Source organism: Nocardia citri (genome assembly GCF_054065835.1).
Genome location: NZ_JBSUQM010000020.1, coordinates 1 through 56,188, shown reverse-complemented (window position 1 = coordinate 56,188; position 56,188 = coordinate 1). Strand labels below are relative to the sequence as shown.

Here is a 56,188-nt window from a genome sequence, read left to right as displayed (position 1 = left end):
CGCGGCGTGTTGAAAGGTGCGCGGCGGCAGATATCAGGTCCAGGACTGCGACGCCGCGCACCGACTGCTGGCCACCGTGCGTGCCAGCCGCGACTATGTGTGGGCGGTGTTGGTGGCCTGCTCTACGCCGAGCCCCGCATTCAGGGCTGGCCGGGACTTGGGTAGGGCGGTCTTCCAGTACGGCCATGAGTGGATGCCGAGTAGCAGCCGCTGAGGGCTGCGAGGGCTCGGAAATGTCGGGGTGCCGCACGGCCAGAATGCCCGCCGCGCCCGCTCCCATCGAAAGTCCGCCGACGGCGCAGACCCCGTTGTCCTTCAGTTCACGGTCGATCAGCGGGGGCCGCTCCGAGGTGAGAATGGTCTCCCACCTCTGGTGTCCGATCTTGGGGTCGTCCTGCAACCAGTCGGTGTAGTAGGTCCCCCGCCGCCTACCGGCATCACCATATTGACCAGTTTGTCGGCGAAGAACTCCTCTGCGCCGCCGCGCAGCGTCCAGGAGCTCGCCGGCTGAGATTCCGACGCGCCGTTTCCGTCCAGTAGCAGCAAGGTCGGCCGGGATGCCGATTGGTTCGCGGGCACCAGCACATCGAGGTGAATGGTCCGCTGCATGGTGGGGGCGCGTCGTGTGCCTACCCGGCTTACCCTCCGCAGTCGGGCGGGTTGGCCAGGCCTCCAGCCCGGTCAACCGGCCGTGATTGCTTGTCGAGGGGAGTCAAATGGTGGTTGCGGTAGGGGTTTCGAGCCACCATTTGACTTGCCTCGGTGGGCATGTGGAACCGCGGAAAGGGCGTAGTCGGCCCGAAATGGTCTGGTGGCCGCTACGCGGGGCGTTCGAAATTGCCGTGCCGGATACCGTTTGTGAACGCATCCCACTCCGACGGAGTGAAGACGAGAACCGGGCCGGTCGGATTCTTCGAGTCCCGTACTCCGACCATGCTCTCTCTGAGGTGCGCGACCTCGACGCAATCCGAACCGCTCGTGCTGCGGCTGCTCTTGAACCACTTGGCCTCGGACAACTCGGTGTTCACTCCGCGTACTCCTTTGCGATCGCTTCGATTAGGCATCGAGAGTCGTTCTCGTCCAACGCTACGCGCTGGATATCGGAGTACGCCGCCCGGTATCGCTCGGTCTCGCCGGGTTTATCCAGGTACAGCATGCCGGTGAAGCCCTCCACGTAGGCAATGGGTGGCTCGGTGAGGGCCGGATTCGTGTGTTCGGGGAACTCGAGGTAGACGAAATCCTTTGCGACCAGTCCCAAGTGATTGGGCGCATCGAACCTGACGACCCGAATCGACACGTTCGGAAGTTTGCCGATCTCGACAAGATGGCGCAGTTGACCAGTCATGACCTTTGTTCCCCCGATACGCTGCCGCAACACGGACTCGCTGAACAGCACCTCCAGCGCGAAATTCTCCGAATCATGAAGACGCTCCTGACGCATCGCGACCACGTTGACATCCCGTTCAATATCAACTGGCTGCCCTTCCGCCTCCCAGATGGCGCGCCGGTAATCCGACGTCTGCAGCAGGCCGGGCACTAAAGTCGACTGCCACGAGATGACTCGGCTGGCGGATTGCTCGAGCCCGACGAACATTGCGCGATCTGGGATTATGGCGTCGGTGTAAGACTGCCACCAACCATCTTTGCGGGACTCCTGGGCGAGCCACAGCAGTTCGCGTCGATCATCGTCACTTGCTTGATAAAAGTCGCACAGCGCGTTGATCATCATCTTCTTGACTTCACTGCTGCGTCCAGACTCCAAGCGCCACAGCGTCTGTGAACCCATCTCACACGCCTGCGCGGCACGGGTCCGGCTCAACTTGCGCTTCTCGCGCAGCTCTCGCAGCCGTCGTCCGAGCACGCGACGCGGCAGAGTCGTGTTGTTCGATTCGGTCGACAAAGTAATGCCACCCACCCTTTCGTTTAGCGTTACTCACAGTCATGTCAAGTTAGATGGAATAGTCAGCCTGTTTGGAGCGAATTCGATTCGGGCTGAATCCATTTGGATTGCTCTTACCGTACCCGTTTGGTGTTTTACTAGCTATGCGTCAGACGGTCGGGATGACCAACTAATCGGCTCCGCTCAACTACCCGATGTGGTGGCGAATTCGCGATGCCGCGCGCGACCGTGTTTCAAAATCACCACCGCCACAATATCTTTCGGAGGTATGCAGTGCCCGGCCTGACAGCAAGCGATCACAACACCGTGCCGCCTGATTCGCCGACGACCACGATCCCGCCCGCAAGCGTCGAAGTGAACGGGGCTAATCGCGAGCAGGAGCGGCCGAAAGCCGTTGGGTTCGTGCGCGGCGACATATCCGGACTGCAAGCGCCTCGGCACGCGACCGCCGTGCAGCGGCATGCCAGTGCGCTGGGCTACCACTATGTCTACACAATCCGTCCGCCGCAGGACACCGGCGATGCGATCGGCTACGCACTCGGTATCGCGGCGGGCCTGGGAGTGGCCACGATCGTGGTCTACGACCTCGACCACGTGGACAATCAGCCCGCGCGGATATGTGAGGACTTCGACCTCGAAACCGTTTGTCCCGCAACGACCTGGGCGCGCGTGTCGGGGCCGAAAACAGTCGAGACGGGTGCCGCGTGAACGACTATGCGATACTCACCCCGCCGCGGGTCTGCGGCCGTGCCGATGTGCGACTCTCGCATGAGCTGATGCGGCAACATCTGTCCTGCCGGGTCGATCGGTGTGTCTGGAAAGCGGCGGCGTACTACACGCTGGTGGCCGCGGGGCGTCTCGCGCCGCAGACGCTGACGCCGCGCGAGCGTGCCGCGGCGCGTGGCATCGACTTCCCGCCGCTGGAGGCACAACCGCTGGTGTGCGGCGGGCCGCCGCTGCGAACATTGCGGGACGTGCTGGACAGGTTGTCGGAGCTGGCGCTGCCGGTCCCTGGCCCGAATGACGCAGCCGAGCACAGGAATTGACGCCACTGGAGGCTGAAGATGCGCGAGCGTCGCACCGAGGTCGACGGGTGGGTGGCCATCTGGGAGATCGACCACTGGCATATCCGAATCATGTTTGTGCGCAGCCTTGTCGACAGTGCGCGGCCATTATTGAAGGCCGATGTGTCAGGGGCTGCGCCGGACCTGGCCGATATGCGTGAGAAATACCCGAACCTGGACCGGTTGTGGGATGCGGTGCGGCATGAGTATTGGGCGGAAGTGGTTACGCCCCAGGAACATTCGGAGGGGACTATTTGATTGGTGATCCGAGCAGCGGCGCTGTCGACTATCCGTCCGTCGATTCGGTATTGGTGTTGAAGTAGACGGAGTTGGTAATATCTTGGCCGGTAATACGCTTGATTGATAGGGCCATGATCTCGCCCATGTCTTTGACTACTTCGATGTGTTCGCGGATGATGGCGTCGATAGAGTTGGTTTCGCCGGTGGCTTGGCCTTTGAACATCTTGACCAGATCATCGGCCATGTGGAAATCTCCGAAGCCGGAAACTCTTTGCGCAGCTTGAGCCTGGATCAGCATGTCCTGAAGATCGTTGAGCCGTTGGTCGCAAGCGGCCAGGCATTGCCGTGCTGCTTCCTCGCTGTCCAGATAGAGCTCACCGGACTTCGCCTGTTCGGCAAATCGAGCCCACTGTGCGATATTAGATCGGCTCATCGCTGCTCTTCCCCCCTCGGAGTTACTTCGGCAGGCTCGGCACTATCGCCGAACCGGCCTGTTGTAGTAGCCCGCATGGCGGCGCGGGATGGTCCAGGACCGGATTGTTGATCAGCGTGAGCTCGATGATGCCCTGGTATGCGGCGAAGACGACATCGCACATCAGGTCATATGACGCACCCTCGACGCGGAACTGGCGGCCCTGTCGTCCGGCGATAGTCACGCCTTGGAACTCGACATTTCCCTGCTTCTGTTCGATCTCCCGCACGGTTCGGGCGCTGGAGAAGACTCCCAGGGAATACTTAGGGCCCTTCCAGTTACAGATCTCCCACCCGGATTGGTGGACACCGGCTACACCACTCTCTTTCGTGGAGGGGTTCACTCCGGCAGCGTTCAGCACCTCATCGGGGATCTGCGTACACGGATCGAACAGCGTGACCGGCGCTGCAGTCGTCTCGCCGCTCGCACTCGGACTTCCGTTCTTCGAATTCCCGCACGCGACCAACCCGGGCAGGACAGCCGTCGCGAGCAGCATCAACTTCAATCGGTGCGCCATCCCCACCCTCTCGACCTGCGACTATCCGGAGATCCTGACCCTATCAAACGCTATGTGGGGCATTGCGGTTGTGATGGGAAGTGGGAACGAGGATTCGGTCCGGAATCATGCACGGCGTATCGGCGGCACCGCCCGCCCGCGACGGTTGTCACGACACAGTGTCCGTCGGTGTCGCCACTGCGGAAACGGTGGATTACCAGCATGTATACAAATGCGCCCAATGTCTGTTTTATCCGGTTTTCGCGTTGACAGTGCCATACCCCTGGAGCAGGCTGCTCGTGACTTTCCGTGCGCTCATGATGGCGCTGTCGCGATTGGGCAATCGGAGGAGCTAGAGTGGTGCGTTTACGTCAACGATCGGAAATATCCGGTGGGACACCGGATGTGACTGCCGCCGCTGGAAGTGAACGCCAGGTTGCCGCGAACAGAATAGTGCGACCGCGCACGATTCGGGGGCAATTGGCCCGAATTCTTGTCGTCTCATTGGTTTTGGTGCTCGGCCTGCTGGGCGTGACGGTTGTCAGGGAAATCAACGCGTTCCGCGAGAGCGGTGACACCGTGCACGCGGTCTCGCTCGCACTGGCGGTACAGGATCTGGTGCAGGAGGCCCAGCGCGAGCGTGGGCTCAGTAATGGTCTGCTCGGCGGCGATATCCGGCTGACGCAGACGGTCTCCGACCAGCGGGTCGCAACGAATCGAGCGCTGGCCGCGCTCGTGCAGGCGGCGGCCGGAGATGCGCCGGGCGCGGCGCAAGTACGTTCGGCGATCGGCCACTTCGACGCGCTGGATGCGACCCGTACGCAGATCGATGCCCGCCGCATCAGCAGGCAGGCCGCCTTCCAGTTCTATACCGACGGCGTCTCCGCGCTGAATCGACTGACGCTGGGGCTCGATCAAGCGCGCGATGCCGAGGTCCGCCACGGCCTCGAGGCGCTGTACGCGCTCGGCGAGGCCAAGGAGCAGACGGCCAAGGAGCGCGGATTCCTCAATGGTGTCTTCGCCGCCGATGAGTTCCGCAATGGCGAGTACGTCGAATTCCTCGATATCCGCGCCGCCGAGACGGCGGCTCTGACCGCATTCGCTCGCGACGCGACCGCGGCACAGCAGGCCCAACTCGATGCGGCGTTGCGCAGCGAGAATGCCGTAAAGGCAGGCGAATCCGAGCGGATCGCGATCGCGTCGAGCACCGGTCCGCTGGTGCGTTCGGTGGATCCGAGCACGTGGTGGGCGCAGATGACGGCGGTCATCGATGAGCAACGCACGGTACAGCAGGCAGTCGGTGGCGATGTGCAGCGGCGCGCGGAGGCGCTGCGCCGGGTTGCGTTCTTGACGCTCGGCGGCTTCCTACTCGCGGCGCTGATCGCCATCGCCGCCGAGGTGGCGCTGGTTTTCGCCAGTGTGCGCGCCATCGTGCGGCCACTCGCCGAGTTGGCGGCGCAGGCCGAAGATGTCGCCAATCATCGACTGCCCGAAGTGATTTCGGCTTGGCAGGCATCCGATGGCGGGCAACCGGATCCGCCCGCGCCGGTGCGAACGCCGCACGGGGCGAGTATCGAAATCGCGGCCGTGGCAGGGGCATTGGACGGTGTGCAGAGCACCGCCTTCGAACTGGCTTCGGCGCAGGCGTTGATCCGCCGAAATACCACCGAGTCGATGGCGAATCTGGCGCGGCGCAACCAGAATCTGGTTCGCCGCCAACTCGGCCTGATCAGCGAATTCGAACGCGAGGAACTCGACCCGAAGGCGCTGTCCAATCTCTTCGAGCTCGATCACCTGGCCACCCGCATGCGGCGCAATGCCGAAAGTCTGCTGGTGCTGGTCGGTGAGGCCAGCCCACGGCGCTGGGCCGAGCCGATCGCGCTCACCGATGTGATTCGTGCCGGGTTGTCGGAGGTCGACGACTATCGCCGGGTGGTACTGCGCCGGGTGGACGATATCGCGATTACGGGCGCGGTGGTCAGCGACCTGGCGCATATGCTCGCCGAGCTGATCGAGAACGGATTGGCCTTCTCCCCACCGGATCTGGAGGTGGAGATCTACGGCCGCAAGCTGGCGTCGGAATATCTACTCGCCGTGGTCGATCACGGTGTGGGCATGTCGGTGGAGCAGTTGGACGAGGCGAATGCTCGGCTGCGCGGCGAGACCGATTTCGTTGTCGCGCCGACGCGGTATCTGGGACATTACGTGGTCGGCAGGCTGGCGCGGCGGCTCGGGATCGATGTCGAGTTGAATGTATCGCCGGTGAGCGGGATCGTCGCGCGGCTGCTGTTGCCCGCGGGAATCATTGCGGGCGAGAAGGATCGGGCCGTGCACGCAGCGAAAGAGTGGAACGATGCGGCTTCGCTGACCGGTGCCCAAGGACATGTCGAGCCGGTGCCGGCGGTGGCGGGATCTCTTGCGGGCGCGGCTGTTTCGCCTGTACCGACGCTCGGTACGCCGAGGCACAGTGCTCCGGTGAACGGCACTCGAGGGCCGGTTGGCCCGACCAATGGCGCTCCGGTGCCTGGCGCTCGGGTGCCCGATGCGTCGGCGCCCGGCGATCCGGTATCCGATGTGCCGACCCATGATGTGCGAACGACCGGCGCATCCGACCCCGACAGCACCGCTTTTCGGCCAGCGAGGTCTGGCGCGCCCGCGCACTACCGGCAGGGATTCGCCTCGCCCACACCGACACCCGCGCCGTTCGCCCAATTCCTTTCCGAGCCAGACGATTCCGGAGACGGTGCCGGGATCGATGGATTCGTACCCACACGCAACGGAAGCAATGAATCGTTGACGGGCCTACCCAGCGCTACCGGGAGTGAAAGCACCAGTCGTCCTCTGAACGGCGGATCCACAGTCAACGGATCCGGTCGCCCTACCGACGGCGCACTCGCCTCGGAGCGGGCGCGGCCCGATGGATCGTCATCGGCTGACGGATCGCTATGGCAGATTCCCGAAACGCCGACAGCGGCGCCGCAATCCGACGGTGCGCCCACCGGTGTGCGGCGAACCAAGAACGGATTGGTCAAGCGCAACAAGCGAGCACGCACAGCCGAAGTGGGAAGTGCCAGCGCACCAACGGCGCTCATAGCCAACCGGCCCAGCTCAGCGGCCGTGGAACGCTCACCGGCCGAAACTCGTAGCATGCTCACGTCATTTCGGGCCGGACACGAGCGCGGCGCCTTCACCCCGCCGCGAGCCGCGACGTCCGAAGACATTCCGCGCGCCACGGATTCGGCGCAAACCTCGGCCACACCCGCCATCGCAGAGGAGATTCGGTGACCAGCCACATACCGACCGCGGACCCGCACACCTTCAACTGGATGCTGGCCAACTTCGTGCGCAATACCGACGGCGTTCGCGACACCGTCGCCGTCTCCTCCGACGGCCTGCTCATCGCCATGTCCGAGGGACTGGACCGCACCGGTGCGGATCGACTCGCCGCCATGGTCTCCGGGCTGTCCAGCTTGGCCCGAAGTGCTTCGCGCAGTTACGCATTCGACGGTCTTAAGCTGATCATGATCGAGATGAAGCGCGGTTTCCTTTTGGTCTCCGCCCTCGGTGACGGCAGCTGCCTCGGCGTCATCGCCGACGGCGGTTGCGATGTCGGTCTGGTCGGCTACGAGATGGCGGTGCTGGCCGAACGCGCCGGCGCGCTGCTCGATCCGGCGCTCATCTCGGAATTGCGAGAATCGTTGCGCCGATGAGAGATCCGTACCGGACGCGGCTACCGGACCCGCGGATGATCCCGGTGAACCAATCCTCGCGGCTCCCAGCGAACCGACCGCCGCAGGACGGTCCGGACGATCGGGTCCCCGACGACCGATTCGTGCGCCCCTTCGTCGTCACGGCGGGGCGCACCACGCCACTGATCGACGGGCTGCGCATCGAAACACTGGTGCGAGCAACGCCTGCCGCGCTATCGGCACCGCTGCACTTCGAACAGCGCACCGTCGTGACGCTGTGTCAGCAGCCGCATTCCATTGCCGAAATCGGGACGGCGCTGCATGTTCCGCTCGGCGTCGCGAAGGTTATCGTCAGCGATCTCGCGGCGGCCGGGCATGTTTCGGTCCGGGACGCCCCCGAACTTTCCACCGCAGCAATCGAGAGGATCAGGGACCTTGTACGGGCACTCTGAATATCGGACACCGCAAGCCGAGCGGCCCATGCCGGCATCGGTCAAGATCGTGATCAGCGGTGGATTCGGTGTCGGCAAAACAACATTCATCGGCGCGATATCCGAAATCGAACCGCTGGTGACCGAGGCGGCCATGACCGAAGTCGCCATCGGCGTCGACGATCCTGGTCGGCGCGCCGATAAGGCCCAGACCACGGTGGCGCTCGACTTCGGCCGCATCACCCTCGACAACTCGCTGGTCCTCTACCTTTTCGGCACCCCCGGTCAGGACCGCTTCGTCTTCCTGTGGGACGACCTGGTCGACGGCGCGCTCGGCGCGGTGATCGTGGTGGATACCGGCCGGGTCGAGGACTGCTATCCGGTGCTCGACTACTTCGAACAGCACAACACGCCATTCGTAGTGGTGGTCAACCGTTTCGAACAGGGCGAGCACTTCGAACTCGACGAGGTCCGTGAGGCATTGGAGCTCGACGACGGTATTCCGATCCTGGAATGCGACGCGCGCGAACGGGAATCGGTGAAACAGGTGCTGGTCGCACTGCTCGAACAGGTACTCGCGCAGCGGCTGTCCCGCACCCCGCGCGCCCGCCCGCGAGGTCGGCTGACCCCGTAGCCTCGTGGGTGAGTAGAAGGAACCGATGCTGCATGGGGAGTGAGTGTGCCGGTGCCGCGACCCGGGGCGCTGCGATAGATATGCGGATTCTCGCGGGATCACCGATGAATTCCGGACGCGCTCGCCGTCTTTGCTGGTGAATCCGCTCGACACAAGGAGATATCAATGAGCAACGGCAAGGACTTCACTCTCATGCACGTCGCGGTGCTGGTCGGCGACCAGGACAAGGCGCTGCAGTTCTACCGGGATGTGATCGGCTTCGAGGTCCGCCAGGATATGCCGTTTCCGGGCGGTCGCTGGCTGACCGTCGGACCGGCCGCGCAGCCGGGTCTCGAGTTCATCCTGGAGAACCCGGAGATGAACCCGAACGAGGCCGCGCGCGAGGCCGCCAAGGCCCGGCTGGCCAGCGGTGCGCAGGGCACCCTGATCTTCACCACCGAGGCCGTCGACGACACCTTCGCCCGGCTGCGCGATGCGGGTGTCGATGTCGATCAGGAGCCGATCACCCAGCCCTACGGCGTACGGGATTGCGGTTTCCGCGACCCGTGGGGCAACCACTTGCGGTTCTCCCAGCTGCTCGGCTGATCCGGCGAACTCGCCGATGCCGACACCGTTCGGCATCGGCGAGCACCGAATGCTCGGGACGACCCGCGCGAGCACTGCGATCCGCAGCTTGCCCGCGCTGGTCGGTCGGAACGTGTGACCTGTGCGAACCGCTTCGAGGCCGTGTTCGCCATCACCGCGAAGGTCCGATTTCGGCGCAGTAGTGTCGAGTTCATGAGCGAGCGCACCGAGCGAGTCATCGACACCGCGCCCTCGGGCGTAACCGGGCCGAACGCCGCCGAGCGACTGTCGGAGACGACCACGGACGCCACCCGGCCGCTACGGGACGATATTCGCTTCCTCGGTGGCGTGCTCGGTGACACCATCCGCGATCACGAGGGCCCCGAGGTCTTCGACTTGATCGAACGGGTACGGATCGAGGCGTTCCGGGTGCGGCGCGAGGAGGTCGAGCGCAGCGCGGTGGCGGAGATGCTCGATGGCGTCGATATCGCGGTCGCGCTGCCGTTGATCCGGGCGTTCACCTACTTCGTGCTGTTGGCGAATCTCGCCGAGGATATCCAGCGCGATCGGCGGCGCGCGGCGCACGAGGCGGCGGGGGAGCCACCGCAGGATTCCTCGCTGGCGTCGACCTACCGCAAACTCGATGCGGCGGCCCTGGATGGTGCCGAAGTCGCCGATGTGCTCACCGACGCCTTGGTATCGCCGGTGATCACCGCCCATCCGACCGAAACCCGGCGCCGCACCGTATTCGACGCGCAGACCCGCATTACCGAGTTGATGCGTTTGCGGCAGCGCTATACCGAGACCGAGCGGGCACGTGCGGATCTGGAGCTGCGGATCCGCCGCCAGGTGCTCTCGCTGTGGCGCACCGCGCTGATTCGATTGCAGCGCTTGCAGATTCAGGACGAGATCGTGGTCGGTCTGCGCTACTACGACATCACGCTCTTCGATGTCATTCCGGCGATCAACGCGGAAGTGCGAGCGGCGCTGCGGTCGCGGTGGCCGGGCCTGGACTTGCTGCCGCGGCCGATCCTGCGTCCCGGATCGTGGATCGGTGGCGATCGTGACGGAAACCCCTATGTGACAGCGGATGTCGTGCGTCAGGCGGCATCGCAGGCGTCGGCGGTGGCGTTCGGCCGGTATCTGCACGAGCTGGTGGAGCTGGAGAAATCGCTGTCGCAATCGGCGCGGCTGGTGTGCGTGACGCCGGAGGTGGGCGCCCTGGCCGAGGCCGGTTATCCCGATGCCGCCACGCATTCGGATGAACCGTACCGCCGTGCCCTGCACCGGGTTCGGGCGCGCCTGTCGGCATCGGCGGTTGCCGCGCTCGGCGAATTGCCTTCGGACGGACTGGATTTGGGCGCGCCGGCCTACGCGACGCCCCAGGCGGTACTGGACGACCTGGATGCGGTCGATGTCTCGTTGCGGGCCAGCGGCGACGGCCCGCTCGCCGACGACCGGTTGGCCGCACTGCGATATGCCGTCGAGACATTCGGATTCCATCTGCAGAGCCTGGATATGCGGCAGAACTCCGAAGTGCACGAACAGGTCGTCACCGAGCTGCTGGCCTGGGCGGGTGTCCATCAGGACTACGCGAGCCTCGCCGAGCCCGCGCGGGTGGAACTGCTCGCCGCCGAGTTGCGCACGCGCCGTCCGCTGCTCGGCCCGCATGCGCGGCTCAGCGAACTCGCGACCAAGGAACTCGATATCGTCCGTGCCGCACGCGATGTCGTCGACACCTTCGGCGCCGAGGCGGTGCAGAACTACATCATCAGCATGTGCACCTCGGTCAGCGACATGCTGGAGGCGGCGCTGCTGCTGAAGGAGGGCGGTCTGCTCGATCCCGGCGAGCCGGATGGGCGGCCGAGCTGTCCGGTGAATATCGTGCCGCTGTTCGAGACCATCGAGGATCTGGGTGCCGGCGCGGCGACCCTGGCCGCGGTCCTGGATGTCCCCGTATATCGAGAGCTGGTGGCCGCCAAGGGCATGCGGCAGGAGGTAATGCTCGGATACTCCGATTCCAATAAGGACGGTGGGTATCTGGCCGCCAACTGGGCGCTCTACCGGGCAGAGCTGGATCTCGTCGAGGTGGCGCGCAAGAGCGGGATTCGCTTGCGGCTGTTCCACGGTCGCGGCGGCACGGTCGGTCGCGGTGGCGGGCGCAGCTATGACGCGATTCTCGCCCAGCCTGTCGGTGCCGTGCGGGGTTCGCTGCGGTTGACCGAACAGGGTGAGGTGATCGCGGCCAAGTACGCGGAATCCGGTGCGGCGCATCGCAATCTGGAATCGTTGATCGCGGGCACCCTGGAGTCGACGCTGCTCGATGTGGAGGGGCTCGGTCCCGATGCCGAACCGTCCTATGAACTCATGGACGATCTGGCGGCGCGGGCCCGTGCGGCCTATGCGCGCCTGGTGCACGAAACACCCGGATTCGTCGAATATTTCCGGCAGTCCACGCCGGTCGCCGAGGTCGGCGACCTGAATATCGGCAGTCGCCCCGCCTCCCGCAAGCCGACGAATTCGGTCAGCGATCTGCGGGCCATCCCGTGGGTGATGTCGTGGAGCCAGGCCCGCGTCATGCTGCCGGGCTGGTATGGGACCGGATCGGCGCTGCAGGAGTGGGTCGGTGATGATCCCGACCGCCTGGCGATCCTGTCCGACCTCTACCGCCGCTGGCCGTTCTTCCGGACGGTGCTGTCGAATCTGGCCCAGGTCATGGCCAAGAGCGACCTGGATATCGCGGCCAGGTACGCCGAACTCGTCGACGATGTGGCCTTGCGCGAGCACATCTTCGGGATGATCCGAGACGAGCACGCCCGCACCATCCGCATGCACGCCGCGATCACCGGCAACGATCACCTGCTCGCCGACAACCCGGCACTGGCGGAGTCGATCCACAACCGGTTCCCGTATCTGGAGCCGCTGAACCAGATGCAGGTCGAGTTGCTGCGCCGGCTGCGGGCGGGCGACGATTCCGAACTCGTCAAACGTGGCATCCTGCTGACCATGAACGGACTCGCGACCGCACTGCGCAACTCCGGTTAGACGACAATCGGCGCGCGGTCGAGACGCGACTGAAGGTCGGGACGGTTCCACCGAGCAGTTCGTGCAGGTGGCGGCGAAGTTGATGGCTCGGCGACGACCGGTATGAGGCGCAGGGCGGCTGGTCACGGGGTGCGCGTGCGGTAGCGCTCGGCCATCGCTAAGGCCGTCGTGGCGAGGCGGGCGCGGAATTCGGGCGGGTCCAGGACCTCGCAGAATTCGCCGAGCGGCAGGATCGCGCCCGCCAACACCTCGTAGGACTCCGAGGGAATGGTTACTTCGACCCAGCCCTCGGCGTCCGGTTCCGTTGCCGATGCCATTGCCTCGGCGACCGCGGCGGGCTCGTTCGTCAACCGGAGCAGCCGCAGCTGGGCGGCCGCGATCCGGCAGCGCGCCCGCACACGCAGCATCGATCGGGCGAAATCGTCGGCGGCTGCCGTCCAATGCTCGGCGAGATTGAAATCATCCGGCCGCGTGAAGGTTTCGCCGTTCTGCGCAGCCGAGGCGATCCGGCTGACGCGATAGGAGCGGATGGCCGATCCGTCACGTGCGACGAGATACCAAGTCCCGGCCTTCGATACGAGGCCGAGCGGATCCAGGCGGCGTTCGACGGCACGATCCTTGCGCTGATAACGGATATCGAGTCGCCGGTCGTGCCATAGTGCATCGGCAACCGTTGCCAGCGTTGGTGTTTCATCGGGGCGATGGAACCAGCCCGGTGCGTCCACATGGACGCGCTCCGCGATTCGTGTTGCCCGGCCCCGCAATTCGGGTGGCAATGCGGCGAGCACCTTGAGTTGTGCGGTCGCCAACACGGTGCCGAGTCCGAGATCGGCAGCGGCCGCGGGTTGTCCCGCGAGCAGTACCGCATCGGCCTCCTCGGTGGTGAGGCCGGTCAACCGGGTGCGGTACCCGTCGACCAACCGCACACCGCCGGACCGGCCCGGTTCGCTGTAGATCGGCACGCCCGCCGCTGACAGGGCCTCGATATCGCGATACACCGTGCGCACCGACACCTCGAGCTCGCGCGCCAACTCCGGTCCGGTGATCCGGCCGCGAGTCTGTAGCAGCAATAACAGCTGCACCAGTCGGCTCGCCCGCATGATTCGAGATTAACCGTAAAACCCGACAGAAGATGTCAGGTTTGGGTCGTACCGTCGTGCTCATGACCACCTGGAGCCAGTTCACCGAAGAAGCGCCACGCATCGCCTCCGTGTTCACGCGGCGACACCAGGCCACCGGCAATCTCTGCATGCTCGGGACTCTGCGCTCCGACGGGTTCCCGCGCATCAGCCCGGTCGAACCACGAATTTTCGAGGACATGCTGGTGATCGTCGGCATGCCGAACACGACCAAATTCAAGGATCTCGCCCGCGACCCGCGGTTCTGCCTGCACACCGCGACCGTCGACACTCAGGTCGGCGACGGTGACGCCAAACTCTTCGGCACCGTCGTCGACCTCCCGGACAAGCAAGTACACGCCCGTTTCGCTCAGCAACTGTTCGACGACATCGGACTCGACATCCGCGACGAGGAATTCGACCACTTCTACATCGCCGACCTGACCGGTGCCTCCACCGTCGAGGTCATCGACGACCACCTGGACATCACCATGTGGAAGCCGGGACAGGGCGAGCGGGTGGTGCGCAAGCACTGAACATCCGGCGTCGTCGGCGGTGGTCATGCCGAGCAGTTTCGGCGGTGATCACCGTTGCACCGATGGACTTCAGCGATGCTCGGCACGCTGGTTCGCCGCGGCGAGCTCATCTCTGCGTCGCAGTAGGAAGGTCTGTTCAGCGGTGTTTTCGGTGTGGGCGATGGCGGCGTCGTAGGCGCGGATCGCCGGTGCGGTGTGGCCGAGGCGGCGGAGGAGGTGGGCGCGGATGGCGTAGTACAGGTGGTTATGCGGTAGGTCGATGTCGTCGAGTAGGGCGAGTGCGGCGTCCGGGCCCGCGACCTCGCCGACCGCCACGGCGCGATTCAGCGCCACCACCGGGCTCGGGGCTATGGCGGCCAATTGGTCGTAGAGTCGCAGGATTTGTTGCCAGTCGGTGGATTCCGGATCGGGGGCGTCGGTGTGCACGGCGTTGATTGCGGCTTGGATCTGGTAGGGGCCGGGTTGGTTGCGGCGCAGGCACTCTCGGACGAGGGCGTGTCCCTCGGTGATGAGGGTGCGGTCCCAACGGTGACGGTCTTGCTCGGGTAGCGGCACGAGCGATCCGTCCGATGCGGTGCGGGCGGCTCGACGCGATTCGGTGAGCAACATCAGTGCGAGCAGCCCGGCCACCTCCGGCTCGTCCGGCATCAGCTCGAAGAGTAAGCGCCCCAGTCGGATTGCCTCGGCGCACAGGTCGGTTCGAAACAACTGATCACCGGAGGTGGCGGTATGCCCCTCGGTGAAGATGAGATAGACGACGGCCAGGACGGCGCGCAGGCGGGCGGGCAGGTCGGCGTCGCGCGGGACTCGGTAGGGGATGCGCGCGTCGCGGATCTTGCCTTTGGCGCGGACGAGCCGTTGCGCGATGGTCGATTCGGAACTCAGGAAGGCGTGCGCGATTTCGGGGGTGGTGAGACCACCGAGGAGCCGCAAGGTAAGTGCCACTCGAGAATTCAGCGATAGTGCCGGGTGGCAGCAGGTGAAGATCAGTCGGAGGCGGTCGTCCTGGACGGCGCTCAGATCGTCGGGTTCGTCATCGGCGTGCAGCAGTGCGGCCTCGGCATGCCGGTCGTCGCGCGATGCCTCGCGCCGCAGGCGATCGATGGCTCGGTTGCGTGCGGTCGTGATGATCCAACCGGACGGGCTCGGCGGGAGTCCGTGGGTCGGCCAGCGTTGTACGGCGGCGGTGAAGGCGTCCTGCACCGCGTCCTCGGCGACGGTGATATCGCCGAAGACGCGGATCAGGCTGGCGACCGCGCGGCCGTAATGTTCGGTGAAGACGGCCGCGATCGCGGCGTCGGTGACCATCTCAGTAATCGGCCACCGGCCGGACCTCGATCGGCAAGGTGAGTACAGCGGCCATCCTCTTGCCCCAGTCGAGCGCTTCGTCCAGATCGGCCGCCGCAATGACGGTGAACCCGCCGATGTGCTCCTTACTCTCGACATACGGGCCGTCGGTGACCAGCACATCATTGCCCTGCGCGCGCAGCACGGTCGCGGTACTCGGCGCATGCAGTCCCGCGGCGAAAACCCAGGCGCCCGCGGCCCGGATCTCATCGTTCAGCGCGGACAGATCGCGCATGATCTCGTCGAGATTGTCCGGCGGCGCAGTGCCATCGGGCTGATAGATGCTGAGCAGATACTGCTGCACGGCTCCTCCTCATCCCCGCTGGTAAGTGGCGATCACCACGCCGGTGGGGGTGGTGACGCTGTCGGTGAGTCGCAGTTCACCGAGGTCCGCGTCCTCGAACAGCCGCCGCCCGCCGCCGACCACGATCGGATGGATCAGCAATAGATACTCGTCGACGAGATCGTTGCGCATCAGCGTTTGCAGCAGATTGCTGCTGCCGAGTACCACCAGATCCTGCCCCAATTCGCGCACCGCGGCGACAATATCGCCGCCGAGCAGCGTGGAGTTCTCCCACGGCAACGGTTCGGTCAGGGTCCGGGACGCGACGAACTTCTCGGTTTTGTTGAGCACCTCGGTGTATGGATTGTCGGTTTGCTGCGGCCAGACGCCGTAGAAGTCCTCGTAGGTCCGCCGTCCGAGCAACAGCGCACCGTGCTGGGTCGCCATATGCTCGCCCATGACCCTGGCCTGCTCGGGATCGTCGTGGCGATGCGCCCAGCCGCCGCTGCGGAAACCGTCCCGGGTGTCCTCATCGGCGCGGCCGGGGGACTGCATGACACCGTCCAGGGTCAGGTGCTCAACCGCGATGATCTTGCTCATATCTCGCCTCCTGTCGTTGGCCGGTCCGTTACCAGCTGCACCTCCTACACGAACGGTCCCCTGTCGAATCGACATGGCCGACAGAATTTCTTCGAAAGAATTACTCTGCGCGCACTCGGCATCGATCCCGCGACGGTCGCCTGACCGAAGATTCCGCGGACCCGCCCACGGCCTGGGAGCGCGCCCCACGCTTAATGTGGCCAATGGCCCCGGTCGCGATGACCATCGGTGCACAGCGGCTGGCCCCGACTCCGGTCGTCACCACCGTGCTGATCTTCCAGATCATCACCCGCTCGCCCGGAGCGCTGTCGAATCCGATCACTACGATTGAGGCGGCTTCTTACCGGGTATCACGGCTGGGCGGTGGCAGAACGACCTGGTGAGCGCGGACCGGTGGGGCGATGCGACACCCCGTTCATGAATGGGCTTGCATAATCGTGCATAATCATCACATGGATGATTCGTCGGGTGACCCGGTGTTGCGGGTCGCGGTCGCCGGTGCCAGTGGATACGCCGGCGGTGAAGTGCTGCGTCTATTGCTCGGTCATCCGGCCTACCGCGACGGACGCCTCGTCATCGGCGCGCTCACCGCGGGCTCGAATGCGGGCAGCACGCTCGGGGAGCTCCAGCCGCATCTGCTGCCGCTCGCCGATCGCGTGCTCGCCCCGACCACCGTCGACGAGCTGGCCGGTCACGACATCGTCTTCCTCGGTCTGCCGCACGGGCAGTCCGCCGCCATCGCCGAGCAGCTGCCGGAGTCGACGGTGATCATCGATTGCGGCGCCGACTTCCGGCTGACCGATGCGGCGGCCTGGGAGAAGTACTACGGCACCACCCACGCGGGCAGCTGGCCGTACGGCCTGCCGGAATTGCCGGGCGGGCGCGAACGGCTGCGCGGCGCGCATCGGATCGCCGTTCCCGGTTGCTATCCCACGGTCGCCAGCCTCGCACTGGCACCGGCGATCGCGGCCGGAATCATCGAACCGAAGGTGAATGTGGTTGCGGTGAGCGGTACTTCGGGCGCGGGTCGCAAACTGGACGCCGGCCTGCTCGGCTCCGAGGTGATGGGTTCAGCGCGGGCCTACGGCATCGCGGGCGCGCACCGGCACACCCCGGAGATCGCGCAGAACCTGCAGGCCGCCGGTGGCACCGCGGTCGCCGTATCGTTCACCCCGGTGCTGGCGCCGATGCCGCGCGGCATCCTCGCGACCTGCACCGCCCCGGTCCGGGTGGACGCCGCGCAAGCGCGCGCCGTCTATGAAAAGGCTTACGCCGACGAACCATTCGTGTATCTACTGCCGGAAGGCACACTGCCGCAGACGGGTTCGGTGCTCGGCTCCAATGCCGTCACCCTCCAGGTCGCGGTGGATGCCGATGCCGGACTGCTCGTGGTGATCGGCGCGATCGACAACCTGACCAAGGGCACCGCGGGCGCCGCGGTCCAATCCATGAATCTGGCCGTCGGATTCGACGAGACCGCAGGACTTTCCACCGTAGGAGTGGCACCGTGACGACGATCGAAACACCGGCCGGAAAGCTGGTCCGGAGTCAGGGCGTGACCGCACCGCTCGGCTTCCGGGCGGCGGGCATCGCCGCGGGCATCAAGGCCAGCGGAAAGCCCGATCTGGCACTGGTATTCAACGAGGGCCCGGAATACGCGGCCGCGGGCGTATTCACCCGCAACCAGGTGAAGGCCGCACCCGTGCTGTGGTCGCAGCAGGTGCTCACCGGTGGCCGGTTGCGCGCGGTGATCCTGAATTCCGGCGGCGCCAATGCCTGCACCGGTCCGGGCGGATTCCAGGACACCCACCAGACCGCCGAGGAATTGGCCAAGGCGCTCAGCAATTGGGGCACCGAAACCGGCGCGGGCGAAATCGCGGTCTGCTCGACGGGTTTGATCGGCGACCGGCTGCCGATGGACAAGGTGGTTCCGGCCGTCAGCGAGATCGTGCACGAAATGGGCGGCGGACTATCCGGCGGACTCGATGCCGCGCACGCGATCATGACCACCGACACCGTGCCCAAGGAGGCGGCCTTCCACCACCGCGACAAGTGGAATGTCGGCGGCATGGCCAAGGGTGCCGGCATGCTCGCACCGTCACTGGCGACCATGCTGGTGGTGCTCACCACCGACGCCGCCGTCAGCGCCGAACAACTGGATCGCGCACTGCGCAACGCGACTCGGCTCACCTTCGACCGCCTCGACGTCGACGGCTCCTGCTCCACCAATGACACCGTGCTGCTGCTCGCCAACGGGGCGAGCGCGGTCGCACCGGCCCAGGAGGAACTGGACGCGGCGGTGCTCGCGGTCTGCGACGATCTGGCCGCCCAGCTGATGGCCGACGCCGAGGGCGTGACCAAGCGGGTGCACATCACCGTCGCCGGTGCGGTCTCTGAGGACGAGGCGCTGATCGCGGCCCGCGCCGTGGCCCGCGACAGTCTGGTCAAGACCGCGCTTTTCGGCTCCGACCCGAACTGGGGCCGGGTGCTCGCCGCCGTCGGCATCGCCCCGATCACCCTGGATCCCAACCGGATTTCGGTGTCGTTCAACGGAAATCCGGTCTGCGTCGACAGCGTCGGTGCGCCGGGCGCGCGCGAGGTCGATCTGTCCGGCGCCGATATCGAGGTACGGATCGAACTGCATGTCGGTGACGGCACCGCCACCGTGCGGACCACCGACCTTTCGCACGGCTACGTCGAAGAGAATTCGGCCTACAGCTCATGACCAGCGATGCGGTGCGGGAACTTTCGGCCCTGGACAAGGCGCACGTCCTCGCCGACGCCCTGCCGTGGCTGCAGAAGTTCCGCGACAAGATCGTGGTCGTCAAATACGGCGGCAACGCGATGATCGACGCGGAGCTCAAAGCGGCCTTCGCCGCCGATATGGCATTCCTGCGCACCGTCGGCGTGCACCCGGTGGTGGTGCACGGCGGCGGACCGCAGATCAGTGCGATGCTCGAAAAGCTCGGGCTGCACGGCGAATTCCGCGGCGGCTTCCGCGTGACCACACCCGAGGTGATGGATGTGGTGCGGATGGTGCTGTTCGGTCAGGTCGGCCGGGAACTGGTCGGGTTGATCAACGCGCACGGTCCGTACGCGGTCGGCATCTCCGGTGAGGACGCGCGACTGTTCACCGCGACCCGGCGCACCGTCGATGTCGACGGCGAGGCGACTGATATCGGTCTGGTCGGCGATGTCACCGAGGTGAATGCCGACGCGGTGCTCGACCTCATCGGCGCGGGGCGCATTCCGGTGGTCTCCACCATCGCCCCGGACGCCGACGGCGTGGTGCACAACATCAATGCCGACACCGCCGCGGCCGCACTCGCCGAGGGCATCGGCGCGGAAAAACTGGTGATCCTGACCGACGTCGAGGGCCTGTACACCAACTGGCCGGACCGTTCGTCGCTCACCTCGCACATCGATGCGGCCGACCTGGCCGAGTTGCTCCCGCGACTGGATGCGGGCATGGTGCCCAAGATGGAAGCCTGCCTGCGCGCCGTGCAAGGCGGGGTGCCGACCGCACATGTCATCGACGGTCGGGTCCCGCATTCGGTGCTGTTGGAACTGTTCACCGGAGAAGGAATCGGAACGATGGTGACGCCCGCCCCGCTCCCGACGAGCGCGGCGGACACACTGAACGGAACGAGAATATGAGCGATACAGCAGAGTTGCGGCAGCGGTGGTCCGCCGCGTTGATGAAGAACTACGCCACACCCAAGGTCGCGCTGGTGCGCGGTGCGGGTGCGGTGGTCTACGACGCGGATGGCAGACGCTACGTCGACTTCCTCGGCGGTATCGCGGTCAACAGCCTCGGTCACGCCCATCCGGCGATTCTGGCAGCCGTTACCCAGCAGCTCGGCACGCTGGGCCACACCTCGAACCTCTACGCCAACGAACCGGTCATCGAACTGGCCGAGCGGTTGCTCGCGCATTTCGGCGACGGTGAATTCGGGGACGGCCACGGCCGCGCGTTCTTCTGCAACTCCGGCACCGAGGCCAATGAGGCGGCGTTCAAGATCGCGCGGCTGACCGGGCGGTCCAAGATCATCGCGACCGATGAGGCCTTCCACGGCCGCACCATGGGCGCGCTCGCACTCACCGGACAGCCGTCCAAGCGGGCGCCGTTCGAGCCGATGCCGCCCGGTGTCGTCCATGTGCCCTACGGTGATCTGGCGGCGCTCGAGGCGGTTGTCGACGCGGACACCGCGGCGGTATTCCTCGAACCGATCATGGGGGAGAGCGGTGTTGTCGTGCCGCCCACCGACTATCTGGTCAAGGCGCGGGAAATCACCGCGCGTCACGGCGCACTGCTGATCCTCGACGAGGTGCAGACCGGAATCGGCCGGTGCGGAAAGTTCTACGCGCACCAGGCATTCGGCATCGTGCCGGATGTGATCACCCTCGCCAAGGGGCTGGGTGGCGGGCTGCCGATCGGTGCGGTGCTGGCCACCGGACCGGCGGCCGATCTGCTGACCCCGGGCCTGCACGGCACCACGTTCGGCGGCAATGCGGTATGCGCCGCAGCGGCTTTGGCGGTATTGCGGACGATCGATGAGACCGATTTGCTCGCCCATGTCGAATCCGTCGGCAAGCGGCTCTGCGACGGCATCGAACTGCTGGAGCACCCGCTGATCGATCACGTTCGCGGTGCGGGTCTGCTGCTCGGTATCGTGCTGACCGAGGATATCTCGGCCGAGGTCGAGAACCGGGCGCGGGAGGCGGGCTATCTGGTGAATGCGCCCAAGCCCAACATCATTCGGCTCGCGCCGCCCCTGGTGCTCACCGAGACCCAGTCCGATAATTTCGTGGGCGATCTGCCCGCGATCCTCGACGGTGCGATCGCGGACGCGAAGGGGGTCAAATGAGTCTGCGGCATTTTTTGCGCGACGATGATGTCACACCGGCCGAGCAGGCCGAAATCCTCTCGCTCGCAGCAGAATTGAAGAAGGATCCGTTCGCGCACCGGCCGCTGGCCGGGCCGCGCGGGGTCGGGGTGATCTTCGAGAAGAACTCCACCCGCACGCGGTTCTCCTTCGAAATGGGTATCGCGCAGCTCGGTGGGCATGCGGTGGTGGTCGATGGTCGCGACACTCAGCTCGGGCGCGAGGAGACCCTCGGTGATACCGGCAGGGTGCTCTCGCGCTACGTCGATGCGATCGTGTGGCGGACCTTCGAACAGGTGCGGCTGGACGAAATGGCGGTCACCGCGACGGTTCCGGTCGTCAATGCGTTGTCCAACGAGTTCCACCCGTGTCAGGTGCTCGCCGATCTGCAGACCCTCGTCGAGCGCAAGGGCAGTCTGGTCGGGCGCAACCTCACCTACTTCGGTGACGGTGCGAACAATATGGCGCACTCGCTGCTGCTCGGTGGTGTAACCGCGGGATTGAATGTAACCATCGCCGCGCCAACCGGTTTCGAGCCGCTGCCGTGGATTCTGGAGGCCGCTCGCAAGCGCGCCGCCGAGACCGGCGCGACCATCACGATGAGCAGCGATCCGGTCGCCGCGGCGGCGGGTGCCGATGCGCTGGTGACCGACACCTGGACCTCGATGGGGCAGGAGAACGACGGCCTCGACCGGGTCGGCCCGTTCCGTCCGTTCCAGCTCAACGCCGATCTGCTCGCCAAGGCGCAGCCGGATGCCGTTGTGCTGCACTGCCTTCCGGCGCATCGCGGCGAGGAGATCACCGACGACGTGCTCGACGGTCCGCACAGTGTGGTGTGGGACGAGGCGGAGAACCGGCTGCACGCGCAGAAGGCGCTGCTGGTGTGGTTGTTGGCCAAGCGAGGTGAAGCGCGGTGAGTGCGAGACCTCGCGGCGAGGTTCGGCCATGACAGTCCAACCCGACGCGGGCAAGTCCGCCCCGGCTATCGCCCGTACCCGCGCCGGTCGCCAGTCCCGCATCATCGAACTGCTGACGGTGCACGCGGTCCGCAGTCAAACCGAACTCGCCGCCTTGCTCGCCGCCGAGGGCATCGAAACCACCCAGGCCACGCTGTCTCGCGACCTCGATGAACTCGGCGCCGTGAAATTGCGCGCCGCCGACGGCGGTGCGGGCGTCTACGTGGTACCCGAAGACGGCAGTCCGGTCCGCGGTGTCACCGGCGGCACCGACCGCCTCTCCAAACTCCTCGGCGACCTGCTCGTCTCCACCGATGCCAGTGGCAATATCGCCGTCCTGCGCACCCCACCCGGCGCCGCCCACTACCTGGCCAGCGCCCTGGACCGCGCTGCCCTGCCCTTCATCGTCGGCACCATCGCCGGTGACGACACCATCGCCGTCATCGCGCGCGAACCCCTGACCGGGGCCGAACTAGCCACCAGAATCGAGGAATTGGCCTGAGCCGCTGATCCCCGTCGTCCTGTGCCTACCTCGCATAGGCATGGGGCACAACCCATGCGAGGTAGGCATCGGCTACATGTCAGCCGAAGGGGTACTGGCCGCCGCCGTGCGGGGTGCTGCCAGCGGTGCCGATGCTGATGATGTCCTGGATGAAATCGACTATGGCGCGGCCTACATCGAGGACGTCGTTGCCGAGAGTGCTGAATTCGCCCGCCAAGAGGTGCAGCATGGGGTCCGTCCTTTGCCCGCTCCGATAGTTACCGGATCAAGCGTGACATAGCGGGAAGGGGGTGCCAAGGTGCTAGCGGAAGGTGGAACACCGAGCGGCACTGACGTTCACTCTGACGGTCGTCGTCAGTGTCGGGCGGTCGAGGCGTCTACTTATCCGTGTGCCGCGGTCTGCTCCGCTTGCTGCTCGGGTAGCGCGGTCGTACGGATGTTCTTGACGACCGCGACGATCCGGTCCACATCCTCGTCGGAGAAGATGTCCTCCGGGCCGGTCGGTGCTACCGCCTTGAAGGGCTGCTCGTAGAGCGCACCCACCTCGATCACTCCGTTCTTCCTGACGTAGTCGGTGAGCAGGTTCAGGAAGTGGAGTTGGCTGGCGGTGAGGGTGCGGCCGGTGTGGAATTCGTCGAAGGCGGCGGCGGCCGCGGTGGCGTCGAGGCCGGTGAGCGAACGCAGGAACAGGCCGAGTCCGCCGTGCGTGGCGGCGGCGTGCTCGATGTCCTCGGCGGTGCCGAATCCGTTGTCGAGGAAGACGTTTTCCAGTTCGCCGAGGTCTGCGGAGGTGATCTGCTTGTTGCGCAACAGTTTCTGCACCGCGAGTACGTCCTCGTGGCTGCGCAGGTAGGTGCGGACCTTCGATTCGAAGCGCGCCATGCCCTTACCGCCGCCGGGGAGCACAGCTATCGCGATGTCGTTCACTTCGCCGAGTTCGTCCCGGAAATCGGTGTAGAGCGGATTCTGGGCGTCTTTGGCGGGAATCGCCTTGACCAATCCCCGCAGCCGTCGACGCAGCGTTTCCAACATAGGGACGGTGACATCCTCCCACCACGCGTCGCCGGCCACCTCTTCGAGGAACGCGTGCCGCTGCCGGATGGCGGTGATGCTGTTCAGTCCGGGATCCAGCAGAGCGTTCGCGATCTCCTGGACTTTCTCCCGCAGTCCGTCGTAGCTCGTGTCGCCGGTGAGGTGCGCCAATTGCAGCCGCAGCGCGAGCAATTCGGGCACCGGCCGGGGGATCAGCGAAGTGTCGAACCGCTGCCCGTCGAACGGCTTGCCCTCCTCGGTGCGCGCATACGTGCGCCCCAGCCAATACAGCACATGGAACAACTCGCCTACCGCGCCCACCGCATCCTGCGCGGGCACCTCGCCCGTCCGATGGACGGCGATATTCCCGCGCCGCCGCACCACATCCATCTTCGTCACGATCACCGACCCCGCCACCTGCACCAGCGTCGGTTCCTTGATCTTGGCGCCCACGGATCGTGTCGGTTTCCACGACTTATGAGTGTTTGGACGGCAACGCCCCGGGGACCGTGGTGTGTGAACCGGTCCCGGGGGTGCGTGCGTTACGGATGCCGAGTAGGTGGCCGTACAGCCCACCAGCCGATCTCGCGATGGGCCAACTTCACTGCTCAGTGCTCCCGCGATGTGTCCGGCTTCATGCGTCCGGCGCTGATCAGCGTTTGCCGTGCCGCCTTCTTGCGAGGGCACTCGGTTGCGCGGCAGCCTCGGTGCTGCTGCATGGTCGCGTGCGCCTCTTCGACGCTGAAGGGCCACTCGGGGGCTGCGTGAGGCCAGCCCGCAGACCTCTGTCGGCTGGCTCTCCACTCGGCTTGGACGCGGTCGATAATGTCCTGGACGCTGTCCCCCGGCCTGATGGTTCGCCATCGTCTTGCCACCAATTGGAGTTCATTGCCGCCTCAATCCTCTTGTCATCTTTGGGTTGGGAGTCACCGGAGCCGGAGGAGCACCCACTCCGGCTCCGGTGTCGACGGCACCTGAATACTGGATCTGGCACAGACTTGGTGATTGACCCGTTCGGGATGCGAAGGGGCGGTTGATAGTTCATCATGTCGCGGGTGTTCTGATCTTGAACTGATGAGGGTCCTGTTCCCGCATCTGGACGGTCTGCGGATCGAGGCGATCCGCGCGGCGGGGTCAACAGTGCGGATCGAGGCCGCCACCGGTGAGGATCCGGTCGCGTGTTCGGGCTGCGGGATGCTGTCCGGGCGGATCCACAGCCGTTACCAGCGGCGGCTGTCCGATACCTCGATCACCGGCCTCGAGGTCCTGATCGGTTTACAGGTCCGCAGACTGTTCTGCGACAACTCCGAGTGCGGCAAAACAACTTTCACCGAACAAGTGCCGCAGCTCGCGACCAAGTATGCCCGCCACACAGTGACCCTGCAGCGTGTGTTGTGCGCGGTCGCGCTGGCTTTGGGCGGCCGCGCTGGAGCGCGGCTGACTCGACAGTTGGCCGCCACAGTGAGCCGGATGACGTTGCTGCGCCAGATCCGAGCGTTGCCCGATCCGCAGCACCCGATCCCGCGGGTATTGGGCGTGGACGACTTCGCCCTGCGCCGCGGGCACCATTACGGAAAGATCTTGATCGATATGCAGACTCGCCGTCCGATCGAGGTTCTCGACGACCGAACCGCCGACACCCTCACGGCCTGGTTGCGGGCGCATCCGGGCGTGGAGATCGTCTGCCGGGACCGCGCCGGTGCCTACGCTGAGGGCACCGCCGCGGGAGCACCGGACGCGGTGCAGGTCGCCGATCGCTGGCACATTTGGCACAACCTCGGCGAGGCGGTCGAACGCACTGTGGCACGCCACCGCGCCAGCCTGCCCGCCGCGATCACCGCCCCCGAGCCGCAGGACGGGCCCGATATCGCCGCGGTTGCCGCCGACATCCTTCCCGGGCCACCCACGCCCGGCGAACGGCAGGATCGCACCGCGGTGCGCACTCGCCAGCGCTGGGCCGAGGTCCATTCGCTGCTGGCCCAGGGCACGAGCATCCTTGCGATCAGTCGCGAGCTGGGCCTGTCCCGTGGCACCACACGCCGCTTCGCCCGCGCCGAGTCGGCCTGGCAAATGTTCGGCCGCGCGAAAACCGACCTACTCAGGAAGCGAATCCTGTTGAGCGACTGAGCAATCAAATCTACCGAATCACGAAATCTGTGCCAGATCCACGATTCGCGTGCCGTTGACAAACGTATCATTCTGTCGGACGAGCGATCGTACTCTGGATCAGCCGGGAAAGGTGGGTGATGACGAGACGACACCGACCACTTCTGCCCGCCGCTAGCGGGCCACGTCCGTGGCTGCGGCGTTCCTGCCTGGCCGACTTTGTTCCTCTACACCAGGTTCTGCGCGGGCAGGGTTCATACCCATTGGCGTCCAACGCTTTCGGATGACAGCCATTCGCTGGCGCGACTCAGATGCGGGTAATTTGGCGACCCTTCGTCAGCTACTTGCAAACGCCGAAATGCGCTCTCCCAGTTGAGAACTCAAAGATGATCGCTACACTTTGAGACATGCAAATCTTGATTGGCCCGCAGCCCCTTGCCGAGAGTGGCGCACGCCAACGCTCGCGGAGCCGCCGCGCGAAACCTGGTGGCCAAGTAGCGGAACGAAACCTCGCGTGAAGGTATGTCGTGCATTGAGCTTTTGACAGGTCATCGTCCGACTCCCTTGTCCCGGTCCCAGCAATGTCCGCGTGAACACGCGGTAACCGCTGGCTCCGGTGCGTCGAAGTTCGGCATCGATGGCCCGCAGTATGCCCAACGGTGGACGAGTAACCGTTGGGATCGGAATTGAGTAGGAGGCGGTTATGGTTACGCACGGGGATCAGGAACCCACATCGGTGGCTGGATCGCTGGCCGAGCTTCTTCGGCACGGCGATCAAGGATTCCACCAGCAGTTGCAGAAGATTCTGAGCAACCCAAACTTCGCCGTCACGGAAAAGCAGAGCCAGGAGCAGCGGCGGGCGAACGCGTATGACCATTTGGGACACCTGGTTAACGAGATCGGAACCCGCGATGTCGCGACCGATCTGCCCAAACTGTTCGCGGTATTCGACTGGTCTGCGGTGCTGGCGACGGACCTGATCCCGCTGATCTCCGGCCATTACAACCTGGCCTCGGGCAGCCTGGCCACCCTGACCGACTCCGAGTCCGCCCAGCTGTACCTGAAGGACCTGGATAACGCCGCCAGCATCGGTGTCATGCTGTTGACCGAGTTCGGGTGCGGCTCCAACGTCCAATTCATGCAGACCCGTGCCACCTGGGACGGTGAGGGGTACGTGCTCAACTCCCCGGACTCGCAGGCATGGAAGTTCATGCCCAGTGTCGGAATCCCGGTTTCCCGGGTCTGCGTCATCGGTGCACGGTTGATCGACGCGGCGGGCATCGATCAGGGCGTGCACCTGTTCACAGCGCGACTACGCCTCGAGAATGGTGACCCGGCTCCAGGCGTGACGATCACCCAACTCGACCATCAGCCGCTGGTCATCATGGACAACTCGTTCATCCGCTTCGACAATCTCCGGGTCGAGCGTAGCGACTGGCTGATCAACAACCTGGCCACTATCGATGGCAACGGGGTGTTGACGTGGCGTGACGAGGACAGTCGGCGGCGGGGTTTCGCCTCGGCGATCAGCCAACTGACTGTTGGACGTTTGGCGCTCTCGTCGTGCCTGAACGCCACAGCCCGCGCCTCGCTCTACATCGCCCTGCGTTACGCCGCCAAGCGGGGAGTGCCGTTGACGCCTGTCGACCGGACGCTCATGTTCGATATCCCGCATGTGCGGGATACCCTGCTCACCGACCTGGCCGGAACTGTCGCCCGAACCGTTTACGGCAACGCGGTCAAGACCTTCCTTGCGGGCGCTGATCTCACCGCCCGCGACACCGTCGTGTCGGTGATGTTGGCCAAGTATTTCATCCAGAAGCACGCGTTGGAGACGGTCACCGACAGTCGGATCAAAATGGCTGCGCAGGGTATGTTCAGCGCCAACCGGGTCGCCGACTACCTCGGAGTCAATCATGCCGCCATCACGGGCGAAGGCGACATCTACGTCCTCGGTAGCGTCGGCGGTCGCGTTCTGGCCAAGCAGCTCGTCGGCTCACTGCCCCCCGCACCCGTTCTCCACGATCCCGCCGACCCCGGAGACCGGTCGCGCTTGTTGCGCGCCCGCACACTGACGATCGCCCAAGAGGTTCAACCGCTGCTTGGCGATCCATCGCTTCAGTCTCGGCTGGAGGTCATTCCGGACGCGCTCGAGCTCGCCGAGGCCTCCTGCGCCGAGCAGGCTCTGCGGTTGCTCGACGAACATGCCGAGCATCATCCTGAGATCGCTGCCGTGCGTGACGTGTTCGGTCTCTACCAGATCGACAAGGAGTCCGCGTGGTATCTCACCCACGGTCTCCTCGACGTCGCTGCCGTGAAGGCTGTGAAGCAGCAGCTGCGCAAGGGGCTGCTCTTCCAGGCCATCGACAATCTCGCCGAGGCTCTGCCGGCATTGTTGGACGCGTTCGGTTTCGACGACGAGGTCCTCGGTGCACCAGCGCTGGCTGAGGATGTGCCCGGCGCGTGGGCGGCACGCTGCAACGACCCACGCCGCAACTAGTCCTGCCAAGACAACCCCGTTAGGGGCGCCCCAGTGGGCGCCCCTAACGGGGCTTTGCAAGGGAACGGCGAGCAGTGCTGTCGTGGTTGCGCTGAAGCGCAGTAGTCCACGGTAAGCCGAGATAGACAGCGATAGCACGCGGCGAGTAAGCCGGGCGGCTCCGCTGATAATGCTCAACAACACGAGGGTCGTACTCGAAACATGGTGCTGCAGTGTGGGGTTGGGCCGATCAACCGCCGCGATCGCACGACCATGGCTCGGTCGTCTAACCGGGCGTCGGCTGATCGGCCAGCGTTCGCGCCACCGCGTTCTCGACCCCTGGACACCACAGAGGTTTCGATCATCTTGTTGTGCTTGGGACCCGACAAGCGCTTTACGCCGAAGCCCCTCGTCAGCTCGAAGTAGCCACACTGCACCAAGTTTGACGACATTCCCGCTCAGACGTCACTGCCGCCGCAGCGCCAGCCAGCACACGTTACACACGACCTGACGATGTGCGGCCGACACCTACCCCGGCTGAGGGAATTCTGTTGGCAGGGAACAACATAGCTACCCGAAGGCCGTCGCTCGGCCCTCACCTTAGGTACTATGCTGCCGCAACCGATCTCAAGGAGACTACGTGTATCCGCAGCACACGCATCAGGGTGCTACCGCAGCTGACCCAATGTCGTCGATCGGGTTCAAAGGCCCTCGAATCAAGATATACAGTCCAGAATTCGCGGCCGATCCCCACGGGTTCTACCGCCAGATGCGTGAAGACTACGGATCGCTGGTTCCGGTTGAGCTGTGGGCAGGTGTTCCTGCCACCCTGGTTATCAAGTATCGGACCGCCGTCCGCATTCTCAGCGACTCCGACCATTTTCCAGCCGATCCGAGTGCCTGGCACAGGGACGCACCTGCTGATATCCCGATCATGCCGATGATCGGCCCTCGCCCCAACGCAATCCGTACCAGCGGTGCAGCGCACACGCGCTACCGCGGTGCTTTGAACCACGCCTTGGCCGGGATCGACCTCAACTCGCTGCAACCCATGGTGGAGCAAACCGCCATCCCGATCATCAACGCGTTCTGTAGGGCCGCGAAGCAGACCGCGAGGCCTGGGGAGGGCGCGAAGGCCGACGTGTTGAACCAGTACATACTCCCGCTGGTTTTCCAAGTCTTCTGCCAGGTACTCGGCTGTCCACCGGACATCGGTGCGGAGGTCGCGAGGGCCAGTGCTGCGATGTTCGACGGTGTGGATACCGAAACAGTGAACGCAATAATGGGCGACGCGTTGCTTGAGCTTACCGCTCTGAAGCGTGCCCACCCGGCTGATGATGTCACCACGAGACTCGTCCAGCATTTCGCCGCATTGTCGGACGAGGAGATGGTGCATCAACTAGTTCTGCTGTTTGCGGCGGGTGTCGAGCCGCCTGTGAACCTCATCGCCAACACGCTGCTGTTGATGCTGACCGATCCTCGCTTCACCAATGCTGAGAGCCATTTGCCAACCAAGACCGCACTTTACGAGCGGCTGGAAACCGACCCACCAATGGCGAACTACTGCATTACCTATCCACGCCAGCCAATTCTGGTCGATGACGTGTGGCTGGCAGCGAATCAGCCGGTCATCATCAGCATGGCCGCCTGTAACACAGATCCAGAAATGAACACAGGCGAATTCCTCGACAACGGATGGCATCTGGCATTCAGCACCGGCCCCCACGCCTGTCCTGCTCATGCCCGGCCGTACGGGCTTCTGCTCGCTCAGGAAGCCATCGATCAACTCCTCGACACCCTGCCCGAAATGCGCCTAGCGGTTCCCGAAGAGAAGCTCGTCTGGCGCCCTGGCCCATTCCACCGAGCATTGACAGAATTGCCGGTTGTGCTCCCGGCTAGTGCACTGTTGATCGTGTAGCTCTTGGAGACCTGGCAGCCGGTGCGGTCCACCGACTGCACCTCGAACTGCTGGGCAAGATCGAACCGACCCCGATTCCGTCGATGGTTGGCCCGACCGAGATCGAGCAAGTGCGGACGGCTGCTCGCGAGTTCAGCTCATGGGATCACACCTACGGTGGCGGGCTGGTTCGGGAAGCCGTATCCGCCCAACTGCGCTACGCCGTGAATCTGCTGGGTGCCAAGACGGCGGAGAAACACCGGACGGAGCTTCATAGCGCTGTCGGCTTCCTTGGGCACACCGCTGGATTCATGGCCTTCGACGCTTACGCTCACACCGATGCTCGCAGCATGTTCCAGCTCGGCCTCACCTGTGCCGAAGAGGTTGGTGACTCGCACCTGCGCGGCAAGGTGCTGTCGTCGATGGCACGGCAAGCTATCTGGTGCGGTCATCCTGACGATGGCCTGACGTTCATCGAACTGGCCATGGTGCGTGCCGATCGGCTGACCGCCACCGAACGAGCAATGCTGCATTCAGCACGGGCTCGGGCGCTGGCCAAAATGCATCGAACCGAGGAAGCCGTGCGAGCGGTTGGTCAGGCCGATGACGAATTCGCCCATGCCTCACCGGCGAATGACCCTCCGTGGATGTCTTATTACGACGCCGCCCAACACTCGGGCGATACCGGCCATGCCCTGTTCGATGTTGCACTCGACGGCCGATTCGACGGCGAAGCCAAGCGACGACTGCAGGTGGCGGTCGCTGGACATACGTCCACCTTCGTTCGCTCACGGGCGATTTCGGGCATCAAGCTGGCATCGCTCACGATGGCGACTGGCGATCCGTTAGAAGCAGCCTCGTTGGGCCGGGCGGCTTTGGTCGATGCCGGACATCTGCGTTCCCGTCGCGCCGCCGACGACCTGCGCGAGCTTCGCATGTTCGCGAAGCCGCATATTCGTGCCACCGAGGTCCAGGAGTTGCATGCCCAGATCGACCGCATGCTGATTCACGCATGAGCGAGGCGGTCGACACCGACTGGCTGGCGATCGTGCGATCGGCGGGTTCCGTGGTAGGACTCGATGTCGATCAGGCCGAGCTAATTCAGGTGAGCGAAAACGCCATCTACCGGCTGTCGGGATGCGTTGTTGCTCGGGCTAGCCGACCAGGCCAACTGGCCGCAGCGCGGCGTGAAGTGAACGTCGCTCGCTGGCTTGAAGCGTCCGGTGTCCCAGCCGTACAGGTTGTTCCGGATGTCGACCAGCCGGTAGACGTTGGCGACCGAGCGGTCACCTTCTGGCGCGAGCTCCCGCCGCACCACCACGGCACGCCGACGCAGGTGGCCGCGGTCCTGAAGCAGCTGCATCGCCTGCCGCCGCCGACAGATTTCGATCTCGGCGAAGTGGCGCCGTTCGTGCGACTGGAAGAGCGAATCGGGGCTGCTCATGGCTGGGGCGACGAGGATCGGCAGTGGCTGCACACTCGTCTCGCCGAATTACAGCAGCGGTGGAAAGAACTGCCGAAAGGCTTGCCGTGGTGCGTCATCCACGGCGACGCCTGGGTCGGAAACATAGCCGCCATGGACGATGGCTGGGCCGTACTGCTCGATCTGGAACGCAGCTCGATCGGGCCGCCTGAGTGGGATCTGGTGCACACGGCGATCAAGTGGAGATCGTTCGGCTGGATTACCGCAGAGCAGTACGGCGAGTTCTGCGAGGTGTACGGACACGACGTAACGGAGTGGGCAGGCTTCGAACTGCTCCGCGACATACGGGAGTTCCGGATGACAACGATGGCGGTGCAGGCAGCATCGACCAGGCCGACGCTCCGGGAGCAGGCAGAGCACCGGCTGGCATGTATCCGAGGTGCGCGCGGGGCACGCCCATGGTCGGGGTGGAAAGCATTGGGGTGAGTTCACGGCTGAATGTCGTTGCCACGCATCAAGGTGTGTTGGGATCGGGCGAATGCTGAGCGAGCAGCTGGCCAATGGCACGAATCTTGTTCTCGTAAGACAGGTCTCTGAGATCGACTGGAGTCACAGCATCGATCGCTGAGGGCGGCCGTCGCAGCGCGGAACCGGATCGGCGAAATCGACGAAGCGGCCTCGCGTTATCGGCCGAAGTCGAATTCTGTACGGTATCGCGTACATTTTGGGGTATGCTGGTCTGCAGTAGATGCTGAGTGGAGGTCACAATCATGCGCGCAATGCACGCCACCGAGGCGCGGGCCAACTTCGCGGCAGTTCTCGATGCGGCCACCGAGGACAACGACGAAGTCGTCATCACGCGTAGCGGTGACAAGGAGCCCGCGGTCGTCATCAGTCTGCGTGAATACGAGGCACTGAAAGAAACGGCCTACCTGCTGGGCAGTCGGGCAAACGCTCGCCGTCTGATGGAGTCGATCGACAACGTCGAGCGGGGCCTGGTCGAACCGCGCGCGCTGACCGATGACGGAAGTGTTGAGGCATGAGCCGCAAGGTTCTGTTCGACGCCAACGGATGGGACGACTATCTGCACTGGCAGTCCGAGGATCGAGCCACGCTGAAGAAGCTGAACCGGTTGATCGAGGACATCCGCCGTAACGGCAACGCCGACGGTATCGGCAAGCCGGAGCCGCTGCGGCAGAACCTGTCCGGTTGGTGGTCTCGGCGGGTCACGAAGGAGCATCGCCTCGTGTACCGCGCCGATGACGATGTCGTTGTCGTCATTGCCTGTCGCTACCACTACGACGAGTGAATCGCCACGTAGGCACGGCTCTTAGGTTCGCTGGTTCGCGGACGCGACCCCAGTTGTGAATGGGCTTGCACCATCATGCATAATCATTTGCAGAATGACGCGGGCCCGCTCAGGCTGGTCCAGAGGCGTCGGGGCCGGCCCGCGCCCACCGCCCGGACACCCGCCATACTGCTGATACACCTATCGAACATCGAGGAGCACACAGAACATGTCCGAGCGCGTCGTACTCGCCTACTCCGGTGGGCTGGACACCTCCGTTGCGATCAGCTGGATCGGCAAGGAGACCGGCGCCGAGGTCGTGGCGGTCGCCATCGATCTGGGCCAGGGCGGCGAGGACATGAATGTGGTGCGCCAGCGTGCCCTGGACTGCGGTGCCGTCGAGGCGATCGTGGTCGATGCCCGCGACGAGTTCGCCAATGAGTACTGCCTGCCGACCATCCAGGCCAACGCCATGTATATGGGCCAGTACCCGCTGGTTTCGGCGATCAGCCGCCCGCTCATCGTCAAGCACCTGGTCGAGGCCGCCAAGTTCCACGGCGCGAGCACCGTCGCGCACGGCTGCACCGGTAAGGGCAACGACCAGGTCCGCTTCGAGGTCGGCATCGGCGCGCTCGCCCCCGACCTGAATGTGATCGCACCGGTGCGCGACTACGCCTGGACCCGGGAGAAGGCCATCGCCTTCGCCGAGGAGAACCAGCTCCCGATCAATGTCACCAAGAAGTCGCCGTTCTCGATCGACCAGAACGTATGGGGCCGGGCGGTGGAAACCGGCTTCCTCGAGGACCTGTGGAACGCGCCGACCAAGGACGTCTACGACTACACCTCGGATCCGACGGTCAACTTCGAGGCGCCCGACGAACTGATCGTCACCTTCGACAAGGGTGTGCCGTTCGCCATCGACGGCCGTCAGGTCAGCGTGCTCGAGGCCATCGTCGAGCTGAACCGTCGGGCGGGCCGCCAGGGTGTCGGCCGCCTGGATATGGTCGAGGACCGGCTCGTCGGCATCAAGAGCCGTGAGATCTACGAGGCACCCGGTGCCATCGCGCTGATCACCGCGCACCAGGCCCTGGAAAACGTCACCATCGAGCGCGAACTGGGCCGCTACAAGCGGCAGGTCGAGCAGCGCTGGGGCGAGCTGGCCTACGACGGCCTGTGGTTCTCCCCGCTCAAGCGCGCGCTGGACGCATTCGTCGCCGAAACCCAGGAACATGTCACCGGTGAGATCCGGATGGTGCTGCACGGCGGTTCCGTGGTGGTCAACGGCCGCCGCTCCGAGCAGTCGCTCTACGACTTCAACCTGGCCACCTACGACGAGGGCGACACCTTCGACCAGTCCCTCGCCAAGGGCTTCGTACAGATCCACGGCCTGTCCTCCAAGGTCGCGGCGCGTCGCGACCTGAACCAGAAGTAGCGCGCCGGACCACGTCCGCCGGCGACTATTAGGCTCGAACGGGTCGGCGCTGCGGTGGCTGACCCGAAGGGAGCGCTATGCGGACCGATGACGACAGCTGGGATATCGAATCGAGTGTGGGCGCCACGGCTCTCGGCGTCGCGGCAATGCGAGCCGCCGAGAGCCGGCGCCCGGACGCACTGTTCCACGACCCGTATGCCGAAGTGCTGGTGACCGCCGCCGGTTCGGAATCCTGGACGCGCATGGTGCGTGGCGAGATCCCGGATCTCGAGGAGGCCGCGACAGCGTCGATGGGACCCATAATCTCGGCCCTGATCGCACGCACCTGCTATCTCGACGCTTATGTCCAGGAGGCGGCCACCGACGGCATCCGGCAGATCGTCATCCCCGCGGCGGGGCTGGACGCCAGGGCCTATCGGATCGAATGGCCGCTCGGCACAACGGTTTTCGAGCTGGATCTGCCGAAGGTGCTGGAGTTCAAGGACAGTGCGCTGGCGGACTTCCCGCCCGCGGCGCAACGCCGCGCGATCGCAGTGGATCTGCGCAAGGATTGGCCGGCGGCGTTGCGGGCCAATGGCTTCGATCCGGCCATGCCGACGGCATGGCTGGTGGAAGGACTCCTGCGTTACCTGCCCGCGGACGCTCAGGATCGGCTGTTCGAGAACATCGTGGCATCGAGCGCGCCGGGCAGTCGCGTCGCGATCTACCGCTCGGCTGGTGCGGCGCCGGACTCGAAGGCATTGCAGCAGGCACGATCCGCCGGGGTCGACGTCACGGTCGATGTCGGCGAACTGTGGTACTCCGACGAAGGTCGCAGCGATCCGATCGACTGGTTCATCGAACACGGCTGGACGGTGTCGCGCGCCGATCCGGCCGAGGTGCTGCGCAGCCGGGGCCGGGAGGTATCCGACGCGGCCGCCACCCACCTGAAGACCGATATTTTGTTCACCGCCCGACGACCCGGAGGAGACAGCACACGATGACGCAGAGCGGCAGCACCAACGAAGGGGCGCTCTGGGGCGGACGTTTCGCGTCCGGACCGGCCGCGGCAATGGCCGCGCTGAGCAAGTCGACCCATTTCGACTGGGCGCTGGCCCCCTACGACATTCGCGCGTCGAAGGCACACGCGCGCGTGCTGCACAAAGCGGGACTGCTGTCGGACAGCGACCTCGCCGCCATGCTTGCCGGACTGGATCACCTCGCGGCGGACGTGGATTCGGGTGCGTTCGCCCCCGCCGAAGCCGATGAGGACGTGCACGGCGCGCTGGAGCGTGGGCTGATCGATCGGGTCGGCGCCGAACTCGGCGGCCGACTGCGGGCCGGGCGCTCGCGTAACGACCAGGTGGCCACGCTCTTTCGGATGTGGCTGCGCGATGCGGCCCGCCGGATCGCCACCGGAGTCCTCGATGTGGTCGACGCGTTGGTCGCCCAGGCCGCCGCGCATCCGGACGCGGTGATGCCCGGCAAGACCCATCTGCAGGCCGCGCAGCCGGTGCTGCTCGCGCACCATCTCCTCGCGCACGCGCATCCGCTGCTGCGCGATATCGATCGGCTGCGCGACTTCGACAAGCGAGCGGCGGTGTCGCCCTATGGTTCCGGCGCACTGGCCGGTTCCTCGCTCGGACTCGATCCGGAAGCCATCGCGGCCGAACTGGATTTCACTGCCGCGGCGGCGAATTCGATCGACGCCACCTCCGCACGTGATTTCGCGGCCGAGGCGGCATTCGTGCTCGCCATGATCGGCGTCGATCTGAGCCGGATGGCCGAAGAGGTGATCATCTGGAGCACACCGGAATTCGGCTACATCACCCTGGCCGATGCCTGGTCCACCGGGTCGTCGATCATGCCGCAGAAGAAGAATCCGGACGTCTCCGAACTCACCCGTGGTAAGGCCGGCCGCCTCATCGGCAACCTGACTGGACTGCTGGCCACCCTGAAAGCTCAACCGCTGGCCTACAACCGGGACCTGCAGGAGGACAAGGAACCCCTGTTCGACTCGGTCGCGCAGCTCGAACTGCTGCTCCCGGCCATCGCGGGCCTGATCTCGACGCTCACCTTCCACACCGATCGCATGGCCGAACTCGCCCCCGCCGGTTTCACCCTCGCCACCGATATCGCCGAATGGCTGGTCCGGCAGGGTGTTCCGTTCCGTGTCGCGCACGAGGCCGCTGGTGCGTGCGTGCGTGCCGCCGAGGCGCGCGGTGTCGGCCTGGACGAGCTGACCGACGCGGAGTTCGCCGCCATCGATCCGGCCTTGACCCCGCAGGTCCGCGAGGTGCTCACCGTGCAGGGTTCGATCGCGTCCCGCAATGCGCGCGGCGGAACCGCGGGCGTGCAGGTCGCGGCACAACTCGATGAGATTCGGCACACGATTACGGAACTGCGCGGGTAATCGTCCACGCAACAAGGATGGGCTGGGGTAATCACCGTCGAGCGTCCACGTTGACCGACGCCGGGCCGAAATTGCGGCCGAGCAGAACCGCCACGTGCAGCAGTGGTGCGGCCAGCGCCGGGATAGCGTCCGGGTGGTGCAGCCGGCCCCGACGATAGCTCAGCAATTCGTGACCGGCGAGGCTCCAGTCGGGGACGGCTCCGGTGAGCTGTGCCTGCCGCAGCAGCCTGCCACCCGCCGCGGTTTACGCTCGGAAGATGACCTTGCTGTTGCTGGCGCTGGCCATCGCCTCCGAAATCACCGCGACCGTGTCGCTCAAAATCTCCGACGGTTTCACCAAACTCGTCCCCTCGATCATCGTGGTCATCGGGTACGGCGCGGCCTTCTTCTTCCTGTCCCGGGCGCTGAAGCGCGGCATGCCGATCGGTGTCGCCTACGGCATCTGGTCGGCTGTCGGCGTCGCGGCCATCGCCGTCATCGGTGTTCTATTCCTCGATGAAAGGCTCTCGTTGATCCAGGTCGGCGGTATCGCACTGGTGATTCTCGGTGTCCTGGCGCTGGAACTCGGCGGCGCGCACTGACATCCGCGCGGAGATTGTCGGTGCACGGCTGGTGAACGACTGATCGATCTCGTCGTCGCCAGTGCTGATGGGTCGCCGGTGGGTCCGGTTGAGCCCACCTGCTCTCAATCCTGCACGCGCACCGCGTATCCCGAATTGTCCAGCGCGGCGAGCACGTCGTCGCGATGCGTCGGCCCTCGGGTTTCCAAGGTCAGCGATACCTCGACCTCGTCTACGGCCAGCCAGCCACCCGTGCGCGAGTGCACCACATCCACCACGCTCGCACCTGTCTTCCCGACCACCGCGAGCAATTCGCTCAGCGCACCCGGGCGATCCGAAATCGTCACGCGCACAGCCAGATAGCGCCCGGCCGCGCCGAGACCATGACCGATGATCCTGGTCAGCATCATCGGATCGATATTTCCGCCGGACAGGATCGCGCACACCGGCCCCTGCACGCCGAGTTCGGCTGGCTCGCAACTCATCAGGGCAGCCACCGCAGCGGCACCGGCGGGCTCGACGATCAGCTTCGCGCGTTCCAGACACAGCAGCAGCGCCCTGGACAACGCATCCTCATCCACCGTCACCACTGCGGGCACATACGCCGCGACGTGCGCGAACGGCACCTCGCCCGGTAGGCCGACCGCGATACCGTCGGCCATGGTGGACATCCGTGCCACTCGCACCGGCCTACCCGCCGCCAGCGAATCCGGCCATGCGGCCGCCTCCGCCGCCTGCACCCCGACCACCCGCACCTGCGGCGCCACATGATGCAGGGCAGTGGCGACCCCGGCGAGTAGCCCACCGCCGCCGGTCGGCACGATCACCGTCCCGACCTCGGGCATCTGTTCGATGATCTCCAGGGCCACCGTCGCCTGCGCTGCGATGATATCGGCATGATCGAAGGGATGGATCAGCGTCGCACCGGTCCGCTCGGCGAAATCCAGTGCGGCATCCAGCGAGTCGTCGATGGTCTCACCGACCTGCCGTACCTCGGCGCCATAGGCCTTGGTGGCCACCAGCTTCGGCAGTGAGGCGCTCACCGGCATGAATACTGTCGAGCGAATCCCGAGCGAAGCCGCGGCCCATGCGACTCCCTGCGCGTGATTGCCCGCACTGGCCGCCACCACGCCACGCGCCCGGGCGTCCGGCGGGAGATTCGCGATCCGGAAATACGCCCCGCGCGGTTTGAACGATCCGGTCCGCTGCAGGTTCTCGCACTTCAACCGCACCTCGGTTCCGGCACGCTCGGATAGCACCCGCGACGCCACCACCGGCGTCCGCCGAATCACCGGCGCCAAGGCAGCCGCGGCTGCCTCGATCCGCTCCAGTCCCAGCAACTCCATGCGCCCATGCTGCCAGCCCACACCGTGCATGCGCTGCGAATGGTCCGGAGCCGTCCGATGATTTTCCGGCGCGACTACCTGGAGCGACCGCCTATCCGGCCTTCGCGAGATTATGGGCGAGGGCACCGAGTCGTGCCAGCCGGGCATCGCCCAATGGCGTCAGCTTCCCGCCGAGCCGGTTGGTGACGAAGGCCAGTGACATACCGGTGGCCGGATCGGCGAATGCTCCCGAGCCACCGAGGCCGAAATGGCCGAAGGCGGCGATGGGTTCGGCCTTCGACGGTTTCATCGGAACACCGTGGTAACCCAACCCCCACGGAATGCGGAACGCCAGCACGTAATCGGGTGTGAAGACCTGACGCCGGGTTATCTGCGCGATAGTCTCCGGGCGCAGCAACTGGAAATCGCCGAGCCGACCGTCGGTCGCGAGGGCGCTGTACATCCGCGCCAGGGCCCGCGCCGAGAAGACCCCGTTGACGCCCGGCATCACCGAATCATGTAGGCGCGGATCGGAAACCAGATCGGCGAACCCGCGCGGTGTGGTGTCGGTGGCCGCCGCGAAACGAGTCCGCCCCATGAGCCGCGCACTGTGCTCCCAACTCATGCCCGCAACGGTGAGCTTAGGAAAGTTGGTGGCAATGCGCGCGCGCTCGGATTCCGGCACCCGGAACCAGAGCTCTTGCGCCGCAAGCGGTTCCGCGATTTCTGTGCGCAACAGCTCGGTGAAGTCCGAACCGGAGACCCGTCGGATCAGCTCCGCGACCAGGTGTCCGAACGAGATTCCGTGATAGCCGCTGGTCACCGCGTGCCGCGGATCGGGGGAGCAGGCCGCGAGCGCGGCGGTCACCTCGGCATCGTCGAAGTAGCGCGCCACCGGACCGGGCAGCAGATCCCGTAACCGATGCAGGCCCGCCCGGTGGGTGAGCATTTCCCGCACCGTAATGCGCTCCTTGCCCGCCGCCCCGAATTCGGGCCAGTAGGTGGCGACCGGCTCGTCGTAGTCGAACAGACCGCGCTCGCCCAATCGGTGCGCCAGCGTCGAGATCACACCTTTGCCGGTGGAATAGGCCATGGCCACGGTATCGGCGGCCCACGGCACGTCCGGATGCGCGAATCCGGCCCACACATCGACGACCGGTTCGCCATGCTGATAGACCACCAGTGCGCCGCCGCCATCGCTCGGGCGGCGGAACAGCCTGTCGAATTCGGCGACCAGACGCACATAGCGACGATCCACCGACTGCGTTGTCGTCATCGGAATACCTCTGTTGCTCGATGAACCAACAGCATGGCATGACGGCGATGCGGCCCATCGAGGTGTTGAAATTCCGGCAACGAGACCAGCCGGTTCGGTGAACTTTTTCGGGCCGTCATTATCATGACCGAAACACCCACCAGCGCGTCCCCGGCCGTACCCGCGCCGTTCTGCTGCGCGCCTTCGGCTCGAATCCCTGAACTGTCAGGCGGCGGCCGCGGTCAAGGTTTCCATGGCCGCATCGGGATCGTCGACATCGACGACGAGACGGGTGAAGCCGGGACCGGCGAGGTCGATGAGAATGGCTTGACCGCTGAATCTGGTGTCCCAGAACTCTTTTCGCCCCTTGCCTCGGTAGGTGCCCGCCGCGATCACGCCGGGAAAGAAGGTGCCCGGTGCGCGGACCCACGGCGGCCGCAGATCGACCGGGGCGGTGGTCACCGCTTTGATATCGGCCCGATCGAAGCTCACGTGCTCGCGCAGGGCCAGCAGTCGGTGTCCGCCGAGCACATGAACCGTCACCTTATCGTCGGTGACTTCGACCTCGACCATCGCGCACCTCGCTGAATTTCGAACCTCGTACGCGATCCAGAATCCGAGTCGCTCCTGTTCGAACCCTGTGTCGTTCCTGTGATTTCTCGAAGGCTTTGTGCGGTGTTGCAAGCGCGGCGAGCCAGGGCAAAATTACTTGCCGAAACGTAGATATGCGTAGCAATGCATGTCAGAAACAGCTGCCCCTGTATCGGTCAGAAGAGCAGCCAGGAGATCCTGGACTCCTCTCCATGCTTATGCCGTCTCCACTGCGTGCGGCGTGGCCTACATGCACTCGGCCGATATATCGATCAACGTGGGAAGCGTGCCCGCTGTGCCCGAATGGCTGGTGACCACATACCGCAGCCGACGACGGGGCCTCGGCCGAAGCAGCGATTCACCGCCGACTACGAGATGAGGCCGGAGATGATCAATGGCAGACCTCGCCTTGGTCCACGGCGGGGCAGCCGAAGAGCCTTCAGATGACCCGAACCGCTTCTTCCGCGATATCGAGCACACCGAGCAGCCACGGCGTGTAGCTCCCGGGATCGTCGTCGATCGCATCGCGCAGCGCCTCCGGTCGGATCCACGCGAAGTCGGCGACCTCCGCCGGATCCGGCCGCGGCGGCGCGGTCCGTAGGAATTCGGCATCGAGCCGCCCGATGAGCACATGATCCCATTCGTGCTCCACCCGACCGGTCACGGAATCCTCGGCGTGATAGCGGAAGATGCCGACCTCGGTCAATGCCGTGGCCAACCCCAGCTCCTCGGCCAACCGGCCCGCGGCGGCCGCCACCACCGGCTCACCCGGCGCGGGATGGCCGCACGCGGAGTTGGCCCACAGCAGCGGGAACCGGGTCTTCACCGCGGCACGCTGCTGCAACAGCACCCGGCCCGCATCGTCGTACAGCAGCACCGAGAACGCGCGGTGCAGCAGCCCAGGCGCGGTATGCGCCTGCGCTACCGGGCAGGCACCGACCGCGCGCCCGGCCTCGTCGACGAGCTCGACGGGCAGGGCTTCGCGGTCGATGACGGGTTCGGCCAGCGTTTCGGTCACAGTTGCGCCTCGGCAGTGTTCGGCTCCGCTGCGACCGTTGATGCTGTGCCTATGGATGGCTCGCTCATCGCCCCACCTTATCGGCGGCGATCGGCAGGTATAGGAAGCCGTCCCTCGCTGCGCTCGCTCACCTCCGACCCATAATGGACACACGGTGTGGAAAGCTCGTCTGAACACATCGGGGCTGTGTGAAGCGGGTCACTTTGCAGGGTAGGGCCAGGAGCGATCGTGAAGTTCACTGTGGAAACTGTCGTCGGGGCCGTGCAGCGGCTGATGGCGACCGCCCAGAACGGGCTGGAGGTCATCCGATTCGGCGGGCTGACCACCGATGTCGAGTCGTCGCCGTTCGAGATCGTCGAACGACGCAGGATGTATCGGCTGCGCCATTACTTCCCCGACGATGCGACGCCGGGTCGCCCGGTCGTGGTCCTGGTGCCGCCGTTGATGGTGAACGCCGATATCTGGGATGTGAACGCCGACAACGGCGCGGTCGGCATTCTGCATCGTGGCGGAATCGACTGCTGGGTGGTCGATTTCGGTTCGCCCGCCAGTGAGGAGGGCGGCTGGGAACGGGATCTGGCCGATCACGTGCTCGCGGTGAACAGCGCGATTGATACGGTCTGCGACGCGACCGGCAGCAATGTGCACCTGATGGGCTACTCGCAAGGCGGCATGTTCGCCTATCAGACCACCGCCTATCGGTTCGGTAGCGGGGTGGAGAGCATCGTGACCTTCGGCAGTCCCGTGGATGTAGTCGCGGGTATGCCGTTCGGACTGCCGTACGACATGGTCTCCGATGTCGCGCAGTTCCTGGCCGACCATGTGGTAACCCGGCTGCCGATCACCGATTCGATGGTCCGGCTCGGCTTCCAGATGCTCGACCCGGTGAAGACCGCCAAATCGCGCATCGACTTCCTGCGCCAACTGCACGACCGGGAAGCGTTGCTGCCCAAGGAACGTCAGCGCCGGTTCCTCAATAGTGACGGTTGGGTCGGCTACGCCGGTCCAGCGGCGGCGGATCTGCTCGAGCAGTTCGTCGCGCACAACCGAATGATGCTCGGTGGCTTCGTGATCCGGGACCAGCCGATTTCGCTGGCCGAGCTGAAATGCCCGATCCTGGCCTTCGTCGGCGAGGTCGACGATATCGGCCAGCCCGCCGCGGTGCGCGGCATCGTCCGGGCCGCACCCAATGCCGAGGTATACGAAGCCAGTTTGGTTGCCGGGCATTTCGGCCTCGTCGCGGGCAGTATGGCGACCAAGCACACCTGGCCGCTGGTGCGTCAGTGGATAGATTGGATAGATCGGGACCAACCGCTGCCCCCGGAGATCGCGCCGATGACCGGACATGTGGCGACCAACCGGCCGAATTCGGCGGCCACCCGGGTCGTGCACACCGTGGCCACCATAGTCGAGGCGGGCGCCGGCGCCGGTAAGGCACTGGAGGACATTGCCGGCAATACCGTGCGCGGTTCGATCGAACTCGCCGGTGAGGCGGCGCGCGCACTGCCGCGGCTTACCCGACTCGGTCTGATCCAGCCGCATACCCGCATCTCCCTGGGCCGCCTCGTCGCCGAGCAGGGACGGCGGGCGCCGCTGCGTGATCTCTTCCTCTTCGATGATCGCGCGTACACCAACGCCGCCGTGAACGCGCGCATCGATAGTGTCGTGCGCGGGCTCATCAGCGCCGGTGTTCGCCCGGCCATGCGCGTCGGCGTGGTGATGGAGACCCGGCCGAGCGCACTGGCCAGCGTCGCCGCGCTATCTCGTATCGGCGCGGTATCGGTAATGCTCGCCCCCGGTAGCGAGTTGGCTCGGGCCATCGAACTCACCGGCATCAAGGCACTGATCTCGGACCCGGAGAATCTGAAAACGGCGGCGGCTACCGGCACTCGGGTCCTGGTGCTCGGCGGCGGTACTACGCGCACCCTCGATATTCCGCTGAGCGACGACGTGATCGACCTGGAACAGATCGATCCCACAGAGGTGCAACTGCCTGCCTGGTACCGCCCGGATCCGGGTCTGGCGCGGGAACTCGCCTTCGTGCTCGTCACCGGAACCGGCGACCGCCTGGAGACCAAATACATCACCAACAACCGTTGGGCGCTGTCCGCGTTCGGCACCGCGACCTCGGCCGATCTCGATCGCAAGGACACCGTCTACTGCCTTGCGCCGCTGCATCATTCGTCCGGTCTGCTGGTGAGCCTGGGCGGTGCGATCGCGGGCGGCAGCCGGATCGCGTTGGCCAGATCGCTGGACCCGATCCGGTTCGGCGAGGAGGTGCGCCGCTACGGCGTCACGGTGGTCACCTACACATGGACCATGCTGCGTGACATCCTCGACGCCGAGGTCTTCCCGGCCGGGCCGCATGCACCCACCCCGTCGGCTCCGCCGACTACCATCCCCACTTGGCACCCCATCCGCTTGTTCATCGGCTCGGGCATGCCCGCGGGCCTCTGGCGTCGCACCACCGAACAGTTCGCGCCCGCCCGGGTACTGGAGTTCTACGCTTCCATCGAGGGCGATGTCGTGCTGGCCAACGTCACCGGTGTGAAGGCGGGCTGCAAGGGCCGCCCCGTACCCGGCACCGCCAAGGTGGAGCTCGTCGCCTACGACCCGGTCACCGAGCAGATCCGCACCGACGGATCCGGCTTCGCGCGGCGCTGCGCGGATAACGAGGTCGGTCTGCTGATCGGCAAGGCGTCCGAGGGCATCGACCTTTCCGACGGTGGGCTTCGTGGGGTATTCAGCGCGGGCGATGCGTGGATGCCGACGGAAAATCTCTTCCGCCGCGATAGCGACGGCGATTACTGGCTGGTCGATCGCACGGATACGGTGATCCTCACCGGACGCGGTCCGGTCTTCACCCAGCCCATCGTCGACGTGCTCAACGACATCACAGCGGTCGACATGGAGGTCGCCTATGGACTGCCCGCTCGCGAGCATGCGCTCGCGGTGGCGGCGGTGAGCATCCGCAAGGGCTTGCGGCTGGAACCCAAGGATGTCACCGAGGCGGTACGCGCACTCGATCCGGACCAGCGGCCCGACATCGTGTACATCGTCGATGAGATTCCGCGCAGTTGCTCCTACCGGCCGTCGACGCGGGCCGTGCAGGCGGCGGGCCGACCGCAGCCGGGACCTGGTACCTGGTGGTACCACCGGGAATCCGACGCCTACGAAATTCTCACCGAGGACCAGGCCGCAACGCTGTTCGGCACCGAATGAACCCGCGCCCCATCGCTGCGGTATCGGCCGGAACAACGGGGTAGCGTTGATGCCAGGTCCGCGGCGACAACGGAGGTTTCGAGATGTCGTGGAAGGTCAAACTGGGCGTCGGCATATTGGCGGTGCTGGGCGCGCTGATGGTGATCGGGCTCGTGAAGAGCCTGGTGCTGTCCCTGGTGCCACTGGCCATCCTGCTGTTGGCCGGCTACGGCGTGTACCGGCTCTATATCGGTAGTCGCGGCCAAGCGACCGAGACCAAAGCCCAGGCCCCACAGCTGCCAACCAGCACACCGCCCGCGCTCCCGACCCGCCCGACGAAGGATGCGGCGACCCGACTCCGCGAGATCCGCGAGGAAGCCGCCCGCCAGCCGGGTCAGCAGCGATAGGCCGTAACGGCCTCGACCACGCGCTCGAGGTGTGCCTCGGTGAGCATCGGCCACAGCGGCAGCCGCAGAATCGTCGCGGAGAAGCGCGCGCTGCGCGTGCACGGCACCGGTGTGCGCCCGTACTTCAACCCGGCCGGGCTGGAATCCAGTGGGATGTAATGGAACGGCGCGACGATGTTCTGCTGCGCGAGATGTCGGATCAGCCCGTCCCGGCTCTCCTCGGTCGGCAGCTGGATGAAGAACATATGCGCGGTGTGCTCCCGATCCTCGGGCACCGTCATCAGGCGCGCGCCGGTGCGCTCGGCCCAGTCCGGCAGCTGCGCGGCGTAGGTGTTCCACACCCGCAAGCGCTGTTGCTGGATCGCATCGAATTCGTCGAGTTGCGCGTCGAGTACCGCCGCGTTCAGTTCACTGGGCAGGTAGCTGGAGCCGATGTCCTGCCAGGAGTACTTGTCGACCTGCCCGCGCAGGAACCGGGCCCGGTTGGTGCCCTTCTCCCGAATGATCTCCGCGCGACCCATCAGGATTTCGTCGGAGAGCAGCAGTGCGCCGCCCTCGCCGCAGTGCACATTCTTGGTGTCGTGGAAGCTCTGCGTACCGAGGGTGCCGATGGTGCCGAGTTTGCGGCCGCGCCACGTGCCGCCCAGACCGTGCGCATTATCTTCGATGAGCGCGATGCCGTGCTGTTCGGTGAGCGCGAGCAGCCGGTCCATATCCGCCGCGACACCGCCGTAGTGCATAACGACGACCGCCTTGGTGCGGTCGGTGATCGCCGCGGCGACCGAATCCGGGTCGATATTGCCGCTCATCTCATCGATATCGACGAAGACGCACGTCGCACCGCGCAGCGCCATCGAGGTGGCCGCCGAGGTGAACGCGAAGCTCGGCACGATCACTTCGTCGTCGGGGCCGAGTTCGAGCAGTAGCGCGGACAGTTCCAGGGCGTGTGTACACGAGGTGGTCAGCAGGGCCTGCGGGGCGCCGGTGATGTCCTTCAGCTTGGCCGTCGCGGAGGCGGTGAACGCGCCGTCGCCGTGACTGTGGTCGGACCCCAGGACGGTTTCGAGGTTCGCCAGCTCGCGACTCGCGCGAAACGGCCTGCTGAAAATGATGCGCTCGGTGTTCACTCCCCATTGCCCTTCCCACCCGCGGCTGCCGGTACCGCGGTGTCGACTCGTCGGGTCGTGTCCGGCGCCTCGATGGTAGCCGGGCGCGGAGTGGGGGAGTCTACGGTCAGATACAGCGGCTTGCCGACCAGAATGTGCAGTGCCACACCGAGATACTCGGCGATCAGCCCCAGCGAGAACAGAATCGCCCCCGAGCACAGCAGCATCACGACGATCATCGAGGTCCAGCCCTCGGGATCGTGGTTATCGCCGACCAGCTTCTCGAAGATGATCACCGCGGCCATGATCCCGCCGACGAGTGCCAGCGTGCCGCCGAGCAGACTCACCAGCCGCAGGCCGCGGGTTCCGCTGCACAGCACCATCTTCCAGAACAGTGAGAACAGCCGCCGGTAGTTGTAGCCGGACTCCTCGCGGCCCTCGGCGCGCAGCACCACCGGCACCGAGATCGCATTGCCGACCACCCAGGTCAGCGCCACATCGAGGTAGGCGCCATTGGCCGCGACCTCGGCGAGCTGACGGCCGATATCGCCGCGGATCAGCCGGAAGCTCTCGAATCGCGTGGAATCCGGGAAGGCGAAGACGGTGGCCAGCACGATCTTCGCGCCGCGGGAGGTGAGATTGCGCAGGAACCCGTGCGGGCGGGTATTGGTCGGTTTGGAGTAGACCAGATCGGCGCGCTCGGCCAGCGCCGCGTCCAGGAAGGCCGCGATGAAGGCGGGGTCGTGCTGACCGTCCTCGTCCATCGTGACGATCCATTCACCGCGCGCGGCCGCCATCCCGGCGATGGTCGCGGCGTCCTGGCCGAAGTTCCGACTCAACCACACCGCCCTGACCTGGTGGTAGGCATCCTCGAGGTGTCGCATCACCACGTCGGAGCGGTCCGGGCCATTGTCGTGGACCAGGATGATCTCGTCGACGACGAAGGAGATGCCGCCGGGGGTCGTGGTCGACTCGGCGAATTTGTCGAGTTCGGCGACGAGTGCGGCGATGGTGTCCTCGCCCCGATAGACGGGCACGACGACGGAAACCGAGTGCCGTCGGTCGCGCTGGGACCGGGCGTACGGCCGTTCGTTCGATGTCCCCGGAACCGGCCGGGACGTACGTGCGTTGGGAATCGGCATTGGCGAGATCGACTTTCGATGACGGTGCGTGCCGGTACTCGTCGCTGGTGGCTGAGCCCGAGCCGTCGTGAACTCTAACACGGTGTCCGGCACCTGCCGGTGACCCCGTTGATCACGTCGCCGGGCGCAAGATTGGGGTCTGACACCCAACGGGCGATGCGAGCCGAACGGCATTGCCCTGTAGGGTCTGGAACTCGTGGTGGAAAGTAGCGTCCCTGCCCCGCGGGACGTGTACAAATGGGGCATCATTACCGCGCTCGGAGTGATCGCGGGATATGTTGCGGTACTGCTGGCCAACGTCCGGCATTTCTACACCGACGACACGGAATCCCAGTACGCCCCGCTATGGGTGATGCTCGGGCGGCAGTTGCGCGACGGACGCATCCCCGCGCTGGTCCCCGAGCATTGGATGGCGGGCAATTACACGATCGAAGAGGCGGGTCTGCTCAACCCGCCGCAGCTGCTGATCGATCTGATCGCGCCTTCGGTCGACAACATCGCGCTCTACGCCACCGTGGTCAAGCTGATCTTCGCGATCATCCTTGGCCTCGGCGTGTACCGCATCTGCGTGGTGTACGGCGCGAAACCGGCCTGGGCCGCGGTCGCGGGCGTCTCGATTCCGTTCACCGGATGGCTGCTGTTCTTCGACGAGGCCAGTTGGTTCACCGCATTCAGCGGCACCGCGTGGATGGTGCACGCCTGGGCCAGCGGTGTACGGTACGCGCGCGGTCGCAGCGGTCCGATTCCGACGTTTATCTATCTGTACTTGGCGATTTCGGTGCAGTACATCTTTCCAGCGGTCGAAGCCGGGCTGATGATCGGCGCAGTCGTCATCGGTGAACTCGTCTATCAGAAGAAGTGGCAGCCCGCGGTCCGGTTGCTGACCGTGGCCGGGTTCGCGGCCTTGGCCGGAATGGCCACCTACCTGCCGAGCATGCTCTCGGCGAAGGTGACCTGGCGCGGCACCTCCCAGATCAATAACGACCAGTTCCTGACCGTGCCGTGGTCGGAATCGCTCAATGCCAGCCTGCCGACGGCGATGCCCGCCTTCAGTTCCTGGTGGGGCTATATCCAGCCGCTGCCGGTGGTCTACATCGCCTGGTTCCTGATTCCCGCACTGGCCTTCATCGATTGGCGCAAGGCACGCGATGGCGTGCGTGAGCTGGTCGCGCCCGCGCTCTTCGCGATCATGGCGTTGATGTGGACCGCTGGTCCCGGCACCATCGGTCCGCTGCGCTGGCCCGCCCGGGTGCTGCCGATGGTGGCGCTCGGCCTGTTGGTACTGGTGTGTGTGCTGCTCGGGCGCTATGCCACTTTCGCGGACTGGCGGCGGCGCGGTATCGCCGGCGCATTGCTGATCGGCCTGCTGCTCGCGCGGACCTTCTCGGCGGATCCGCACCGCATCGGCTGGCATCTGGTCTCGGCGGCCGCTGTGGCGGCGCTCGGTGCCGCAGTGGTGTGGTTGGGGCGCAGCCGGGGGACGGCCATGGCCTGCGCGCTGGCCATTGTCGCGGTCTTTCCGATCGCCTTCCTGCAGGTGAATATGGTGCAGCCGACGCCGATGAGCTGGAATCTGCCGGAAAAACGGGCCGAGATGAAGGCCGCGTTCCCCGAATTCGCCGGCACCACGCTGCAACTCGCCGATCGCGGATTGATCCAGCCCAACGAGCGCACGCTGCGGGGCGCGTACGGATCACTCGTTTTCGGCAACTACGCCAAGGATCTCGAGCGAACCTACGTCAGCGGCTACACCCCGAACGGGCACTACTGGTTCGGCGACATGCTCTGCATGCGGTGGGATACCAGCGTATGCCCGGATGCCTATCGCCGTGCGTTCGCGGCCGAACCGACGACCGGCCGGACCATTGTCGATTTGATGAAGGTCGACCGGGTGGTTCTGCAGCGCGCCCTGTATCCGGACGCGCGCAATCAACCCGCGCCGCCCGGGTGGAAGTGGGTCGACTACCCCGGCCACGAACGCTACATTTCGGTGCTCGAGCGCGAGAGCGGGCTGCTATCCACCCAGAACGGCCGAGTCGCCGATACCAACGGCGTGACCGCCACGTCGGTTTCGGAATCGGATATGACCAGCCGGGTGCGGGTGAATTCCGAGAACGGCGGCCAGATCGTCTTCGCGCGACTGGGCTGGCCCGGCTATCGGGTGACCTTGAACGGCAAGGACATTCCGATCAGGGTGGTCGCGAAACTCTTTGTGACCGTGGATATTCCGGCGGGGACGAAGAACGCGGACCTGATATTGAGCTGGCGTCCGCCGGGCTGGAAGATCGGCGGTGCGGCCGCAGTACTCGGGCTGGCCGGGGTGGGTGTGCTGCAGTGGCTGTACCTGCGCGGTCGGCGACGCGAGGACGAACCCACCGAGGTCGGGACCGCGGATACGGTGACGCAGGAACCGGCGACAGCCGCACCCGATCTGGCAGACGCGATCCGGTGACCACAGGTGCGGCGAATTCGGTGAATGCGGAAGATCCGGCGGCCACGGAGCCGGTCGCGCCGCGCGCCGATGGTCCGATCGATGCCGTGCCCGGCGATCCGGTGACTGCCGCGCCGCCCGGCGGGTCCGAGAACCCGGGGCCGCTGCTGCGCATCGTCCAGCGCCAGGAGCTGGCATTCGCCGCGGTCGGCGCCGTTAATACCGCACTGGGCATGGGCCTGACCGTCATGTGGTTGGCGATCCTCGGCGCGAGCGTGCCGCCCGCGGTCGCGGTGGTGCTGGCTTACGCCATCAGCATCGTGATCGCCTTCGTCTTGCACCGGACATTGGTATTCCGGGTGCGCGGGCACCTCGTGCGCGATTTCATCCGGTTCGTCGGGGTGAATTCCGGTGGGCTGCTGATGAATACGGCACTGCTATCGCTGGCTGTGTCGGTGCTGCAGCTGCCGAGCAAACCCTCGGCGGTCGTGGTGATGGGATTGGTCGCGGTCGCCAGCTACTTCGGCCATCGCTATATCTCGTTCCGGCGCGAACCCACGGCCGGTTCGGGTGCGCAACGGTTCTAGGCGCCGGGTAAGTTATCGACCATGCCGGAGGAAACCGCCTTGGACGCCACCCTGTTGAGCCTGCTCGCTTGCCCGCAGGACAAGGGTCCGCTGCTGTTGGTCCGCGACGACAAGGGCGCGACCGCGCTCTACAACCCGCGCCTGCGCCGCGCCTATCCGATCGAGAACGGCATTCCTGTACTGCTGATCGACGAGGCCCGCGACGTCACCGACGCCGAGCACGCCGCGTTCACCAGTCAGCGCGCCGACGCCTGAGCAGCCATCCGCTCGGCGGCGCACCACGGCGTGCGCCATCGCGAATTACGATGCGGGAGTGTCGATTTCACCGGTGAGATAGCGCTGGAGGGTGGGGGCGACGGCCGCGACGAGTTCGGGAATCGGCATCGAGGCCAGCGGCTCGATCTCCAATATCTTGCGCGCGACCAGCACACCGATCATCTGGGTACCCGTCAAGGCGACCCGGGCGCGGCCGTCGTCTTCGGGCTTCGCGATCCGCATCCGTACCCGCTCCAGGATGATCTCCAGGACGAACGTCCTGGCCAGCGCGGTGTCGCCGCCCGCGATTATGCTGCGCACCATGGCGACGACCCCGGGACCCGCGGGGGAGTCCCATACCGCGAGCGCCGAACCGAGGATGGTTTCGCCGAGTCGATCCAGCGGTGCGGCGTCGATTCGACGCAGCATGGCCTCTGGGTCTACCGGTAACTCCACCACCGCGGCGAACAGCTGCTGTTTGGTCCCGAAATAGTGGTGGACCAGCGCGGGATCGACCCCGGCGTCGGCGGCGACCGCGCGAATCGAGGTCTTGTCGAATCCGATTTCGGCGAAGCGGGCGCGGGCCGCCGTGAGGATGTCCTCGCGGGTGCCGGATCGACCCGGCCGGCGACCGGAGCGGGTGCCCCGGTCGCCATTGGTCGTCGGGCTCTGCGCGATCGGGTCCTGAGCCGTCACGCGGTCCGCCGTCGTAGTGTTGCCGCGCCCAGGCAGAGGGCGACGATCGCGAATCCGGCAACGATCGCCAGATCACGCAGCATTTCACCGGTGACATCCGAATGCGTCGAAACCTGTTGCAGCGCATCGACCGCGTAGCTCAGCGGCAGCACATTGCTGATCGCCTCCAACCAGCCCGGCAACTGTCCGCGCGGAACAAGTAAGCCGCACAGGAAGATCTGCGGTGCGACCACCACCGGCATGAACTGCACGGCCTGGAATTCAGTGCGTGCGAAGGCACTTGCCAACAGGCCGAGTGCGACGCCGCAGATCGCATCGACCATGGCGATCACCACCACCCAGACCGGACTGCCCGCCGAATTCAGGCCGAGTAGACCGAAGGAGACCACACAGGCCACCGCCGCCTGCGCTGCTGCGGCCACCGAGAAAGCGGTGCCGTATCCGGCGAGCAGGTCGAGCTTCGACAGCGGCGTGGTCAGTAGCCGCTCCAAGGTGCCCGAGGTGCGTTCGCGCTGCATCGCGATCGCGGTGATCAGGAACATCACGATGAACGGCAGGATGCCGAGCATGCTGATGCCGACGCGATCGAAGATCGGTACCGGGTTGAACGGGTTGGGCGGGGTGTCCTTGTAGATGAAGTAGAGCAGCGCCATCAGGATCGCGGGAACCACGAGAATCATTGCGACCGTGCGGTGGTCGTTGCGCAGCTGACGCAGGATGCGTCCGGTCGTCGCGGCGTAGGGACGCAGCGTCGGGGTCTGGTGGCGGGGTACAAGGGTGGTAGTCATGCCGCACGTCCCATCGTGATCAGCGTGAGGAAGGCTTGTTCGAGGTTCTGTTCACCGGTCTCGGTGCGCAGTTCGTCCGGGCTGAGCTGGGCGAGCAGATCGCCCTCGCGCAGCAGCAGCAGTTTGTCGCAGTGCTCGGCCTCGTCCATCACATGGCTGGAGACCAGCAGTGTCGTTCCGTTCGCGGCCAACTCGTTGAATTGCTTCCACAGGTCGACCCGCAGTACCGGATCCAGGCCGACCGTCGGCTCGTCCAGGATCAGCACCTCCGGTTGTGCGACCAAGGCGCACGCCAGCGATGCGCGGGTCTCCTGGCCGCCGGAGAGTTCATCGCCGCGCTGACGAGCGTGATCCAACAGGCCGACCGCGGCGATTGCCTCGTCGATATCGCCGCGATCACGGCCGTAGAGCGCGGCGTAGTAGGCGACGTTCTCGCGCACGCTGATATCGCGGTAGATGCTCGGCGCCTGGGTTACATAGCCGATTCGATGCCGCAATTCGGCCGAGCCCGCGGGCAATCCGAGCGCGGAGATCTCGCCGGACGCCACGATCTGGGTGCCGACAATGCTGCGCATGAGCGTGGTCTTGCCACATCCCGATGGTCCGAGCAGTCCGGTGATGGACCCGCGCGGAATAGTCAGCGAGATGTTGTGCAGGACTTCGCGGCCGCCGCGGCGCACGGTGAGGTTGCGAACCTCGACGGCATGGGATGAGTGCAGGTCCGTCATGGGACGCCTCAATTCATCGAGTGTTGAATTCACTGTGTGTTGAATTTAGCGCGCTCCAGCCTTCTGAGCAAGACCCGTCGGTGGTGATGTGCCGGAGTTCCCGTCGACCGACCGGGCTCGATGACGAGAAACCGGCCCATCATGTCCTGGTCCTCATGCCAGAGCAGCTGGCAGCGGTATCGCGTGTATCGCCTGGGCGCAACTCGCGGTGCTGGTCGCGGTCGGCTACGCCGCGGTGATCATCGATGATCTCGTCGCGATGCGCTCGGGCCAGCACAGTCGCTACGTCTGACTTTCGGGAACAATGGTGAGTCGTGCGTAATGAGGAACTCGCGGTCGAACCGCCCGCCGCGGCTCGCCGATTGCTCGGCTCGACGCTGTGGTCCGGACCGGTCGGCGTGCGAATCGTCGAGGTCGAGGCGTACGGCGGCGATCCGGCCGGACCGTGGCCGGATCCGGCTTCGCATTCCGGACGCGGGCGGACCAAGCGCAATGCGGTGATGTTCGGACCGGCCGGAGTACTGTACGTCTATCTCAGCTACGGCATGCATATGTGCGTGAACGTGACCAGCGGCCCGGACGGCACGGCGAGTGCGGTACTCATCCGATCGGGCGAGGTGATTGCCGGATTGGAGACGGTCAGACAGCGGCGGCCCGCGGCCCGCACCGATGCCGGTTTGGCAAGGGGCCCTGGGAATCTCGGTAGCGCACTCGGAATCACGCTGAGCGACTACGGAACTCCGCTGTTCGATCCGGCCTCGCCGATCCGGTTGCAGCTCAACGGTGCGATCGATGCCGCCGAGATTTCCAGTGGCCCGCGCGTCGGGGTCAGCAATGCGGCGGACGTGCCGTGGCGATTCTGGCTGGCATCGCCAGCCGTCTCGATCTACCGGCGCAGCCCACGCGCCCCGATCGAGGCGGTATAGCTCGAGGTCACAAGGATTTTCGGGACCAGCGATGAGTTTTTGCGGCGGGGTCCGTCCTCTCTGTTGAACGCGCTCCTCCCGGCGCGACCGACCGAAGGAAAGACAGATGACCGCCACCGCCGCCGCCCCGATCGTCACCACCGTCGCCCACCGTCCCGGCAAGAAGACGAACATCGGGCTCTGGACCGTGCAGATCCTGCTCGCGCTGTTCTTCATCATGGCCTCCGCCGCCCCGAAACTGCTCGGTGCGCATGCTGCGGTCGAATCTTTCGACACGATCGGTTGGGGCCAATGGTTCCGCTACTTCACCGGCGTTGTCGAACTAGCCGGCGGTATCGGCCTGCTGGTGCCGCGCCTGACCGGCCCCGCGGCCGTCGGCCTGGCCATCACCACGGTCTGCGCCGCCCTGACCCAGGTCTTCCTGCTCGGCGCGCCCGCGTTGGCGCCCTTCCCGCTGGTGCTCGCCGCGGCTTTCGTCTGGATCGCCTGGCAGCGTCGCGACAGCATCGTCGCGATGCGGGCGCCACTGGCCCGCTGAACATCTGAATAACGCAGACGATCGGCAGACTGCGGTCTGCCGATCGTTGTCGCGTTTACCGAAAATGGTTCGCCCTGCGTGGCGGCGCACGGCGACACCGAGGGGCATGCCGGTCGCGGGGACCGGTGCGGAAAGATGGGACAGCGTGAGCGAACGAAGTGAGCGAACCATGTGCCGGGGTGTATCGCGCACGCTGGAGCCGAGTGCCAGCGAGGCGCAGGCGTGAGCGGCGACATCATCGACGAACTGACCTGGCGCGGACTGATCGCGCAGTCCACCGACCTGGACGCCCTGCGCGCGGCGACAGCCGCCGCGCCGCTGACCCTCTATGCTGGCTTCGATCCCACCGCGGCCAGCCTGCACGCCGGACATCTGGTCCCGCTGCTGGCGCTGAAGCGGTTCCAGCGCGCGGGTCATCGTCCGATCGTGCTGGCCGGCGGAGCCACCGGACTCATCGGCGACCCGCGCGAGGTGGGCGAGCGCACCATGAATTCGACCGACACCGTCGCCGAATGGGCGGTCCGGATCCGCTCGCAGCTCGAGCGTTTCGTCGACCTCGACGGCTCACCCACCGGCGCGATCATCGCCAACAACATGGACTGGACCGGCCAGCTGTCGACCGTCGACTTCCTGCGCGATATCGGCAAGCACTTCTCGGTCAACGTCATGCTGGCCCGCGACACCATCAAGCGGCGCCTGGACGGTGAGGGCATCTCCTACACCGAGTTCAGCTACATGCTGTTGCAGGCCAACGACTACCTGCAACTGCGCCGCAACTACGGCTGCACACTGCAGGTGGGCGGTTCGGATCAGTGGGGCAACATCATTGCGGGTGTCGAGCTGAACCGGCGCGTCGATGGTGCGGCGGTGCACGCGTTGACCGTGCCGCTCGTGACTTCGGCCGACGGCAAGAAGTTCGGTAAGTCGACCGGCGGCGGCAGCCTGTGGCTCGATCCGGAGATGACCAGCCCGTACGCCTGGTACCAGTACTTCGTGAATACCGCCGACGCCGATGTCGTGCGATACCTGCGCTGGTTCACCTTCCTGTCCCGCGAAGAGTTGGCCGAGCTGGAGTCGGCCACCACTGAACGCCCGCACGCACGGGAAGCCCAGCGCAGGCTGGCCGAGGAAATGACGAATCTGGTGCACGGTGAGGCGAATACCCGGGCCGTGCAGTTGGCGAGTCAGGCCTTGTTCGGACGCGCGGATCTGCGCGAACTCGATGAGCCGACGCTGGCGGCGGCGTTGCGCGAAGCCGCGGTCGAAGGCGCGGTCGCCGAGGTCGGTGCCGGGGAGCCGAGCACGATCGTCGATCTGCTGGTCGCCTCCGGACTGTCGGAGAGCCGCGGCGCCGCACGCCGCGCGGTGAACGAAGGCGGAGCGTCGGTGAACAACGAGCGGATCTCGGATCTGGAATGGACGCCTGCCGATGCCGACTACCTGCACGGTCGATGGTTGGTGCTGCGCCGCGGTAAGCGCAACTTCGCGGGCGTACTGCGGGCGGGCGCATAAAGATCACGTGGCTCGGGTCACATTTAGGTGGCCCGAGCCTGTTTTTGGGGTGTCGAATGGCCTCTGACCTGCGAAATGACATGCGTGTAGTGCGGATTTGACTCGGCGTTCTCCGCCGCGTAACTTTATCCAAGTCAGAGCGACACGGACACCGACCCGGAGCTTAGCGGCCTGGGAAACGAGGTAGGACGAGGAGCGCCTGGCGATCAGCATTGCCGGATCGAACGAGCAGACTTGACTCTGCGCGGTAGGTTGGCTAGGCTAGGAAAGTTGCCTCAACAAGCCCCCGAGATAATCTTGGGTCAAGTTT

56 protein-coding genes (1 of these 56 cut by a window edge) are annotated in these 56,188 nt (G+C 65.5%); 36 read left to right on the top strand and 20 right to left on the bottom strand.

From position 1 onward, the window contains the following. The 3 genes from ACW2Q0_RS23375 to ACW2Q0_RS23365 form a co-directional block, all read right to left on the bottom strand. Positions 1-400: the 5' portion of an alpha/beta hydrolase-fold protein gene (locus tag ACW2Q0_RS23375; RefSeq protein ID WP_457193034.1), read on the bottom strand. Its footprint begins 35 nt before the window's first position; only the first 400 of its 435 coding nucleotides appear in the window; the start codon lies at positions 398-400; its stop codon lies beyond the left edge, outside the window. Between the two features lie 418 nt (positions 401-818). Beyond that, the gene (locus tag ACW2Q0_RS23370; protein WP_457193033.1) at positions 819-1,028 is read right to left on the bottom strand and encodes a DUF397 domain-containing protein; all 210 of its coding nucleotides are present in this window, start codon (positions 1,026-1,028) and stop codon (positions 819-821) included. Then, positions 1,025-1,900 (bottom strand): helix-turn-helix domain-containing protein, encoded by an 876-nt coding sequence (locus ACW2Q0_RS23365; RefSeq protein WP_457193032.1) that lies wholly within the window; start codon positions 1,898-1,900, stop codon positions 1,025-1,027. Before ACW2Q0_RS23365 ends, ACW2Q0_RS23370 begins: the two co-directional genes overlap by 4 nt. 213 nt (positions 1,901-2,113) lie before the next feature. Here ACW2Q0_RS23365 and ACW2Q0_RS23360 point away from each other — a divergent pair, with 213 nt between their 5' ends. From ACW2Q0_RS23360 to ACW2Q0_RS23350, 3 genes are read left to right on the top strand one after another with little or no spacing between them, the layout of a single operon-like run. Beyond that, the gene (locus tag ACW2Q0_RS23360) at positions 2,114-2,608 is read left to right on the top strand and encodes a hypothetical protein (protein ID WP_457193031.1); all 495 of its coding nucleotides are present in this window, start codon (positions 2,114-2,116) and stop codon (positions 2,606-2,608) included. After that, positions 2,605-2,946, top strand: coding sequence for a hypothetical protein (locus tag ACW2Q0_RS23355; RefSeq protein ID WP_457193030.1), 342 nt, complete (start codon positions 2,605-2,607; stop codon positions 2,944-2,946). The genes ACW2Q0_RS23360 and ACW2Q0_RS23355 overlap by 4 nt, the downstream gene beginning before the upstream one ends. Before the next feature lie 18 nt (positions 2,947-2,964). Then, entirely contained in the window at positions 2,965-3,222 is a 258-nt protein-coding gene (locus ACW2Q0_RS23350; protein ID WP_457193029.1) for a hypothetical protein, read from the top strand. A gap of 28 nt (positions 3,223-3,250) precedes the next feature. Here the strand turns inward: ACW2Q0_RS23350 and ACW2Q0_RS23345 are convergent, their stop codons facing one another. Together ACW2Q0_RS23345 and ACW2Q0_RS23340 are read right to left on the bottom strand one after the other, a co-directional pair. Further along, a complete protein-coding gene (locus ACW2Q0_RS23345; RefSeq protein ID WP_457193028.1) occupies positions 3,251-3,637 on the bottom strand; it encodes a hypothetical protein in 387 nt (128 codons plus the stop codon). Positions 3,638-3,659: 22 nt separating this feature from the next. Next, positions 3,660-4,193: a DUF3558 domain-containing protein gene (locus tag ACW2Q0_RS23340; protein WP_457193027.1), complete on the bottom strand. Its 534-nt coding sequence runs from the start codon at positions 4,191-4,193 to the stop codon at positions 3,660-3,662. A gap of 432 nt (positions 4,194-4,625) precedes the next feature. On the opposite strand from ACW2Q0_RS23340, the gene ACW2Q0_RS23335 reads away from it, so the two are divergent. The 6 genes from ACW2Q0_RS23335 to ppc all read left to right on the top strand — a co-directional run bounded on the left by ACW2Q0_RS23335 (position 4,626) and on the right by ppc (position 12,535). Continuing rightward, entirely contained in the window at positions 4,626-7,457 is a 2,832-nt protein-coding gene (locus tag ACW2Q0_RS23335) for a nitrate- and nitrite sensing domain-containing protein (RefSeq protein ID WP_457193026.1), read from the top strand. After that, entirely contained in the window at positions 7,454-7,882 is a 429-nt protein-coding gene (locus ACW2Q0_RS23330) for a roadblock/LC7 domain-containing protein (RefSeq protein WP_457193025.1), read from the top strand. Before ACW2Q0_RS23335 ends, ACW2Q0_RS23330 begins: the two co-directional genes overlap by 4 nt. After that, positions 7,879-8,313, top strand: coding sequence for a DUF742 domain-containing protein (locus ACW2Q0_RS23325; RefSeq protein ID WP_457193024.1), 435 nt, complete (start codon positions 7,879-7,881; stop codon positions 8,311-8,313). The genes ACW2Q0_RS23330 and ACW2Q0_RS23325 overlap by 4 nt, the downstream gene beginning before the upstream one ends. A gap of 28 nt (positions 8,314-8,341) precedes the next feature. Further along, on the top strand, positions 8,342-8,926 hold the full coding sequence (locus ACW2Q0_RS23320; RefSeq protein WP_457193023.1) for a GTP-binding protein: 585 nt from the start codon (positions 8,342-8,344) through the stop codon (positions 8,924-8,926). Positions 8,927-9,091: 165 nt separating this feature from the next. Continuing rightward, entirely contained in the window at positions 9,092-9,511 is a 420-nt protein-coding gene (locus ACW2Q0_RS23315) for a VOC family protein (RefSeq protein ID WP_457193022.1), read from the top strand. A gap of 264 nt (positions 9,512-9,775) precedes the next feature. After that, positions 9,776-12,535 carry a phosphoenolpyruvate carboxylase gene (gene ppc, locus ACW2Q0_RS23310; RefSeq protein WP_457193068.1) on the top strand — a complete coding sequence of 920 codons (2,760 nt, stop codon included), beginning with the start codon at positions 9,776-9,778 and terminating at the stop codon, positions 12,533-12,535. Positions 12,536-12,657: 122 nt separating this feature from the next. Here the strand turns inward: ppc and ACW2Q0_RS23305 are convergent, their stop codons facing one another. After that, complete coding sequence (locus ACW2Q0_RS23305; protein ID WP_457193021.1) at positions 12,658-13,635, bottom strand: helix-turn-helix transcriptional regulator; 978 nt, start codon at positions 13,633-13,635, stop codon at positions 12,658-12,660. Positions 13,636-13,697: 62 nt separating this feature from the next. Between ACW2Q0_RS23305 and ACW2Q0_RS23300 the strand changes: the two genes are divergently transcribed. Beyond that, on the top strand, positions 13,698-14,189 hold the full coding sequence (locus ACW2Q0_RS23300; RefSeq protein WP_457193067.1) for a pyridoxamine 5'-phosphate oxidase family protein: 492 nt from the start codon (positions 13,698-13,700) through the stop codon (positions 14,187-14,189). A 69-nt stretch (positions 14,190-14,258) separates the two neighbouring features. On the opposite strand, the gene ACW2Q0_RS23295 is transcribed toward ACW2Q0_RS23300, so the two are convergent. Genes ACW2Q0_RS23295 through ACW2Q0_RS23285 form a run of 3 tightly spaced genes read right to left on the bottom strand, consistent with a single transcriptional unit; the run spans position 14,259 to position 16,419 of the window. Beyond that, the gene (locus ACW2Q0_RS23295; protein ID WP_457193020.1) at positions 14,259-15,497 is read right to left on the bottom strand and encodes an RNA polymerase sigma factor; all 1,239 of its coding nucleotides are present in this window, start codon (positions 15,495-15,497) and stop codon (positions 14,259-14,261) included. Position 15,498: 1 nt separating this feature from the next. Continuing rightward, positions 15,499-15,840, bottom strand: coding sequence for a YciI family protein (locus ACW2Q0_RS23290; RefSeq protein WP_457193019.1), 342 nt, complete (start codon positions 15,838-15,840; stop codon positions 15,499-15,501). A gap of 9 nt (positions 15,841-15,849) precedes the next feature. Continuing rightward, entirely contained in the window at positions 15,850-16,419 is a 570-nt protein-coding gene (locus ACW2Q0_RS23285; protein ID WP_457193018.1) for a dihydrofolate reductase family protein, read from the bottom strand. Positions 16,420-16,622: 203 nt separating this feature from the next. Between ACW2Q0_RS23285 and ACW2Q0_RS23280 the strand changes: the two genes are divergently transcribed. The 7 genes from ACW2Q0_RS23280 (at position 16,623) to ACW2Q0_RS23250 (ending at position 22,763) form a co-directional block, all read left to right on the top strand. Continuing rightward, on the top strand, positions 16,623-16,802 hold the full coding sequence (locus tag ACW2Q0_RS23280; protein ID WP_457193017.1) for a hypothetical protein: 180 nt from the start codon (positions 16,623-16,625) through the stop codon (positions 16,800-16,802). 69 nt (positions 16,803-16,871) lie between these two features. Then, positions 16,872-17,930: an N-acetyl-gamma-glutamyl-phosphate reductase gene (gene argC, locus ACW2Q0_RS23275; RefSeq protein ID WP_457193016.1), complete on the top strand. Its 1,059-nt coding sequence runs from the start codon at positions 16,872-16,874 to the stop codon at positions 17,928-17,930. Beyond that, the gene (gene argJ / locus ACW2Q0_RS23270) at positions 17,927-19,144 is read left to right on the top strand and encodes a bifunctional glutamate N-acetyltransferase/amino-acid acetyltransferase ArgJ (RefSeq protein WP_457193015.1); all 1,218 of its coding nucleotides are present in this window, start codon (positions 17,927-17,929) and stop codon (positions 19,142-19,144) included. Before argC ends, argJ begins: the two co-directional genes overlap by 4 nt. Then, positions 19,141-20,076 carry an acetylglutamate kinase gene (argB, locus tag ACW2Q0_RS23265; RefSeq protein WP_457193014.1) on the top strand — a complete coding sequence of 312 codons (936 nt, stop codon included), beginning with the start codon at positions 19,141-19,143 and terminating at the stop codon, positions 20,074-20,076. The genes argJ and argB overlap by 4 nt, the downstream gene beginning before the upstream one ends. Next, on the top strand, positions 20,073-21,287 hold the full coding sequence (locus ACW2Q0_RS23260; RefSeq protein WP_457193013.1) for an acetylornithine transaminase: 1,215 nt from the start codon (positions 20,073-20,075) through the stop codon (positions 21,285-21,287). The genes argB and ACW2Q0_RS23260 overlap by 4 nt, the downstream gene beginning before the upstream one ends. Continuing rightward, positions 21,284-22,222: an ornithine carbamoyltransferase gene (gene argF / locus ACW2Q0_RS23255; RefSeq protein WP_457193012.1), complete on the top strand. Its 939-nt coding sequence runs from the start codon at positions 21,284-21,286 to the stop codon at positions 22,220-22,222. The genes ACW2Q0_RS23260 and argF overlap by 4 nt, the downstream gene beginning before the upstream one ends. A gap of 28 nt (positions 22,223-22,250) precedes the next feature. Then, entirely contained in the window at positions 22,251-22,763 is a 513-nt protein-coding gene (locus ACW2Q0_RS23250; RefSeq protein WP_457193011.1) for an arginine repressor, read from the top strand. Positions 22,764-22,842: 79 nt separating this feature from the next. On the opposite strand, the gene ACW2Q0_RS23245 is transcribed toward ACW2Q0_RS23250, so the two are convergent. After that, a complete protein-coding gene (locus ACW2Q0_RS23245) occupies positions 22,843-22,992 on the bottom strand; it encodes a hypothetical protein (protein WP_457193010.1) in 150 nt (49 codons plus the stop codon). A gap of 152 nt (positions 22,993-23,144) precedes the next feature. After that, on the bottom strand, positions 23,145-24,248 hold the full coding sequence (locus ACW2Q0_RS23240) for a type I restriction-modification enzyme R subunit C-terminal domain-containing protein (RefSeq protein WP_457193009.1): 1,104 nt from the start codon (positions 24,246-24,248) through the stop codon (positions 23,145-23,147). 621 nt (positions 24,249-24,869) lie between these two features. On the opposite strand from ACW2Q0_RS23240, the gene ACW2Q0_RS23235 reads away from it, so the two are divergent. The 11 genes from ACW2Q0_RS23235 (at position 24,870) to ACW2Q0_RS23185 (ending at position 37,393) form a co-directional block, all read left to right on the top strand. Beyond that, positions 24,870-25,922 carry an ISL3 family transposase gene (locus ACW2Q0_RS23235; RefSeq protein ID WP_457193008.1) on the top strand — a complete coding sequence of 351 codons (1,053 nt, stop codon included), beginning with the start codon at positions 24,870-24,872 and terminating at the stop codon, positions 25,920-25,922. 682 nt (positions 25,923-26,604) lie between these two features. Continuing rightward, on the top strand, positions 26,605-28,401 hold the full coding sequence (locus ACW2Q0_RS23230) for a hypothetical protein (RefSeq protein WP_457193007.1): 1,797 nt from the start codon (positions 26,605-26,607) through the stop codon (positions 28,399-28,401). Positions 28,402-29,020: 619 nt separating this feature from the next. Further along, positions 29,021-30,298, top strand: a complete 1,278-nt coding sequence (locus ACW2Q0_RS23225) for a cytochrome P450 (RefSeq protein ID WP_457193006.1) — start codon at positions 29,021-29,023, stop codon at positions 30,296-30,298. A gap of 83 nt (positions 30,299-30,381) precedes the next feature. Beyond that, positions 30,382-31,293 (top strand): XRE family transcriptional regulator, encoded by a 912-nt coding sequence (locus ACW2Q0_RS23220; protein ID WP_457193005.1) that lies wholly within the window; start codon positions 30,382-30,384, stop codon positions 31,291-31,293. Continuing rightward, a complete protein-coding gene (locus ACW2Q0_RS23215) occupies positions 31,290-32,186 on the top strand; it encodes a phosphotransferase family protein (RefSeq protein ID WP_457193004.1) in 897 nt (298 codons plus the stop codon). The genes ACW2Q0_RS23220 and ACW2Q0_RS23215 overlap by 4 nt, the downstream gene beginning before the upstream one ends. 284 nt (positions 32,187-32,470) lie before the next feature. Continuing rightward, positions 32,471-32,743 (top strand): type II toxin-antitoxin system Phd/YefM family antitoxin, encoded by a 273-nt coding sequence (locus ACW2Q0_RS23210; RefSeq protein WP_457193003.1) that lies wholly within the window; start codon positions 32,471-32,473, stop codon positions 32,741-32,743. Continuing rightward, entirely contained in the window at positions 32,740-33,009 is a 270-nt protein-coding gene (locus ACW2Q0_RS23205) for a Txe/YoeB family addiction module toxin (RefSeq protein ID WP_457193002.1), read from the top strand. The genes ACW2Q0_RS23210 and ACW2Q0_RS23205 overlap by 4 nt, the downstream gene beginning before the upstream one ends. A 208-nt stretch (positions 33,010-33,217) precedes the next feature. Next, positions 33,218-34,420, top strand: a complete 1,203-nt coding sequence (locus tag ACW2Q0_RS23200) for an argininosuccinate synthase (RefSeq protein ID WP_457193001.1) — start codon at positions 33,218-33,220, stop codon at positions 34,418-34,420. A 77-nt stretch (positions 34,421-34,497) separates the two neighbouring features. Beyond that, positions 34,498-35,403, top strand: a complete 906-nt coding sequence (locus tag ACW2Q0_RS23195; RefSeq protein ID WP_457193000.1) for an SAM-dependent methyltransferase — start codon at positions 34,498-34,500, stop codon at positions 35,401-35,403. Continuing rightward, positions 35,400-36,812: an argininosuccinate lyase gene (gene argH / locus ACW2Q0_RS23190; protein WP_457192999.1), complete on the top strand. Its 1,413-nt coding sequence runs from the start codon at positions 35,400-35,402 to the stop codon at positions 36,810-36,812. The genes ACW2Q0_RS23195 and argH overlap by 4 nt, the downstream gene beginning before the upstream one ends. Positions 36,813-37,069: 257 nt before the next feature. Beyond that, positions 37,070-37,393 carry a DMT family transporter gene (locus ACW2Q0_RS23185; RefSeq protein WP_457192998.1) on the top strand — a complete coding sequence of 108 codons (324 nt, stop codon included), beginning with the start codon at positions 37,070-37,072 and terminating at the stop codon, positions 37,391-37,393. A 104-nt stretch (positions 37,394-37,497) separates the two neighbouring features. On the opposite strand, the gene ilvA is transcribed toward ACW2Q0_RS23185, so the two are convergent. The 4 genes from ilvA to idi form a co-directional block, all read right to left on the bottom strand. Then, on the bottom strand, positions 37,498-38,718 hold the full coding sequence (ilvA, locus tag ACW2Q0_RS23180; protein ID WP_457192997.1) for a threonine ammonia-lyase: 1,221 nt from the start codon (positions 38,716-38,718) through the stop codon (positions 37,498-37,500). Positions 38,719-38,809: 91 nt separating this feature from the next. After that, positions 38,810-39,973 carry a serine hydrolase domain-containing protein gene (locus ACW2Q0_RS23175; RefSeq protein ID WP_457192996.1) on the bottom strand — a complete coding sequence of 388 codons (1,164 nt, stop codon included), beginning with the start codon at positions 39,971-39,973 and terminating at the stop codon, positions 38,810-38,812. Between the two features lie 204 nt (positions 39,974-40,177). Next, entirely contained in the window at positions 40,178-40,525 is a 348-nt protein-coding gene (locus ACW2Q0_RS23170; protein ID WP_457192995.1) for a hypothetical protein, read from the bottom strand. 457 nt (positions 40,526-40,982) lie between these two features. Continuing rightward, a complete protein-coding gene (gene idi, locus ACW2Q0_RS23165) occupies positions 40,983-41,561 on the bottom strand; it encodes an isopentenyl-diphosphate Delta-isomerase (protein ID WP_457192994.1) in 579 nt (192 codons plus the stop codon). A gap of 228 nt (positions 41,562-41,789) precedes the next feature. Here idi and ACW2Q0_RS23160 point away from each other — a divergent pair, with 228 nt between their 5' ends. Together ACW2Q0_RS23160 and ACW2Q0_RS23155 are read left to right on the top strand one after the other, a co-directional pair. Beyond that, a complete protein-coding gene (locus ACW2Q0_RS23160; RefSeq protein ID WP_457192993.1) occupies positions 41,790-44,783 on the top strand; it encodes an AMP-binding protein in 2,994 nt (997 codons plus the stop codon). 83 nt (positions 44,784-44,866) lie between these two features. Beyond that, positions 44,867-45,169: a hypothetical protein gene (locus ACW2Q0_RS23155; RefSeq protein WP_457192992.1), complete on the top strand. Its 303-nt coding sequence runs from the start codon at positions 44,867-44,869 to the stop codon at positions 45,167-45,169. Here ACW2Q0_RS23155 and rffA read toward each other — a convergent pair. Together rffA and ACW2Q0_RS23145 are read right to left on the bottom strand one after the other, a co-directional pair. Next, entirely contained in the window at positions 45,157-46,296 is a 1,140-nt protein-coding gene (gene rffA / locus ACW2Q0_RS23150) for a dTDP-4-amino-4,6-dideoxygalactose transaminase (RefSeq protein WP_457192991.1), read from the bottom strand. The genes ACW2Q0_RS23155 and rffA overlap by 13 nt on opposite strands. Then, positions 46,293-47,417 (bottom strand): glycosyltransferase, encoded by a 1,125-nt coding sequence (locus ACW2Q0_RS23145; RefSeq protein ID WP_457192990.1) that lies wholly within the window; start codon positions 47,415-47,417, stop codon positions 46,293-46,295. The genes rffA and ACW2Q0_RS23145 overlap by 4 nt, the downstream gene beginning before the upstream one ends. Before the next feature lie 196 nt (positions 47,418-47,613). Between ACW2Q0_RS23145 and ACW2Q0_RS23140 the strand changes: the two genes are divergently transcribed. The 3 genes from ACW2Q0_RS23140 to ACW2Q0_RS23130 are packed head-to-tail and all read left to right on the top strand — an operon-like array spanning position 47,614 to position 50,690. Beyond that, on the top strand, positions 47,614-49,869 hold the full coding sequence (locus ACW2Q0_RS23140; protein ID WP_457192989.1) for a hypothetical protein: 2,256 nt from the start codon (positions 47,614-47,616) through the stop codon (positions 49,867-49,869). Continuing rightward, on the top strand, positions 49,866-50,435 hold the full coding sequence (locus tag ACW2Q0_RS23135; RefSeq protein WP_457192988.1) for a GtrA family protein: 570 nt from the start codon (positions 49,866-49,868) through the stop codon (positions 50,433-50,435). The genes ACW2Q0_RS23140 and ACW2Q0_RS23135 overlap by 4 nt, the downstream gene beginning before the upstream one ends. Before the next feature lie 21 nt (positions 50,436-50,456). After that, positions 50,457-50,690 (top strand): Trm112 family protein, encoded by a 234-nt coding sequence (locus ACW2Q0_RS23130; RefSeq protein WP_457192987.1) that lies wholly within the window; start codon positions 50,457-50,459, stop codon positions 50,688-50,690. A 45-nt stretch (positions 50,691-50,735) separates the two neighbouring features. Here the strand turns inward: ACW2Q0_RS23130 and ACW2Q0_RS23125 are convergent, their stop codons facing one another. From ACW2Q0_RS23125 to ACW2Q0_RS23115, 3 genes are read right to left on the bottom strand one after another with little or no spacing between them, the layout of a single operon-like run. Beyond that, positions 50,736-51,386: a TetR/AcrR family transcriptional regulator gene (locus tag ACW2Q0_RS23125; protein WP_457192986.1), complete on the bottom strand. Its 651-nt coding sequence runs from the start codon at positions 51,384-51,386 to the stop codon at positions 50,736-50,738. After that, positions 51,383-52,174: an ABC transporter permease gene (locus ACW2Q0_RS23120; protein WP_457192985.1), complete on the bottom strand. Its 792-nt coding sequence runs from the start codon at positions 52,172-52,174 to the stop codon at positions 51,383-51,385. Before ACW2Q0_RS23120 ends, ACW2Q0_RS23125 begins: the two co-directional genes overlap by 4 nt. Continuing rightward, positions 52,171-52,902, bottom strand: a complete 732-nt coding sequence (locus ACW2Q0_RS23115) for an ABC transporter ATP-binding protein (RefSeq protein WP_457192984.1) — start codon at positions 52,900-52,902, stop codon at positions 52,171-52,173. The genes ACW2Q0_RS23120 and ACW2Q0_RS23115 overlap by 4 nt, the downstream gene beginning before the upstream one ends. 314 nt (positions 52,903-53,216) lie before the next feature. Here ACW2Q0_RS23115 and ACW2Q0_RS23110 point away from each other — a divergent pair, with 314 nt between their 5' ends. From ACW2Q0_RS23110 to tyrS, 3 genes are all read left to right on the top strand, one after another. Continuing rightward, a complete protein-coding gene (locus ACW2Q0_RS23110) occupies positions 53,217-53,828 on the top strand; it encodes a DNA-3-methyladenine glycosylase (RefSeq protein ID WP_457192983.1) in 612 nt (203 codons plus the stop codon). A gap of 106 nt (positions 53,829-53,934) precedes the next feature. Beyond that, entirely contained in the window at positions 53,935-54,366 is a 432-nt protein-coding gene (locus tag ACW2Q0_RS23105) for a DoxX family protein (protein ID WP_457192982.1), read from the top strand. A gap of 222 nt (positions 54,367-54,588) precedes the next feature. Further along, on the top strand, positions 54,589-55,878 hold the full coding sequence (gene tyrS / locus ACW2Q0_RS23100) for a tyrosine--tRNA ligase (RefSeq protein WP_457192981.1): 1,290 nt from the start codon (positions 54,589-54,591) through the stop codon (positions 55,876-55,878). Positions 55,879-56,188 lie beyond the last annotated feature (310 nt).

Excerpts from the sequence above, each read along its gene's own strand:
- ACW2Q0_RS23360 (WP_457193031.1), top strand. The coding sequence starts at position 2,114 with ATGCCGCGCGCGACCGTGTTTCAAAATCACCACCGCCACAATATCTTT.
- ACW2Q0_RS23350 (WP_457193029.1), top strand. The coding sequence starts at position 2,965 with ATGCGCGAGCGTCGCACCGAGGTCGACGGGTGGGTGGCCATCTGGGAG.
- ACW2Q0_RS23345 (WP_457193028.1), bottom strand. The coding sequence starts at position 3,637 with ATGAGCCGATCTAATATCGCACAGTGGGCTCGATTTGCCGAACAGGCG.
- ACW2Q0_RS23340 (WP_457193027.1), bottom strand. The coding sequence starts at position 4,193 with ATGGCGCACCGATTGAAGTTGATGCTGCTCGCGACGGCTGTCCTGCCC.
- ACW2Q0_RS23325 (WP_457193024.1), top strand. The coding sequence starts at position 7,879 with ATGAGAGATCCGTACCGGACGCGGCTACCGGACCCGCGGATGATCCCG.
- ACW2Q0_RS23320 (WP_457193023.1), top strand. The coding sequence starts at position 8,342 with ATGCCGGCATCGGTCAAGATCGTGATCAGCGGTGGATTCGGTGTCGGC.
- ACW2Q0_RS23315 (WP_457193022.1), top strand. The coding sequence starts at position 9,092 with ATGAGCAACGGCAAGGACTTCACTCTCATGCACGTCGCGGTGCTGGTC.
- ACW2Q0_RS23305 (WP_457193021.1), bottom strand. The coding sequence starts at position 13,635 with ATGCGGGCGAGCCGACTGGTGCAGCTGTTATTGCTGCTACAGACTCGC.
- ACW2Q0_RS23300 (WP_457193067.1), top strand. The coding sequence starts at position 13,698 with ATGACCACCTGGAGCCAGTTCACCGAAGAAGCGCCACGCATCGCCTCC.
- ACW2Q0_RS23295 (WP_457193020.1), bottom strand. The coding sequence starts at position 15,497 with ATGGTCACCGACGCCGCGATCGCGGCCGTCTTCACCGAACATTACGGC.
- ACW2Q0_RS23285 (WP_457193018.1), bottom strand. The coding sequence starts at position 16,419 with ATGAGCAAGATCATCGCGGTTGAGCACCTGACCCTGGACGGTGTCATG.
- ACW2Q0_RS23280 (WP_457193017.1), top strand. The coding sequence starts at position 16,623 with ATGGCCCCGGTCGCGATGACCATCGGTGCACAGCGGCTGGCCCCGACT.
- argC (WP_457193016.1), top strand. The coding sequence starts at position 16,872 with ATGGATGATTCGTCGGGTGACCCGGTGTTGCGGGTCGCGGTCGCCGGT.
- argB (WP_457193014.1), top strand. The coding sequence starts at position 19,141 with ATGACCAGCGATGCGGTGCGGGAACTTTCGGCCCTGGACAAGGCGCAC.
- ACW2Q0_RS23260 (WP_457193013.1), top strand. The coding sequence starts at position 20,073 with ATGAGCGATACAGCAGAGTTGCGGCAGCGGTGGTCCGCCGCGTTGATG.
- argF (WP_457193012.1), top strand. The coding sequence starts at position 21,284 with ATGAGTCTGCGGCATTTTTTGCGCGACGATGATGTCACACCGGCCGAG.
- ACW2Q0_RS23250 (WP_457193011.1), top strand. The coding sequence starts at position 22,251 with ATGACAGTCCAACCCGACGCGGGCAAGTCCGCCCCGGCTATCGCCCGT.
- ACW2Q0_RS23245 (WP_457193010.1), bottom strand. The coding sequence starts at position 22,992 with ATGCTGCACCTCTTGGCGGGCGAATTCAGCACTCTCGGCAACGACGTC.
- ACW2Q0_RS23235 (WP_457193008.1), top strand. The coding sequence starts at position 24,870 with ATGAGGGTCCTGTTCCCGCATCTGGACGGTCTGCGGATCGAGGCGATC.
- ACW2Q0_RS23230 (WP_457193007.1), top strand. The coding sequence starts at position 26,605 with ATGGTTACGCACGGGGATCAGGAACCCACATCGGTGGCTGGATCGCTG.
- ACW2Q0_RS23220 (WP_457193005.1), top strand. The coding sequence starts at position 30,382 with ATGGTTGGCCCGACCGAGATCGAGCAAGTGCGGACGGCTGCTCGCGAG.
- ACW2Q0_RS23215 (WP_457193004.1), top strand. The coding sequence starts at position 31,290 with ATGAGCGAGGCGGTCGACACCGACTGGCTGGCGATCGTGCGATCGGCG.
- ACW2Q0_RS23210 (WP_457193003.1), top strand. The coding sequence starts at position 32,471 with ATGCGCGCAATGCACGCCACCGAGGCGCGGGCCAACTTCGCGGCAGTT.
- ACW2Q0_RS23205 (WP_457193002.1), top strand. The coding sequence starts at position 32,740 with ATGAGCCGCAAGGTTCTGTTCGACGCCAACGGATGGGACGACTATCTG.
- ACW2Q0_RS23200 (WP_457193001.1), top strand. The coding sequence starts at position 33,218 with ATGTCCGAGCGCGTCGTACTCGCCTACTCCGGTGGGCTGGACACCTCC.
- ACW2Q0_RS23195 (WP_457193000.1), top strand. The coding sequence starts at position 34,498 with ATGCGGACCGATGACGACAGCTGGGATATCGAATCGAGTGTGGGCGCC.
- argH (WP_457192999.1), top strand. The coding sequence starts at position 35,400 with ATGACGCAGAGCGGCAGCACCAACGAAGGGGCGCTCTGGGGCGGACGT.
- ACW2Q0_RS23185 (WP_457192998.1), top strand. The coding sequence starts at position 37,070 with ATGACCTTGCTGTTGCTGGCGCTGGCCATCGCCTCCGAAATCACCGCG.
- ilvA (WP_457192997.1), bottom strand. The coding sequence starts at position 38,718 with ATGGAGTTGCTGGGACTGGAGCGGATCGAGGCAGCCGCGGCTGCCTTG.
- ACW2Q0_RS23175 (WP_457192996.1), bottom strand. The coding sequence starts at position 39,973 with ATGACGACAACGCAGTCGGTGGATCGTCGCTATGTGCGTCTGGTCGCC.
- ACW2Q0_RS23170 (WP_457192995.1), bottom strand. The coding sequence starts at position 40,525 with ATGGTCGAGGTCGAAGTCACCGACGATAAGGTGACGGTTCATGTGCTC.
- ACW2Q0_RS23155 (WP_457192992.1), top strand. The coding sequence starts at position 44,867 with ATGTCGTGGAAGGTCAAACTGGGCGTCGGCATATTGGCGGTGCTGGGC.
- ACW2Q0_RS23145 (WP_457192990.1), bottom strand. The coding sequence starts at position 47,417 with ATGCCGATTCCCAACGCACGTACGTCCCGGCCGGTTCCGGGGACATCG.
- ACW2Q0_RS23130 (WP_457192987.1), top strand. The coding sequence starts at position 50,457 with ATGCCGGAGGAAACCGCCTTGGACGCCACCCTGTTGAGCCTGCTCGCT.
- ACW2Q0_RS23120 (WP_457192985.1), bottom strand. The coding sequence starts at position 52,174 with ATGACTACCACCCTTGTACCCCGCCACCAGACCCCGACGCTGCGTCCC.
- ACW2Q0_RS23115 (WP_457192984.1), bottom strand. The coding sequence starts at position 52,902 with ATGACGGACCTGCACTCATCCCATGCCGTCGAGGTTCGCAACCTCACC.
- ACW2Q0_RS23105 (WP_457192982.1), top strand. The coding sequence starts at position 53,935 with ATGACCGCCACCGCCGCCGCCCCGATCGTCACCACCGTCGCCCACCGT.